Raw genomic sequence first — 56,810 nt, forward strand, 5'->3', positions numbered from 1 at the left:
CCCCCGGCACCGGGGAACTGGTGGCGATGGACTCCAAGGCCAGGCTCTTCCCGCCGGGATTGAAGCGCTTCCTGCAGGTCCGGGACGACACCTGCCGCACCCCCTACTGTGACGCGCCCATCCGGCACCACGACCACATCATGTCCTGGCAGAACGGCGGCCCCACCACAGCCGTCAACGGCCAAGGCCTCTGCGAAGCCTGCAACCACACCAAAGAAACCCCCGGCTGGACCGCCAAGCCCGTTCCCGGCCTGCGCCACACCATGGAAACCACCACCACAACCGGACACACCTACCACTCGATGTCGCCGCCCCTGCCAGGAACACCACTACTGCCGGGAACTGCACATGCCGGGATAGATCAATATCGATACGCCGCGCGCCCATCCCCGGCCGAACAAGCCCAGCCTCCCAATGCCGTCCAGATTTTGGGAAGGGTGATAGCGCCACGCACTCATGGGCACCCCCCGCTTTCCCAGCAGGCAGCTTCCGTAAAGGGCGGAGCAGCCAGGAAGGGCGGCACATCCAGGAGGGGCGGAGCAGCCAGACAGCGTGCTCTGTCCAGGAAGCGTGCCACGGCACGAAGGACCGGCGTACCGTAGCGGTGCTGGAGATCAACACTGAAGCCGGCAACGACACAGCTCCGCCCCGGAAGGAACCCGCGGTTCCCGCCGGGGCGGAGCTGCCACCCGCCGTCGGACGCCTGGAAGGAGGTTTCCTTCCCGACTGTCCGGAGCCGTGTTGGCGGGGTGAAGACGAACTGCCAGAGGACTAGCTGGCGATGGCCGACTTCATCTCGTCGGTTGCCTTCTTGCCGGCTTCCTCGGGCGAGAGCCGCTCGAAGAGGACCTCCGATGTGTAGCGCTTGATGATTTCCTGGATGGCACCTGCGCCCTTCGGCGGCGGTGCCGGAGCCTCGCCGAGTTCGTCCTTGATCTGGTCGATGAAGGACACCACCTTGACGTCGGCCGGGGTCAGCTTGGACTGGATGGCCGCCCGGACCTCAGAGTTCGGGTAGACGCCGCGGTCGGCCAGCAGGGCTTCACCGGCTTTGACGTTGTTGGTGAGGAAGTTGATGAACTTGGCGGTTTCCTGGGGGTGCTTGGTCCGCGAGGAGGCCGACCAGAACTGGGAAGCCTTGTACCAAAGCCCGGCGTCGGCAGCGGAACCGGTCTTGGTGGGGAACCGCAGGATCTTCAGGTCTCCGCCGGATGCCTTTTCCAGCGCCGGGGCCTGGTTGGACCACCAGAAGGCCATGGCGTTCTTGCCGGTGGCCAGTCCGCTTTGGTCCAGCGGAGCCGCCTCGGCCTCGACCACCTCGGAAGCGGACGGCACCGCCTTGTCCTGGCTGAGCTTCTTCAGGAAGGCCCACCACTCGGCGATGTCGGCCGGCTCGAAGCCGAGCTTGCCGTCCGAGGTGTAGAGCGATTTGCCGTTCTGCCGCAGCCATACGCCCAGGGAAGCTTCGTCCGTTCCATAGGCGGCCGCCCCGTAGGTGCCCTTGGGCGACTTGGCCGTGATCTCGGCGGCGATGCGTCCGAAGTCTTCCCACGTCCATTTCGTGTCGTCCGGGAGGGGGACGCCGGCAGCCTTGAAGACGGCAGGATTGGCCAGGATCGTGGCCGCGTTGATGCCGGCGGCGATGCCCGTCAGCCCCTTCTCGCCCTTGCCCGCATTGAGGGCTTTCTCGTCGAGCTTGGAGGTGTCAATGTCGTATTTGGACAGGTCCAGGAGGGCACCGCGGCTGGAGTACTCCGTGATGTATTTCTCGTCCATCTGGATGATGTCCGGGGCGTCATTGGCCGCCACCTGCGTGGCCAGCTTGTCCCAGTAGCCGCTCCAGTCGCCGAATTCCGGCTTGATCTTGATCTTGGGGTTCTCGGCCTCGAACTGCTTGATGGCCTCCTGGGTCAGCTGGGCGCGCTTATCGCCGCCCCACCAGGAGAAGCGCAATTCAACGGTGCCGTCCGCGCTCTGCGGGGCCGCTCCCCCGCCGCAGGCGCTGAGGGCCATGACGGCGGCGACGGCAGCGGCAACTGCGCCGGCTTTACGGGTGCGGCGCGTGGTTCTCGATGGGGAATTTCCTGCTGGCTGCTTTGTTGCAGACGCAGGTCGGGGAAAAAGCGGCACTGAGTACTCCGATCTTCGTTGATCTTGGGGATTGTGGGTGGAGTTTGGTGTAGGCGACGCCATCGTGGAAAGCGCTTTCTGGCATTAAGACTACAAGTTCAATACTTGTAATACAAGACGTGCGCGGTGCTGAAATTATCCCGTCGGAACACACCAGCGGCCCGCCTCCAGGGCGGGCCGCTGGCACGAACGTGTGGGCTACTTGATGCCGGTGGTGGCGATGCCCTTGATGAGGAACCTCTGTCCGAAGAGGAAGACGAGGAAGACGGGCAGCAGGGACACGATGGACATGGCGAACAGTGAACCCCAGCTGGTGGCTGACTGGGAGTCCACGAAGGCCCGCAGCGCAACCGGAACCGTGAACATGTCGGGGTCCGTCAGGTAGATCAGGGCGCCGAAGAAGTCGTTCCAGGTCCAGATGAAGGTGAAGATCGTGGTGGTGGCCAGCGCCGGCACCATCAGGGGCAGGATGACGCGCAGGAAGATCCGCGGGTGCCCGGCGCCGTCAATCCGTGCGGCTTCATCCAGCTCCCGGGGAATGCCGCGGATGAACTGGACCATGAGGAACACGAAGAACGCGTCCGTGGCCAGCAGTTTGGGGACCAGCAGCGGCCAGAAGGTGTTCACCCAGCCGATCTGCGAGAACAGGATGTACTGCGGCACGATCACCACGTGGAAGGGCAGCATGATGGTCAGCAGCATGATGCCGAAGAAGAGCTTCTTGCCCGTGAACTGCAGCCGGGCGAAGGCGTAGGCGGCCATCGAGCACGAGACCAGGTTGCCCAGGATTGAGCCGATGACCACGATGGCCGAGTTCAGCATGTAGTGGCCGAACGGATGCGTCAGCGCGGACCAGCCGGACGTGTAGTTGCTCATCTCCAGGCTGTTGAGCCACAGGCCGGGCTCGCGGAAGATCAGCTCGTTGGGCCGCAGCGAGGAGACCACCATCCACAGCAGCGGATAGATCATCAGGCCGCCGGCCAGGATGAGGATGCCGTGCTTCATCAGCGCCTTGCCCCGCTGGGCCCGGCTGAAGGCCAGCGTTCCACGGGACTCGCGGACCCGGGGCTTGCGGTTCGTAGGCTTGCCGGCCCCCGCGGACTTCCTGTCCGGGGCGGGCAGCGTCTCCAGCTTAGTCGTCATAGAAAACCCAATACTTAGAAGCGATGAAGTTGATGGCGGTGAACACGCCGATGATGAGCAGCAGCACCCACGCCATGGCGGAGGCGTAGCCCATGTCGAACTGGCCGAAGCCCTTTTGGTAGAGGTACAGCGTGAAGAACATGGTGGAGTCGGAGGGGCCCCCGTTGCCGCCGGAGACGATGAACGCCTGCGTGAACGACTGGAACGAACCAATAATCTGCAGCACCAGGTTGAAGAAGATGATCGGGCTCAGCATGGGCAGCGTGATCCGCCAGAACTGCTGGAGCGTGGTGGCGCCGTCCACTCTGGCGGCCTCGTAGTACATGGTGGGGATCTGGCGCAGACCCGCCAGGAAGATGATCATCGGAGCGCCGAACGTCCAGACGTGCAGCAGGATGATCGACCCGAGCGCTGTGCTGGGGTCCGAAATCCAGCCGGGTCCCTGGATGCCGAACATGGCCAGCACCTGGTTCACCAGGCCGGTGGTGCCGAAGATCTGCTTCCACAGGATGGCGACGGCCACCGAGCCGCCCAGCAGGGAGGGCAGGTAGAACACGGAACGGTAGAACGGCAGCCCGCGCAGCCCCTTGTCCAGGACGAGCGCGATCAGCAGTGCCACGGCCAGCTGCAGCGGAACGCCGATGAAGACGTACGTGAAGGTGACCCGCAGCGAGTTGTGGAGCCGGGCGTCGCTGAGCATCCGGGTGAAGTTGTGCAGGCCGGTCCATTCGGGCGGCTGCAGCAGGTTGTAATCGGTGAAGGAAAGGTAGAGGGACATCAGCATCGGACCGATGGTGATGGCCACCAGGCCAACCAGCCACGGCAGCAGGAAGATGTAGGCAGCCTTGTTGTCGCGGCTGTTGGCCTTCTTTTCTTCGGCGGTGGCTTTGCCCTTCCGCCGGCTCAAAGAGGAAAGTTCGCTGATGGCACTCACGCGGGCTGCTCCATCCGTTGTGTCAGGCCCGCGGCCGGCGTTGCTGCCGGCGGGGGCGTCCCGGGAATTGGGTGTGCGGCCATGTGGTCTCCTTTGGTCATCGTGGCCTCCAAGTTGTGGCCACCGCCTGGGCGATGGGTCCAGCTGCTTCCCGGATGATGGCTCCTCCGCAACCGGTAAGCTGCGGAGTGGTCCAGTACCGCCGGGAAGGCTGTCGAAAAAGCGGCTCCGTACCAAAGTAAACGGTTTCTTGACTCCTGTATAGCCCTTTGTTAGTTTTTGAGAAAACGCTTTCTGTTACGCGCCGGACTTGCGCGGAACAACTCACGATGAGGGGCACGACAATGAAGTTTGGTCTCAGCAGATCCGCAAGGGGCCTGGCCGCCGCGGCCGCAGCACTGGCACTGGCCCTGACCGGCTGCGGCAACAGCCAGCCGGCCGCCAAAGTGGGCACGGCGGAGGACCCTGTAACCATCCGCTTCGCCTGGTGGGGCAACGACTCCCGGGCGAAAACCACCATGGAAGTCATCAAGGCTTTCGAAGCAGCCAACCCCACCATCAAGGTCCAGGGCGAAAACACCGAATACAGCTCCTACTGGGACAAGATGGCCACCCAGATCGCCGGCGGCACGACGCCGGACGTGTTTGCGATGAGCGGCGCCTATCCCGGCGAATACGCCAGCCGGGGCGTGCTGCTGGACCTGGACAGGGTCAAGGAGCAGATCGATACCTCCAAATTCGCGGAAGGCACCGTGGACCTGGGCAAGATCGAGGGCAAGCAGTACACCCTCACGGCGGGCGTCAACTCGATGTCCATGGTCGTCGATCCCAAGGTCTTCGAGGCCGCGGGCGTGCCCCTGCCCAACGATGAAACCTGGACGTGGGACGACTACGCCACCATTGCCGCCGAGCTCACCAGGAAATCACCGGCCGGGACGTTCGGCACCACGCCGATGTCCAACGACTCCTTCCTCGCCGTATGGGCCCGGCAGAACGGCGAGGAGCTCTACACCGGCGACGGCAGGAAGATGGGCATCAGTGAGGACACCCTCACCCGGTGGTTTGAACTCAACAAGAAACTGATGGACACCGGCGGCGCCCCGTCCGCGTCGCAGACCGTGGAGGACGGCTCCGCGCAGCCGGAGATGACGCTGATGGGCCAGGGCAAGCAGGGCATGAAGATCTCCTGGAGCAACCAGATGACGTCCTATTCCGGCTCGCCGCTGGTGATGATGAAGCTTCCGGGCGAAAGCAAGCAGCCGGGCGCCTGGCTCCGCTCCTCCATGGAATACGCCATTTCCGCCAAGTCGTCCCAGCCCAAGGAAGCGGCACTCTTCATCAACTACCTGGTCAACAACCTTGACGCCGCCAAGCTCATCAAGAGCGACCGCGGCATGCCGGCCAACACGGACATGAAGGCCGCCATCACCCCGCTGCTGAAGGAGACGCAGCAAAAGGAGGCTGCCTACCTGGACCGGATCGCGGAACTGGATGTCGAAGCCCCGAAGCCTTTCCCGGCAGGGTCATCGGCCACCATGGAAGTTTTGAACCGTTACAACACGGATGTACTCTTCGGAAAGATCTCACCGCGGGACGCCGCCAAGGGCCTGATTTCCGAGGTCAACCAAAATCTCGCATAACCCGTCCGGGAACAACGCAGCTGGACGAAAGGAGGCAGCCACATGGGTGGAACAGCACGGCCCAGCGCCATCGCCGGCTACGAAGACTGGCCCGCCTACATGCGCAGCCATCCGCGCCACACGGCTGCAGACCCCCGCGCCCAGGAACTGGCGGACGTCCTGGGCGTCCCCGGGTCCTGCGGGCCGGTGGATGTGAGCGTCCATTGGGAGGAAACGTACGACGGCGCCACCACCTCCCAGCTCAGCTGGCAGTTGGGTTTCGGGCCGCGCACCACGGGCTGGCTGGTCCGTCCGGCCGGAAGTTCCGGTCCACTGCCGGGCGTCCTGGCCCTCCACTGCCACGGCGGAAACAAGTTCGGCGGCGCCGACCGGCTGGTGGAACTGCCGGATACCCACCCGTCGGCTGGCGCCGCCCGGGCCGGCCACTATGACGGACGGGCCCTGGCCAGCGGCGTTGCGCGCCGCGGCTTTGCCGTCCTGGCCCACGACTCCTTTGCGTGGGGCAGCCGCAAATTCGATCTCTCCACTCCCCCCTGGCGCACCGCCTCCGCGCTGGAGGCGCGGCGCGCGCAATGGCGGCAGGACGGCGTCGTACCTTCCGAAGCCGATGACTACAACGCCGCGGCGGGCTTCCACGAGGACACCGTTGCCAAGACCGCCGGGCTGCTTGGCACCAGCTTGGCCGGCATGGTGGCCTGCGACGACCTCGCAGCACTGGAGATCCTCGCAACCATGCCTGGCGTGGACAGCTCACGGCTGGGCTGCATCGGTTTCTCGGGTGGCGGCGGCCGTTCACTGGCCCTGGCCGCGCTGAGTCCCCGGATCCGCGCCGCGGTGGTCACCTGCATGATGACCACCTTCGAGTCCCTGCTGCCGGCCTACCTCGATGCCCACTCGTGGCTCCTGCAGACGCCAGGGCTCTGGAAACTTGGTGACTGGCCGGAGCTCACCACCCGCACGGACACCGCCAGGTTCCTGGTGCAGTACGCCCTCGCGGACGAACTCTTCCCCGAAGACGGCATGCGGCAGGCCCACGCGATGCTGGAATCCCTGCACGCCGGCACGGCCCGCTACACCGGCAGCTTCTGGCCCGGTGGCCACATCTTCACATCCCCCATGCAGGACGAAGCCCTGGACTTCCTGGCCGCAACACTGGACCCCCCGGCGCCCGACTCCAACCGACACCTCCTAGGAACCCCGTGACCACTCAGCATTTCGCCGCTTCCGACCCCGGCCGTATGGCGGGCAGCGGCACACCTCCCGCCGCCGTTCCCCGGATTGCCCTGGTCGGCGTCCACGGCTTCGGCGAACGGCACCTGGCCAACCTGGCACGGCTGCAGGAAGCCGGCAGACTGGAACTGGTTGCGGTCGCCGATCCCAACCCGCCCGCGCCCGGCACTCTCGCCGAATCCGTGGCGGTGTTCCCGGACCTTGCCGCCCTGCTGGCCGCCCAACCGGGCGCCGACGTCGTCATCCTCGCCACTCCCATCCAGACGCACGCCCCGCTGGCCGCCGCTGCACTGTCCGCGGGCATGGATGTCTATGTGGAGAAGCCCCCGGTGGCCTCCCTGGCCCAGTTCGAGGACGTCCTGGCGGCGGCCAGGAACAATGGCCGCCTGGTCCAGGCGGGCTTCCAAAGCCTGGGGTCCGCAGCCCTGCCGGCCATAGCCGGCCTGGTGGCGTCCGGAGGAATCGGGGACATCCTGGGCATCAGCGCCACCGGCCAGTGGGTACGCAGCAAGGCCTACTTCAAACGCTCACGCTGGGCCGGCAGGCGCAGCCTGGACGGCGTGGACGTAGTGGACGGGGTGGCCACCAATGCGCTGGCCCACGCCGTGGCAACCGCGCTGCACGTTGCCGGAGCCCGCACGCTCGCCGATGTCGCGTCCGTGGAGACGGACCTGTACCGGGCGCACGACACCGAAAGCGACGACACCTCCGTCCTCCGGATCCGCACCGCCCAGGGGGCCACGCTGCTGTGCGCCATGACACTGTGCGCCCCCGGGCAGCTGGACCCGTCCGTGACAGTGCACGGCACCCTCGGGGAGATCACCCTCTACTACACGCGGGACGAGGTGGTCGTCAGCACCCCCGACGGCGAGCGCCGCGAAACGTTCGGCCGCACCGATCTGCTGGAGAACCTCCTGGACGCCAGGTCCACGGGGGCGCCGCTGCTCTGCGCCCTGGAGGACACCGGCGCGTTCACCGCTGTCCTGGAAGCCATCCGCACGTCGCCCGCGCCGGCCCCGATCGACGCTGCGCACATCAGTTGGGAAGGGGAGGGCGACGACGCCCACCCAGTAGTGCACGGCATCAGTGACGTGATGGGCCGCGCCGCCAAGGCGCAGGCAACCTTCGCCGAACTCGGTGTCCCCTGGGCCCGGCAGCTTCCCCCCTCCCGCACCCTCACCCTGGACGGCCGCCCGGTGGCCGGGTACCAGGACGGCAGCCGCATCCGCGCCGTCTCCTCGCCGCGGCCCTACCTCCACCCGGTCCGGACGCTGAACGGCACCGTGGTGACCGACCACCTGCCGCTGGACCACGTCTGGCACCTCGGGGCCGGGGTCGCCCTGCAGGACGTGGACGGCGTCAACTTCTGGGGCGGCAGGACGTACACCCGCGACGCCGGGCAGTACATTTGGCGTCCGGACCACGGCAGCATCGAAGTCACCGCCACCGCTGTTGAGGACACCGACGCCGGGCCCGCCACCACCGGAAAGCTGCAGGAGACCCTGAGCTGGAACGGTCCCGACGGCGCCCCGCTCCTTCGGGAGGAACGCACCTGGGCGTGGTCCGGCGTCGCGCCCTCCATCTGGCGCCTGTCGCTTGACTTCGCACTCTCCCCGGCCGGCGACAGCCCGGTCAGCCTGGGCAGCCCCGGGTCCAACGGCCGATTCGAAGGCGGCTACGGCGGCTTCTTCTGGCGGCTGCCCGCCTGCGCGGACGCCACCGTGTGGACAGCGTCCGGCAGCGGCGAGGCGGAGACGCACGGCAGCGCCACGCGCTGGCTCGCGTGGTCGGGAAAGTTCGACGGCGGCCCGGCCACCCTGGTGTTCGTGGCGCCGGAAGGGTCCACGGACCCGTGGTTCGTCCGCGTGGACGGGTATCCGGGCGTGGGCCAGTCACTGGCGTGGGACACTCCCGTCATCGCCGCACCGGGCCGCCCGGTACGGCGGCAGATCACCGTTTTCGTGGCCGACGGCAGCCTGGCCACCACCGACATCGAAGCTTTGATCAACCAGCAGGGGGACCCGTCATGACGCAGACAGCAGCCACAGCACTTCCACAGCTCCGGGCACGGCAGGCTCCGGCGTCCCCGGCCGACCGTGCCGTCAAGCGCCGGCGCGTCCTGGACATCCTCGACGCGGCAGGCCGGGACTCCGTGCTCCTGGCCACCCACACGGCTCTGACCTGGTACCTGGACGGCAGCCGGGTCCACATCAGCCTGGCCGGGGACCCGATCGCCGCGTTGCTGGTGGACCGCAACGGCGACCACCTGGTGACGTTCAACAACGAGGCCGGCCGGATCGCTGCCGAGGAGCTCCCTGCCGGGGTCACCCTGCACACCGTGCCCTGGTACGGGAACCTGCACCAGGAGGCCGCCGCCCTCGGGACCGGTGCGCAGGCTCCGTTGCCGGAAGCCGAAGTGGCTGCCGAGCTGCGCGCCGCACGCCAGCAGCTGCTCCCGGCCGAAAGCGCCAGATACGCCCGGCTGTGTTCGGAGCTGGCGGAGATCATGACGGACGTGCTGTCCGCCACGGCCCCGGAGACCACGGAGTTTGAGGTGGCCTCGGCCGTGGCGGCCCGGGTGGTAGCTGCGGGCGCGGAGCCACTGGTACTCCTGTGCAACGGCAGCTCCCGCAGCGGATTCCGGCACCCCCTGGCCACCCACTCCCCGCTGGGCCGGCGTGCCATGGCCGTGGTCTGCGCCCGCCGGGACGGACTGGTGGCCAACATCACCCGGTGGGTGAGGTTCGACGGCGGGACTGCCGAAGAGCTCGACGCCGAGGCACGCATCGCGGCCGTGGAAGCGGACATCCTTGACGCCACGGTCCCCGGCGCCCGGCTGGACGGGATCTTCGCCGGGATCAAGGTCTCCTACCAGCGGCACGGGTTCGGCGCGGACCAGTGGGAACAGCACCACCAGGGCGGACCGGCCGGTTACGCGGGACGTGACCCCCGGGTCACGGCCTCCGTCACGGACACGGTGGTCCAGGGCCAGACGTTCACGTGGAACCCGTCGGGGCCCGGCGTGAAGATCGAGGACACGGTGCAGCTCACGGAGTCCGGCCTGCAGGTCCTGACAGTGGATCCGCGCTGGCCCACCACCACCGTGAACGGCCTGCAGCGGCCGGTCACGCTGCAGCTGTAGGACCAAGGCGCAAAGAAAACCCCGGGACCGCGCAGTCCCGGGGTTTTCTTGGCTGTTTCCAGCTTTTTTGGTTTACGGAAGCTGCAGTTCCCCGTCCACCCGGCGCGGGATGCCCAGCGGGTTGCTGTCGTGCAGGCCCGGATGCAGCACCGTTTCCGGAGCGTCCTGGTAGGCGACGGGGCGCTGGAAGCGGCGGACCGCCGTCGCGCCCACCGAGGTGAACAGCGACGTGGTGGCCGGGTACGGACCGCCGTGCTGCTGGGCCCAGTTAACGGCGACGCCGGTGGGCCAGCCCTGGAACAGGACCCGGCCGGCGAGGCCGGAGAGCTGCTGCACCAGGTCCCCGATGTCCTCGCCCGGCTGGGCGTGCAGGGTGGCCGTGAGGCTGCCGGGTACCTTGGCCAGGACCGCGGACAGTTCGGCCTGGTCCCTGTATTCGATGAGCATGGTGGTGGGGCCGAAGCACTCTTCCAGCAGCTGTTCCGGGCGCTCGAGCACCTTGGCCGCGGTGGTGGCGAACACCACGGGCGCGGCCCCGTTGGCCGCCGCGTCCTGGTCGATGCTGCCGCTGACGATGTTCACGCCGTCCACGGCCGCGAAGCTGCGCAGCCCGTCCGGGTACGCCTCCGCGATCCGGCCGGTCAGCATGCCGTGGGCCGGCTTGTCCTTGCTGGCTTCTGCCACCTCCGCTGCAAAGCCCGTTCCTGCGGGGATGAACACCAGGCCGGGCTTGGTGCAGAACTGGCCGGCACCCAAAGTAAAGGACCCTGCGAGCCCGGCGGCGAGTTCAGCGGAGCGTGCATCCAGTGCTGCCGCGGTGATGACCACCGGGTTGAGGCTGCCCAGCTCGCCGTAGAACGGGATGGGATCGGGCCGGGAGGTGGCGAGGTCGAACAGGGCGCGGCCGCCGGGGATGGAACCGGTGAAGCCCACGGCCTTGATGGCGGGATCCTGGACGAGCGCCTTTCCCACCTCGCGCCCGCTGACGAGCGCGAACAGCCCGTCCGGGGCGCCGGCGCTGTGCAGGGCGTCCGCGACGATCTCCGCGGTCCGTTCCGAGAGCCGCAGGTGGCCGGAATGGGCTTTGACCACCACGGAGCAGCCGACGGCGAGCGCCGAGGCGGTGTCGCCGCCGGCCACGGAGAACGCGAAGGGGAAGTTCGACGCCGAGAACACGGCCACCGGGCCGATGGGCCGCAGGATGCGGCGCAGGTCGGGCCTGGGCGGGGTGGCACCGGGGTCCGCGTGGTCGATGATGGCCTCGAGGTAGGAGCCCTCGGTGACCACGCGGGCGAACAGGCGCAGCTGCCCGGTGGTCCGGGCCACCTCACCGGTCAGGCGGGGAGCGCCGAGGCTGGTCTCGGCATCGGCGATTTCCACCAGCTCCGCGGCATGTGCATCCAGTGCGTCGGCCACGGCGGTGAGCCAGGCGGCACGCTCGGCATCGGACGCGGCGGCGGAAACCCGGGCCGCTTCCGTGGCTGCGGCAGTGAGGTCGGACAGGGATAGCGTTGCAGTTGTCACGTCAGGAACCTGTTCGTTGTTGGAATGTGTGGTCAGGGCGCGTCCCGGAAGCGGAAACCGAGGCCCGGCTGGTCCGTTAGGGTCACCCGGCTGTTGCCGAACCGCACCGGTGCCGGTCCGTCCAGGATCCCCAGCTGCTCGAAGGACGCCTCCTCGACGTCCTCCACCAGCGTGGGCTCGGCCAGGGTCAGTGCCAGTTGCCCGGACAGTTCGGGGAGCAGGTGGGGCATCACCTTGATGCTGTGGGTCCGCGCCAGCTCCACGATCCGCCGGAACGGGGTAATCCCGCCTACCCGGATGATGTTCGGCTGGATGATGTCCACCGCCTCCGCCTCAATAAAGTCGCGGAACCGGTAGATGGTATGTAGGTTTTCGCCAAGGGCGATGGGTACCGGCGAGTGCTTGCGCAGCCGGCGGTAAGCCCACAGGTCGTCCGCCCGGAGAGGTTCCTCCAGCCATTCCAGCCCGTATTCGGAGAGTACGTCCAGGGCGCGGAAGGTGGTGGGCAGGTCCCAGCGTTGGTTGGCGTCGATCATAAGCCTGCGGTGCGGACCCAGGACGGAGCGGACGGCGGCCACCCGCTCCGCGTCCTCGCGGAGGTCGGGCTTGCCCACCTTGATTTTCACGGCCTGGTGGCCGGCGGCGACCCACCGTTCGGTCTGCCCTACGAGCTCCTCCAGCGTGTAATGCAGGTTCACGCCGGACCCGTAGACTTCGGCGGATTCCTGCCGCTGGCCGAGGAGTCCGGTCACCGAGGTGCCGGCGTGGCGGGCCTGCAGGTCCCACAAGGCGAGGTCGATTCCTGCCATCGCGATGGTGGTGAGCCCGCCGCCGCCTGCCTCGTGGAGCCGCTTCCACAGCGCGTCCCAGACTGCGTCGGGCGCGGCCGGAAGGCCGGTGACGAACGGGGCGATGTCGTAGTCGAGGAGTGCCTTCACGGCCTGCGGGCCGATGGTGGGCGTCCAGGAGAAGCCGTGCCCCGCGCCGCCGTCGTCCGTGTGGATCTGCGTGGCGATCACGTGGTTCTCCGGTGCCTCCGCGCCCCAGTTCCGCCGCAGCGGAACGGTGATGAGGCGGGTGGACAGCCCCGTGATGCGGGGTGTTGTACGGACCGCTGCGGCGGCCGGTGCGCCCATCAGCGGCCGGCCAGCTCGTAGCCCTTGGCGAGGATGGCCTTGAGCTGCACCAGCTGTTCCTCGGTGGGGTCCACCAGCGGCGCACGAACGGAACCTACGGGAAGGCCGCCCAGCCGCAGGCCGGCCTTGATCAGCGAAACGCCGAAGCCGGGGGTCTGGTCGCGCAGCCGGACCAGGGGTGCGTAGAAGCCTTCGAGGAGGGCGTTGCGGCGGTCCTCGTCCCCGGAGACGTAGGCGTCGTAGTAGGCCTTGGCGATCTCTGGCGCCATGGCGAACGCGGCCGAGGAGTACAGCGGGATGCCCAGGCCGCGGTAGGCGCCCTGCGTCAGTTCCGCGGTGAGCAGGCCGTTGAAGAAGGCGAAGTCCTCCCGCCCGGCGGCCTTGACGGCGGTCACGATTTCCTGGGCCAGGCCCACGTCGCCCAGCCCGTCCTTGAAGCCGATGACCTTGGGGTTGGCAGCGAGCCGGGCCATGGAGGCAGCGGTGAATTTGGCGTTCCCGCGGTGGTAGACAATCACGGGGAGGCTGCTGGCGTTGGCCACCGCCTCGATATAGGCCACGAGCCCGTCGGTGGGCCCGGTGACCAGGTAGGGCGGCAGCACCAGGAGGGCGTCGGCACCGGCTTCCTCGGCCGCACGGGCTGCGGCGAGGGCATGGCCGAGGGGGCCACCCGCGCCGGCCACCACCGGGACCTTCCCGGCCACTACCTCGACGGCGGCCGCCACCACGGTGCGGACCTCGTCGATGCTGAGGGCATGGAATTCACCGGTGCCGCAGGCCGGGAACACGCCGCCCGGGCCGAACGGGAGCCGGGAGCCGATGTGCTCCTTGAGCAGGTCCACGTCCACGGCGCCTTGGGTAGTGAACGGGGTGACGGGGAAGAACAGTACGCCGTCGAATTTCATGGTGTCTCCTTGGGTCCGCTGCCGGCTGCCACCAGCGCGGAGGTCTCGTCGTTGAGCATGGATTTAAGTTCGGTGCGCCAGCTGCGCTTCGGCTGCCAGCCGAGCAGTTCCTGGGCCTTGGCGATGGAGAACGCCGGGCTGGTACCGCCGAGACCGCCGCTGATGGCGTCGCTGCCGGGCAGGAATCCGGGCATCAGTTCCGCCAGCGGCGCCGTGGCCAGGGCATCGGCGGCGCCAACGAAGAAGGTCTCGCCGTTGGGGATTGACTCCATCTTCTGCAGCAGCAGGTCCAGGAAATCCGCCACGTCCCGGGCGTCCACGTAGTTGAACAGCGCCGGGGCGGACAGGGCCGGATCGGCGAGGCGCTCCGCCAGGGTGTGGCCCTGCTGGGTGGGGGCACCGTCCCATTCCTCAGGAGAGATGACGAAGCAGGGCCGGAACGCGGCGTAGCGGATCTTCTCCCCCTGGGCTGCGGCGAACATCTGCATGGTCTGCTCGGCGATGAGCTTGGACAGTGCGTAGGCATTCCAGGGCTTGGGCGGCGTCCGTTCGTCCAGCGGGAACGACGGCGGCAGCCAGCCTGCGGGCGACCCGTAACCCAGGACGGTGGGGCTGCTCGCGGTGATGATTTTCGGCACTTCCAGTTCCGTCGCTGCACTGATGACGGCGAAGGCGAGCCGGGTGTTGGTGGCGAAAATGACGTCCTCGGGTGCGCTGAACGGGACGGCGATCGCGGCAAGGTGGATGACGGCGTCGGGCCTTGTTTCCCCGATCAGTCGCAGCGCCTCCCCTGGAGCCAGGAGGTCCGCGGTTTCCTCGACCACCCCGGCCGGCACCTGCCCGGCCGGAATGGCGTCGCGGTCCACGGAGACCACCTCGTGGCCGGCCTGGGCCAGCCCCGCCACCACGCTCCTGCCCAGCCGGCCGGAGCCGCCGGTGACAAATATCCTGCTCATGGTTTTTCCTTTACTTGCCGCGGCGAAGGTCGACGCCGAGGTCCAGGTCAGCGATGCGGACGGGCAGGGTGGATTCGAGCGACTCGTTGCCGGCGATGCCCACGGACACGGACCGCAGCCCGTCCAGGTAACCGGACGGCCGGCCCAGCGGATCCTCGCCCGGGCCGTTGAAGAGGTCCGAAAGCAGGAGCGCGTCGCCGCCGCCGTGGCCGCCTTCACCGTTGACGATGGGCACCTCGTAGGCAGCCTCCCAGTGGCGCTGGACCACCAGGCGCTCACCGTTGCGGCGCACGGCGTCCTCTTCTTCCACGGGCGTGGCGCTCGGGTCCACCACGGTCTTCTTGTCGGTGCTGTGCAGGACGGCGGCGCGCTCCACCACTTCAAGCTCGGCGCGGCCTTCGGTGCCGTTGACGGCCACCCGGTAGCCCTCCCAGGGGCTGTGGGCGTTCAGGGAATAGCTCAGGCGCGGGCCGCCCTGGTACTCCACCACCAGGGCAAGGTTGTCCTCGATCGTGATGCCGCCGGTGAAGACGTCCTGGTCGCGGCGGTAACCGTCGTAATGCTCGTTGTCCAGGAACAGGGCCTTGAGCCGCTCGTCCTCCCTCAGGTCCAGCGCGAACGGGTCCCTTTCCGCGGCGGGCGCATCGGCGTCGGGCGTTCCGCGTTCGGGCCGGGGACCCAGGCCACGCTCCGCGGCGTTCTTGTCGCCGTAGAACTTCAGGCCGCCGGAGGCGAAGACGCGTTCGGGGACGTCGTCGATCCACCAGTTGACCAGGTCGAAGTGGTGGGATGCCTTGTGGATCAGCAGGCCGCCGGAGTTCTTCTTCTCACGGTGCCAGCGGCGGAAGTAGTCCGCGCCGTGAACCGTGTCCAGGACCCAGCTGAAGTCGATGGAGGTGACCTTGCCGATCACTCCGCTCTGGATGATTTCCTTGAGCGCGCTGTTGCGGGGCGAATAGCGGTAGTTGAAGGTGACCACCACGTTGCGGCCGGTCTCGTGCACCGCCTGGGTGATGCGGCGGCAGCCCTCGGCGTTGATGGTGAGGGGCTTTTCGACGACGACGTCCGCGCCGGCCCGGAGCCCCTCGACGATGTAGTCGGCATGGGTGTAGTCCGGCGTGGTGACGATGACCCGGTCAATGCTGTGGGCATGGATGAAGGCGGTGAGGTCGGCCGGGTCGAATGAAGCGACCGGCCCGGGGGCGCCGAGGTCCTGGATGAGCTTCTGGTAAAACTCCACCCGCCCCGGGTTCACATCGGAAAAGGCCACCAGCTCGGCCGTGTCCGCGTGCTCGCCGTAGATGGCGCGGATGTACATCTCGGACCGGCCGCCGGTGCCGATCAGGGCGATGCGCGCCCTGCCGGCGGCCGTTCCGGGCGTGGGGGCAGCTGCGGCCGAAGTGGTCTCGGCTGTGTTGACCATGGGGTCCCTTTCGAAGGCTTGCCCGGCCGTTGGGACGGCCGTTGTCATTGAGGCGGCGGCACTCTGCTGCACCGTTGTGAGAAAGCGTTTTCTTGGATCGCTATATGATTTGTACCAACCCCGGCACCCATCCGTCAACCGTTTCCAGCACTGGAGGAAACCGTTTTCTGGGACTGACGGTCCGCGGCCCTCCGCGCTGGCCGGAAAAGGGGCGGGAAAACACGGGAAAACAGTAGAAATCGGTTTCCCATCCCGGTATATGCTGTGATCCAGAGTTCAACGAAGGGTTCCCCATGGTCAGGAAATCGGCAAGCGGCCGGATCGGCATCGCTGATGTCGCAATTAAGGCCGGCGTTTCGCATGCCACGGTTTCCCGGGTGATGAACGGCAACTTCACGGTGGACCCGGATATCGCCGCCCGTGTCCGCGCGGCCGCTGCCGAGCTGAAGTACCAGCCGAACCCGGTGGGCCGCAGCCTCGCCCTGGGCAAGACCGACACCATCGGGATCGTGGTGCCGGACCTGGCCAACCCCACGTTCCAGGCGATCCTCCGCGGCCTGAGCCGGGCGGCCGCCCAGGACGGCTACCGTGTGCTGATCGCCGACTCCTTCGAGGTCTCCAGCGAGGAGACCATCCTGGCCGGCGAGGCCAGGCGGCGCTGCGACGGTCTGGTGCTTTGCGCGCCGCGCATGAGTGACGCGGAACTGGAGGAAATCGCACCATCGCTGCACCCGCTGGTGCTGATCAACCGCACCACCTCCACCCCGGGCGTCCCCAGCCTGGTGGTGGACTACGGGCAGGGCGTGCAGGACATCGCCGGGCACCTGGTGGAACTGGGCCACACCCGCCTGGCCTTCCTGGCGGGTCCGCCGCGCAGCGCCTCCAACGGGATGCGACTCAAGGGGCTGGAGGCCTTTCGGGCCGAACACCCCCAGGTGGACGTCACCATGCTGGAAGGTGGCTCGGATTTCGACACCGGCCATGAAGCCGTGGATGCCGTGCTGGCGAGCGGCGCCACCGGAATCCTGGCCTTCAACGACCTGGTGGCCATGGGCCTCATGAGCGGCCTGCACGAGCGGGGCCTGGACGTTCCCGGCGATATCTCAGTGACCGGCTTCGACGACATCCCTTTTGCCAAGTATACGACGCCGGCACTCACCACGGCGGCCGTGCCGATTACCGAACTGGGCGAGCAGGCCTGGCACCAGCTGCGTGCGCTGATCCGCAAGGAAGGCAACGAGGCCCCGGGCAGGTACCAGCCGCGGCTGGAAGTCCGCGCCAGCACCGGCCCGGCCAAGGCACCGCGAAGCACGGTCCACGGCTGAGCGCCGCTACGCGGCCGGGGGCTTCAGCAGCACGTCAATGAACCCGCGCAGTCCGTCCGCCACGTCCACGTCCTTGTCGTACAGCCACTGAAGCTGCAGGCCGTCGGACACCGCCACCACCAGCCGGGCCAGGTCCCTCGGCGGGAGGTCGGCGCGCGCTTCCCCGGCCGACTGGCGGTGTTCAATGTCCGCCGCCAGGACGTCAACGACCTCGGCGTACCGTTCCTTGAAGTAAGCATGCGAGTCATGCTCCGGGTCATTGGCGGTGGCTGAGGCCACGGCGTACAGGGTGGTCAGCCCCGGCTCACGACGGTTGCGTTCGGCGGAGCGCACCATCAGCGCAAGGCCGGCCTCCTCCGCCCCCATGGCCGAGAGGCTGCGGCGGTCCCTCTCGGCCAGGACCGCGGTCAGCAGTTCCTGCTTGCCCCGGAAATAGTGAAAGAGGGTGGCCTCCCTGACCCCGACCAGCTCCGCCACCCGCTTGAGGGCAGTGCCTTCGAAACCCTCGGTGGCAAAAACATCCGTCGCCGTCTGGATGATCTGTTCGCGGCGTTCCGCTCCCTTTGCGTACTGGCCACGGGGCTTTGATGAAGGCATCCGACCAGTCTATTTCACGCCGGATCCATAAAACCTAGTCAGACTTGATTTTTACCGCTACTATCTTCTGCAGGACCCAACGGAGGGTCGCTTTTCGTCAGGAGGCACCGTGGCCGTCAAGACCATCACCGAGGATTCCGCCGGGCTGCCGGCCGGCGGAACCTCACCCAGCACCGTTCAAACCGCTCCCGCAGGAGCAGCCGCCCGCACCCCGCGGGCCTATGTCATCGGCATGCCGATCGCGAGCGCCGGCCTCTGGATGGCCGTCCTGGCACCGGCGCTGGTCGTCCTGGCCATCAAGGTTTCGGAGATCACCACGCCGGAAACCCGCGCCGGGGCACTGAGCCTGGTTGCCGGCGTCGGCGCCCTGATCGCCCTGCTCGCCAACCCGTTCTTCGGCCGGTTGAGTGACCGCACAACGTCCCGCTTCGGCATGCGCAAGCCCTGGATCGTGGGCGGTTCCCTGGCAGGAATGGCGTCCCTGGTACTGCTGGGCACCGCGGACAACGTGGCAGGAGTACTGGCCGCCTGGGTCATCGCCCAGCTCGGTTTCAACGCGGCACTGGCCGCGCTGGTGGCCACCCTGCCGGACCAGACGGCACCCGCCGAACGCGGCCGCCTCTCCGGCCTGATCGGGATGACGCTGCCCGTTGGCCTCGTCGCCGCCGCATACTTCGCCCAGCTGTTCGACAACGCCTTCCAGATGGCGGTGGTTCCGGGGGCGGTAGGCACCGTCGTAACGCTCGCCTTCGCCTTCACCTTCAAGGACCGCGTCCTTGCCGAAAAGCCGGCGCCGCTCAGCCTGAAGGAAATTGCCGGTTCCTTCTACTTCAACCCGCGCCGCTACCCGGGGCTGGGCTGGGCGTGGTTCACCAAGTTCCTGGTCTACGTCGGCTACTGCGCGGGCCTGCTGTACCTGCCCTACTTCTTCGCAGACCACCTGCACGTCGCCGAAACGCAGGTCCCTGCGCTGGTCTTCCAGGCGACCCTGGTCAGTTCGGCGGGCACCGTGGTCACGAGCCTAGCCGGCGGCTGGATCAGCGACCGGATCGGCAAGCGCAAGGCGATGGTGATCGCGTCCGCCATCATCATGATGGCCGGCCTCGTGGTGATCGCCACCAGCAGCAGCACCGACCAGGTCCTGGTGGGCCAGGCGCTGGCGGGCCTTGGCCTGGGCTGCTTCGGAGCTGTCGACGTCGCCCTCATCACCGACCTGCTGCCCGGAAGCCAGAGCGAGAACGCCAAGACGTTCGGCGTCTTCAACATCGCCCAGGCGCTGCCCCAGTCCCTCGTTCCCGCCCTCGCGTTCCCCGTCATCACCCTCGGCGGCTACCCCGCACTCTTCATCGGCGGCGCCGTCGTCGGCATCATCGGCGCGGTCCTCGTCACCCGCATCAAAGGAGTCAAGTAGATGAACCCCGCACTTTCCCCCGCCGTCACGGCGCCCGCCGCCGGCTCGCCGGATGCCGAGGCGCGCATCCGTGAGCTTGCCGACAGCCTCAGCCTCGAACAGCAGATCCAGCTGCTGACGGGTGCTGATGTCTGGGCCACGCACGCCCTGCCTTCCATCGGCCTGTCCCGCGTGGTCATGTCCGACGGCCCCTCCGGCGTCCGCGGCGAAGACTTTGACGAGCGGCACGACTCGGTGTCGCTGCCGTCGTCGTCCGCCCTGTCCGCCACCTGGAGCGTGGAAACCGCGCACCGCTACGGCCAGGTCCTGGGCCAGGAGGCGCGCCGCAAGGGCGTGCACGCCGTCCTGGGCCCCACCATCAACCTGCACCGCTCCCCGCTGGGCGGCAGGCACTTCGAGTGCATGAGCGAGGACCCGCGGCTGACCGCCACGATGGCCGCCGGATATGTGGCCGGCGTGCAGTCCATGGGCGTTGGGGCAACCCCCAAGCACTACCTGGCCAACGAGGCCGAAACGGAGCGTTTCACCTCCAACTCGGTGGTGGATGAGCGCCCGCTGCGCGAGCTGTACCTGGCCGCCTTCGAAGACGCCATCACGGAAGCCCGTGCCTGGCTGGTCATGAGCTCCTACAACTCCATCAACGGCACCACCGCCAGCGAGAACAGCCTCCTGGAGACGCCGCTGTCCACCGAGTGGGGCTTCGACGGCGTCGTCGTCTCCGACTGGACCGGCGTCCGCTCGGTCGAGGCGGCCAACGCCCACCAGGACCTGGAGATGCCGGGGCCGGTCGGCCACTGGGGGCCCAAGCTGCTCGCGGCGGTCAATGACGGCCGCGTCAGCAGGTCCGCCATCGTCGAGAAAGTGGTCCGCATCCTGCGGCTCGCCGCCCGCGTGGGCTCGCTCGACGGCGTCTCCCCCGCCGTGGCGGACCTTCCGGCACAGCTCAACGCCGCCGCCGTCGCCCGCGAAGTGGCAGTCCGCGGCGCAGTCCTGGTCCGCAACAAGGAGAACCTGCTCCCCCTGAACCCGGCAGCGCTGGGAAGCGTGGCCGTCAGCGGACACAACGCCGACGAAGCACGCACCCAGGGCGGCGGCAGCGCCACCGTCATGCCCAAATACACCGTCTCGCCCCTGCAGGGCCTGCGCGAAGCGCTCCCCGGCGGCGTCCGCGTCTCCTACTCCCGCGGCGCCAAGGTGGCAGAGGGACTGCAGGCGTTCCCCCGCACCTCGCTGCACAACCCGGTGTCGGATGTGCCCGGCATGCGCGTCACCTTCCTGGCCGGCGACGGGACGGAAATCTCGGGCGAGGACCGGCTGGCCTCGCACCTGATCTGGTTCGGCGTCGGCATTCCCGAGGGCGCCGCAGCCATCCGGATGGAGGCTGACTGGACGGCCCCGACGGCGGGCATCCACCACCTCGGCGTCGGCACCGTGGGCCGGATCCGCCTGTCGCTGAACGGCGAGGAAGTGTTCAACGGCGAGATCGAGGACGATACCGATGTCCTCGGCGCGGCCCTGTTCGATCCGCCCAAGACCGTCCACCCCGTAACCACGGCCGCCGGCGATGCTGTCCGGATCGAGGCGGTGTACCACCTGCCCCGGGAGCAGGCCATTCCCTTCACCGCCATCCTCCTGGGCGAGGAAACCGTGGTCGAGGACCCGCAGGCCGAAATCGACGCGGCGGTGGAAGCGGCACGGGGCGCCGATGTGGCGGTCGTGGTGGTGGGAACCAGCGCAGCCATCGAGTCCGAGGGCTTCGACCGCAAGGACCTGGACCTCCCCGGCCACCAGAACCGGCTCGTCGAGGCCGTGGCCGCCGTGAACCCGCGCACCGTGGTGGTCGTCAACTCCGGTTCACCGGTCCTGATGCCGTGGCTGGACCGGGTGGGCGCGGTCCTGCTGGGCTGGTTCGGCGGCCAGGAGTTCGGCCGCGCGCTGGCCGACATCCTGCTGGGCACCGAGGAACCGGGCGGCCGGCTTCCGACCACCTGGCCCGCGGCGCTGGCGGACGTGCCCGTGCTGGACACCACCCCCGTTGACGGCAAGGTGGTCTATTCCGAGGGCATCCACGTCGGCTACCGCGCCTGGCTCAAGCAGCAGGCCGCAGGCGGCGCCGCACCGGCCCTGCCCTTCGGCTACGGACTGGGCTACACCACGTTCGAACTGGGTGCCCCGCACGCGCGGCAGTCGGTTCCGGCCGGTTCCGACGTCGTGGTCCACATCCCGGTCCGCAACACCGGGAACCGCTCAGGCCGCGAAGTGGTGCAGGTGTACCTGGACCGCCCGGAATCGGCCATCGAGCGTCCCGTCCGGTGGCTTGCCGGGTACGCCGGCACGCACCTTGCGCCCGGCGGCACCGAGAGCGTGGAGGTCCGGATCCCGGCCCGCTCGTTCGCGCATTACGACGGCGGCTGGCAGTTTGAGCGCGGAACGTTCCGGATCCTGGTGGGCCGGCACGCCGAAGACGACTTCCAGGTGCTGGAGATCGAGGTCCGCTAGCTTCCGTGGCCGGGCTGGGCCGGGTTATCCCCGCCCAGCCCGGCTTCGTTGTAGTACCCCTCGATATGTGCGGCCACGAGCGACGCCGCCCGGCCGCCGTCGCCCTCCCTGACCGCGGCGAGGATGTCCCGGTGCTCCGACCGCAGCCGCGACGCCGTGGCCTCCCAGTCCGGAAGATTGGCGGTCAGGTCGGCGGCATAGCCCTGGATGGCTTCGCGGAGCGAGCCCATCATGGCGCTGACCACGGCATTGCCTGCCGCGTTCGCGAGGGCAAAGTGGAAGCGGACGTCCAGGGCCAGGAAGTCGTTGACGGCAAGGCCCCCGGGAGCGTCCATGGCCCGCAGCAGGTCCGCCGCCTCGTCCAGTTCGGGGGCGTCCGGCCGGGCTTTGGCGGCAGCCCAGGATTCGAGCAGGATCCGCGTTTCCACGATGTCCGCCACCGGCAGGTGCTGGGTGGCCACATGGAGCCGCAGCGCCGAGCCCAGCGCCGCCGCCGGGTCCGAAATCACCACCGTTCCGGCCTCGGGCCCCGAACCCACTCCAGCGCGCACCACCCCCATCGCCTCCAGGATCCGGATGGCCTCCCGCACCGACGTGCGCGATACCTTGAGCCGTTCAGCCAGGCTGCGTTCGGCAGGAAGCCGGCCGCCCAGGGCCAGCCGTCCAGCGGAGAGCTCATTCTCGATCCAGGACAGGACAAGCTGGTGGGTGCGCATGGGTACATGGTAGTTGATGTGGTTGGACCACATGCCCTAGAGTGTGGTTGGACCACAGGAGGACGCATGACCCACACCATCCAACCCGGCAACCCCGAGGCGACCCCCGCGCCGGACACCACGGACATCCCCGCCGCTTCCGCACCTGCCGCGGCTCCGGCGTCGTCCGCCCAGCGTGGCGCCGTGCCTCCGGCACTCAGGCGCCGCGTCCCCAAGTACTCGGACCTGGCGCCGCTGATGCAGTTCAAGAAGCCGGAGTTCAGCAAGGAAGCGCGGCTGAAGCGGGCGAGCACCATCTGGGAGCTCCGGGACATCGCCAAGCGCCGCACCCCCAAGGCCCCCTTCGACTACACCGACGGCGCCGCGGAAGACGAGATCACCCTCCGCCGTGCGCGGCAGGCCTTCCTGGACATCGAGTTCCGGCCCGGCATCCTGCGCAACGTCTCCAGCATCGACCTGGGCACGGAGATCCTGGGCAGGCCCTCCCGGCTGCCCGTGGGCATCGCGCCCACCGGCTTCACCCGCATGATGCAGTCCGAGGGCGAATACGCCGGCTCGCAGGCCGCCGAAGCCGCCGGAATCCCCTACACGCTCTCCACGATGGGCACCGCGTCCATTGAGGACGTGGCCGCCGCCGCCCCGAACGGACGCAACTGGTTCCAGCTGTACCTCTGGACCGACCGCGACCGCTCCCTGGAACTGATCGAGCGCGCCGCCAAGGCCGGCAACGACACCCTCATGGTCACCGTGGACACCGCCGTGGCCGGCGCGCGCCTGCGCGACGTCCGAAACGGCATGACCATCCCACCAGCGCTGACCCTCAAGACCGTCCTCGACGCCTCCTACCGGCCCGCCTGGTGGTTCAACTTCCTTACGCACGAACCACTGACCTTCGCGTCGCTCTCCCGCTATACCGGGACGGTGGCCGACCTGATCAACTCGATGTTCGACCCCACCCTCACGTTCGAGGACCTCGACTGGCTGCGCGAAACCTGGAAGGGAAAGCTGGTAGTCAAGGGCATCCAGACCGTGGAGGACGCCCGCCGCGTGGTGGACCACGGCGCCGACGGCGTAATCCTGTCCAACCACGGCGGACGGCAGCTGGACCGGGCACCCATTCCGTTCCACCTGCTGCCCGAGGTCAAGCAGGCCTTCGCCGCGGACAACACGGACGCCGCGATCATGCTGGACACTGGCATCATGAGCGGCGCGGACATCGTGGCCGCCCTGGCCCTCGGCGCCGATTTCACGCTGATCGGCCGGGCCTACCTGTACGGGCTCATGGCCGGAGGCCGCGCCGGCGTGGACCGCACCCTGCAAATCCTGGAAAAGGACATGGCCCGCACCATGGCCCTGCTGGGTGTCAGCAAGGTTTCCGAGCTGGCCCCGGACCACGTGCGGCTGCTGGGGAAGTAGGCCGCTGCTGCCTGCGGCCAGCCTTTACTTCTTGCGTCCGAATTTCGGCAACGTGGGAAGGTTGGCCAGCAGGTCGGCTGCCTTGGTGGCCGCCCGGCCCACCGTGCGGCCGATCTGCTGGGGAACGCTGTCGTCGCTCAGCGGGGCGGAGGTTCCGCCGGGAATGACGACGGCGGGACTCAGCTCGGCCCCTTCGCGCACCAGCACGTCGGCGCGGGCTTCCTCGGGTGCCGGCTGGGTGGGTTCCACGACCCGCGGGGCCGGTGACCCGGCCGCGGCGGCGACGCCTTCCCGCAGGTGCGCGGGGACGCCCTGGTCCACCCCGGTGGGTGACGTGGCTGCTTTGGCGCCGGTGCCGACGTCGAACGTCTCGAGCCAGCTGGCGATGCCCTCAAGCGGCCCGCGGTTCAGCGCGTAGTAGCGTTTCTGCCCCTGCGCCCGCATGCTCACCAGCTGCGCTTCGCGCAGGACCTTCAGGTGCTTGGAAATGGTGGGCTGGCTCGCCGCCAGTTCCTCCACCAGTTCGCCCACGGCCTTGTCTCCGGAACGGAGGGACACCAGGATGTCGCGCCGGGTCGATTCCGCAATGACGGCAAATACGTCGTCTGTCACCATGCCTCCCACCCTAGCGACATATACGCCGAAAGGCATCAACTATTTCGCCCAGGCCGGAGCCGTTGCCGCGATTCTCCCGCGGTGCTACAACAGTCTCACCATTGCCGCGGACTGACCGGACAATGGCCCCCGTGAGGTGAAGGGTGGGTGATGATGGATTTCCTCCGGCAGCAGCTGTTCAACATCATCGCGCTTGTGTTTCTTGGCCTTTTCGTGGCGGTATGGGGCACCGTCCTGCTGCGCGTGGGGTTCTGGGTGCCCGACGGCAGAACCGCTGCCCCGCCCCTTAACGGAGCCCTGGTGACGGCTGCCGGTGTGCTGGCGACATCACTGAGTTCGCTGACGGCCTCTGCCCTGGGTTTCACCATTGCCGAGGTCCGCCGCGGCGAACCGGGCAGTGGGGACAGTGCCCCCGCGGGAGCCCCCGCAGGAGGACGTGGGCGCGGCAGCGCCACCATGGTCAGTCCTTCCGACGTCATGGCCAGTCTGTCCGGGCGTGTTGTCGCAGCCATCGTGGTGTACCTCGCGGTGGGCCTGCTGGTCCTGCTGCTGTGGCTCGTCAAGGGAACCGCCTCCACCGACCTGATCGGCGCCTTCGCCCTATCGCTGCTGGGCTGGCTTATCGGCGCTGCAGGTGTGGTGTTCCAGACGGAGAAGCCGTCCGGCTGATCTCCCGGGCCCGAAGAATCGGGGCCTTTAGTCGAACCAGGGATCCAGGCCGTGCAGCGGGAACACTGCCTTGCGGGTGGCCATGACGGTCCGGTCCACGGCATCGTTGGGATCGAAGCCGACTTCCCACGAGCGCCACCACAGCTCCACGTCGTCGCCCATCAGCCCCGGGGCAGCGGTGCCAAATTTCTCCTCGACATAGCCCCGCCAGTCCTCCGGGACGGGCGTCCGCAGCGGCACGGGCCGGCCGGCGGCGATCGCCACCAGGTGGCTCCAGGCCCGCGGGACCACGTCCAGGACGTTGTATCCGCCCCCGCCGGTGGCGATCCAGCGCCCGCCGCAATAGCGCTCAGCGAGGTTTCCGACGGCGCTGGCGGCCTCGCGCTGCCCGTCCACGCTGAGGTTCAGGTGCGTGAGGGGGTCGGTGCGGTGCGAATCGCAGCCGTGCTGGCTCACGATCACCCCGGGCTGGAAGGCCCCCACCAGCTGCGGCACCACGGCATGGAACGCCCGCAGCCAGCCGGCGTCCGCCGTTCCGGCGGGCAGGGCCACGTTGACCGCCGTGCCCTCCGCGCCGGCGCCCCCGAGTTCATTGGCGAACCCGGTCCCGGGAAACAGCGTGAGTCCGCTTTCGTGCAGTGACACGGTCAGGACGCGGGGGTCGTCCCAAAAGATGTTCTGCGTCCCGTCCCCGTGGTGCGCGTCGACGTCGATATAGGCCACTTTGCCCACGCCGCCGTCAAGCAGTGCCTGCACGGCGAGGGCGGCGTCGTTGTAGATGCAGAACCCGCTGGCCCGCTCACGGGAGGCGTGGTGCATGCCGCCGCCGAAGTTGACGGCGTGCAGGGCGGTGCCGTCCAGGACGCTGCGTGCCGCGAGCAGCGAACCGCCGGCGAGCCGCGCGGCGGCCTCATGCATGCCGGCGAACGCGGGGTCGTCCTCCGTTCCCAGGCCCCGGCCTTCGTCGGGGCGGGACGGGTCGGCGCTGACCTGGCGGACCGCCGCCACGTACCCGGCCGAGTGCACCGACTGCAGCTCGTCATCGGAGGCCACACCCGGTTCCCGCACCGCGACGTGCTCCAGGTCGAAGAGCCCCAGGCTCCGCGCCAGGCGGGCGGTCAGGTCCATCCGCTCCGGCGCCATGGGGTGGCCCGGGCCGAAGTTGTACGCGGTCATGGCCGGACTCCACGCGACCATCGTTGGCGGCGCGGGCTTGCTGAGACCGGGCAGGTATGTCATCAATCACAGGCTACCCGAGCGCGGGCCGCCGCCCGCCCGGCCATTACGCCGGCATTAGTGGTTTACTACTGGGGGAAGAAGTTTCGACCGAGGAATAGCCACACATGACGCAGAGCCAGTCGAGGCCCCGTACCCAGGCCACCTGGCACCCCCCGGCGCAGGAGCGGGAGGGCCTCTGGATCTTCACCCGGCTGCGCGACTTCATCGACGACATCGCCAACACCACCCCGGCCAGGCTGGCCCTGACGGCATTCGCCGCGGTGTGCGTGGTGTTCACCTTCCTGCTCTCGCTACCGGTCTCTTCCGCCGACGGAACAGCCACGCCCATCCACCAGGCCCTGTTCACGGCCGTCTCGGCCGTCTGCGTCACCGGGCTGACGGTGGTGTCGACGGCGATCCACTGGTCCTTCTTCGGCCAGCTGGTCATCCTGGTGGGCATCTTCATCGGCGGCCTCGGCACGCTGACCCTCGCCTCGCTGCTGGCGCTGATGGTGAGCAAGCGGCTGGGTGTGCGGGGCAAGATCATCGCGGCGGAGTCCATGAACAACGCCGGCCGGCTGGGCGAAGTGGGTACGCTGCTGCGGATCGTCATCAGCACGTCGGTGGTCATCGAAGGCATCCTGGCGCTGGTCCTGGTCCCGCGGTTCCTCACGCTCGGCGAGCCGTTCTGGCAGTCCGTGTGGCACGGCATCTTCTACTCCATTTCGTCGTTCAACAACGCCGGCTTCACTCCGCATTCGGACGGGATCGTGCCCTACGAGACGGACCTGTGGATCCTCGTTCCCCTGATGGTGGGCGTGTTCATGGGCAGCCTCGGGTTCCCGGTGGTCATGGTCCTGCAGCAGAACGGCCTGAACTATAGGAAATGGAACCTGCACACCAAGCTCACCATCCAGGTCTCGCTCATCCTCCTGATGGCCGGTGCCCTCCTGTGGGCGCTGATGGAATGGGACAACACCCGGACCATCGGTTCGATGAGCATTGGCGACAAGGTCACCCATGCGTTCTTCGCCTCGGTCATGACCCGGTCGGGCGGCTTCAACCTGGTGGACCAGAACCAGATGGAATCCACCACCATGCTGCTCACCGACGCCCTGATGTTTGCCGGCGGCGGGTCCGCCTCGACGGCCGGCGGCATCAAGGTGACCACCATCGCCGTCATGTTCCTGGCCATCATCGCCGAGGCGCGCGGCGACGCGGACGTGAAGGTCTACGGCAGGACCATTCCGCAGGGCAGCATGCGGGTGGCCATCTCGGTGATCGTGGCCGGCGCCACCCTGGTATCGGTGTGCGCGTTCCTGCTGCTGCACATCAGCGGGGAGTCATTGGACCGGGTGCTGTTCGAGACCATCTCCGCGTTCGCCACTGTTGGCCTGAGCACCAACCTCAGCGCGGAGATCGCGCCCGAAGGCGTCTACGTGCTCACGGCATTGATGTTCGCGGGCCGCGTGGGTACCGTAACCCTCGCCGCGGCCCTTGCCCTGCGCCAGCGCAGCCAGCTGTACCACTACCCCGAAGAGAGGCCGATCATTGGCTAGTTCCACCGACGCCCCGCGGCGCCCCGCCCACAACGCCCCCGTACTGGTGATTGGCCTGGGCCGCTTCGGGTCATCCACCGCCGAACAACTGGTCAAGCAGGGCAGGGAAGTGCTCGCCATCGAGCGCGACCGGAGCCTGGTCCAGAAGTGGGCGCCCCTCCTGACCCACGTCGTGGAGGCGGACGCCACCAATATCGATGCCCTGCGCCAGTTGGGGGCCCAGGAGTTCAGCTCCGCCGTCGTGGGCGTGGGCACCTCCATCGAGTCCTCGGTGCTGATCACCGTCAACCTGGTGGACCTGGGGATCGAACACCTGTGGGTGAAGGCCATCACCCCGTCGCACGGCAAGATCCTCACCCGCATCGGCGCCAACCACGTGATCTACCCTGAGGCCGATGCCGGTGTCCGGGCCGCGCACCTGGTGTCCGGGCGCATGCTTGACTTCATCGAGTTCGACGACGACTTCGCCATCGTGAAGATGTACCCGCCGCGCGAAACCGTGGGGTTCACACTGGATGAATCCAAGGTCCGGTCCAAGTACGGCGTGACGATCGTCGGGGTGAAGTCCCCGGGTGAGGACTTCACCTACGCGCGGCCGGAGACCAAGGTGTCCTCGCGCGACATGCTGATCGTCTCCGGCCACGTGGACCTGCTGGAACGGTTCGCCGCCCGGCCGTGAGGTTTCGACAGGCTCAACCACCGGGGGTTGAGCCTATGGAATCCCCTGGACAGGCTAACCCAGCTGCTTCGTGATCTCCGCTGCCCGGTCGGCTGCGGCCCGGGCGCCGGCGGCGATGATGGATGGGATGCCCTGCTCATCGAACGTGGCAATGGCCCGCTCCGTGGTGCCGTTGGGGCTGGTCACGGCCTTGCGCAGCGCCGAGGGGTCGGCGCCCGGCTCCGCCAGCATGAAGCCGGCGCCCGCCACGGTTTCGCGGGCCAGCAGCAGGGACAGTTCGCGGTCCAGTCCCAGCTCCTCCCCCGCCGCCGCCATCGCCTCGGCCAGGTAGAAGGCGTACGCTGGGCCGGAGCCGCTGATCGCGGACAAGGCATCCACCTGCTCCTCCGGCACCTCAACGACCGTTCCCGCACCCTGCAGGATGTCCTTGACGTTCTGCAGCTGTTCCGCGGTGCAGTGGGTCCCGGGGGACACGGACACGACGCCGCGGCCGAGCTTGGCGGGCGTGTTGGGCATGGTCCGGATCACGGGTTGGCCGGCGGGGAGCACGGCTTCGAGCTGCGCGATGGACACCGCAGCGGCCACGCTGACCACCACGGTTTCCGGCGCAAGTGCGGGGCCGATTTCGCGTGCGAGGTCGGCAATGCCAACCGGCTTGACGCCAAGAATCACGACGGCGGCCCCCTTGGTGGCCTGCCTGTTGTTGTCCGGCTCTTCCTCGCCGGCGATCGCGGTGATCCCGTGGTAGCGCTCGGCCAGTTCGGCGGCGCGCCCGGCCCGGCGGACCGTTGCGACGATGTCCGCCGGGTTGGTGCCGGCTTCCACCAGGCCACCAAGAATGGCTTCGTTCATGGACCCACAGCCAAGGAATGCGATTCGGTTGCTCATGCCTCCATCATTGCAGTTCCCCACCATTCACAGGCAACTCCCATGTTCACTGCAGGGAGCGCACAACTTGGGCTCCTACTGTAGTTAGTACCTCATTGAGGGTGCGAGTGATGCGGCAGGCATGGGGATGCCTGCCAGGGCACCGGGGCCGGCAACAGGTTTTCCCCCATTTTCCTGTTGCCGGCCCCGGTGCTTCCGCGTTTAAGGAGCTTGCAGTGTTCCTAGATTGCGGCTTCGACCGTCTTGGCAGGAGCCACGTGGGGCGCAGGTTCGAGCGGACCGGCAAACACCAGCTGGTCCAGGCGGCGCAGGATCAGGCCCTCGCGCAGCGCCCACGGGCAGATACGCAGCTTCTTGAACTTGAACATCTCCAGCGCGGCCTCCGCCACCAGGGCACCGGCGAGCAGCTGGTGCGCGCGCGCTTCTGAGACGCCAGGCAGGTGAAGGCGGTCCTCCGAGCTCATGGCCGAGATCCGCTGGGTCCAGATCCCCAGGTCCGAGGCGTGCAGTTCGCGTTTGACGTAAGGACCCTCGGCGCTGGGCGCGGCACCTGCAATCCGAGCAAGGGACCGGAACGTCTTGGACGTCCCCGCCACGACGTTGGCCCGGCCCAGTCCGTCGAACTCCCGGACCGCGGGCTTGAGCGTGGCCCGGATGTAGCGCCGGAGTTCCTTGACGCTCTTGGCCGACGGCGGGTCCTCGGCCAGCCAGTCCCGGGTGAGCCGGCTGGCGCCCAGCGGCACCGAGGTGGCCACCTCGGGGAGTTCGTCCTGGCCGAAAGCCATTTCGAAGGAGCCGCCGCCGATGTCCAGGTTGAGGATGGGCCCGGCGCCCCAGCCGTGCCAGCGGCGTACGGCGAAGAACGTCATGGAGGCTTCTTCGCTGCCGGTCAGCTCCTGCAGCGTCACCGTGGTTTCGTGTTTCACCCTGGCCAGGACCTCGGGCCCGTTCGCGGCCTCGCGGATGGCCGACGTACAGAAGGCCAGCAGGTCCTCGGCTTTGTGCCGGGCGGCAAATTCCCAGGCTTCCAGGACGAACTCGGTGAGCTCGTGCTGGCCCTCGTCGCTGATGCTGCCGTCCGGTTCCAGGTACTGCACCAGGGACAGGGGCCGCTTATGCGAGGCGAACGGCACCGGTTGGGCGCCGGGGTGTGCGTCCACGAGGAGCAAATGGACAGTGTTGGACCCGATATCGAGGACGCCTAGCCGCATGGTGCCATTATTCCTCGTCGGCGCGCTTGAAGTCGCGCCTGATGTTGGCCACGCCCTCCGGGTTGATTTCGAAACCGTAGGCCGCACCCGGGTTGATCACCAGGCCCAGTTCATCGCCGATGTTGGCGATGATGGCCGCGCCTTGGGTCCCCAGCACATTCGGGGCCGCCTCCAGGTACGGCTGGTCCACGCGGCTGGGGTGCGAGAAGACAGCCAGGACGGGGTCGCCGTCGGCGTTGGCCAGCACCAGGGGCTCCACCTGGGACTCTTCGGTCTCCACGGTGTCCGGGCTGATGATGTAGACCTCGCTGTTCAGGAAGGACAGGATGACGTCCACGGGACTGGCGTCGGGCTGTCCGCCGGTGGCGAGCTTCTCCTCAAGATCGTTGAGCGGGGTGGTGCTGTCAATTCCAGGCTGATCAGTCATAGGACTACCCGATCACGATCCTGAAGCGCATGCAAACCCCGGCAGTTACTTCTTCGCTGCCGCCTTCTTCTTGGCGGGCGCCTTGCGGGTGGCCGTCCGTTTGACGGGGCCCTTGGCCCGCTTCTCGGCCAGCAGTTCAACCGCCTGCTCACGCGTCAGTTCCTCCAGGGAGGTGGCGCGGGGAACGGTGATGTTGGTGATGCCGTCGGTGATGTAGGGGCCGAAGCGGCCTTCCTTCACCACGATGTTCTTCTCGGACACGGGGTCCGGCCCGAACTCGGCCAGCGGCGGCACCGCGGCGCGGGCGCCGCGCTGCTTCGGCTGGGAGTAGATCTCCAGGGCCTGTTCCAGGGTGATGGTGAAGATTTCCTCTTCGGATCCGATGGAGCGGGAGTCCGTTCCCTTCTTCAGGTAGGGGCCGAACCTGCCGTTCTGCACGGTGATGAGGTTGCCTTCAGCGTCCTCGCCCAGGGCGCGGGGCAGGCTCATCAGCTGGAGGGCCTCGTCCAGGGTCACCGACTCGACGGTCATGGACTTGAACAGGGACCCCGTGCGCGGCTTGGCCTTGACCGGTTTCTTCGGCGGCTTGGGCTTGCCGTTCTTGTAGTACTCCACCGGCTGGGCGGCAAGCTGTTCCTCGGTCATCTCGGGAATGACCTCGGTGACGTAGGCGCCGTAGCGGCCGTTCTTGGCCACCACCGTGTGCCCGGTGTGCGGGTCGGTGCCCAGGACGCGTTCCTCGGGGGCCGCCGTCTCCATCAGTTCAAGGGCCTTGGCCGCGGTGAGTTCATCCGGTGCCAGGTCCTCGGGGACGTTGGCGCGGGCCGATTCCACGATTTCGCCGGTCTTCGGGTCCACCATGGCGGCGGAGCTCTCCAGGTACGGCCCGAACTTGCCCACGCGCAGGGTGATCTCGTCGGTGATGGGAATGGAGTTGATTTCCCGGGCGTCGATCTCGCCCAGGTTGTTCACGATGCTCAGCAGGCCCGGATCCGAGTCCTCGCCAAAGTAGAAGTGCCGGAGCCAGGATGCACCCACGGCCTGGCCGTTGGCGATCTTGTCCAGGTCGCCTTCCATGTCTGCGGTGAACTCGTAGTCGACGTAGTCGGAGAAGTGCTGCTCCAGCAGCCGGATCACGGAGAAGGCGATCCAGCTCGGCACCAGCGCCGAACCCTGTTTCCGGACGTAGCCGCGGTCCTGGATGGTGGAGATGGTGGAGGCGTACGTGGACGGCCGCCCGATGCCCCGCTTTTCCAGTTCCGCGGTCAGGGACGCTTCGGTGTAGCGCGGCGGCGGCGAGGTCTCGTGCCCCACGGCGACGATGTCGGCGGCGGTCAGGGAATCGTCCTTGGCCACGTTCGGCAGCCGGCGTGCTTCGTCCGAATCCTCGTCGCCGCGGGTCTCGTCCTTGCCTTCCTCGTAGGCGGCCAGGAAGCCCGGGAACGTGATCACGGTGCCGGAGGCGCTGAACTCGGCGTCGCGACCGTCAGAGGCCACCGCGCCCAGGCGGATGGTCGCCGTCGAGCCCTTCGCGTCGCCCATCTGGGAGGCGACGGTGCGCTTCCAGATGAGTTCGTAGAGCCGGAACTCGTCGCCGGAGAGCTGCTTGGCCACCTGCGCCGGGGTGCGGAACGAGTCACCGGCGGGGCGGATGGCTTCGTGCGCTTCCTGGGCGTTGGCGGCCTTGTTGGAGTAGACCCTCGGGGACTGCGGAACGTATTCGGGGCCGTAGAGCTCTGACGCCTGCCGGCGCGCGGCCGTGATGGCTTCGTCGCTCAGCGCCGAGGAGTCGGTACGCATATAGGTGATGTAGCCGTTTTCATACAGCCGCTGCGCGATCTGCATGGTGCTCTTGGACGAGAAGCGGAGCTTCCGGCCGGCCTCCTGCTGCAGCGTGGACGTGGTGAACGGCGCTGCCGGGCGGCGGGTGTACGGCTTGGTGTCCACCGACCGGACACGGAAGTCCGCATCCTGCAGCCCGGCCGCCAGGGAGGTTGCCAGTTCCTCGTTGAGGTGGGCGACGTTCTTCGAGACAAGCTCGCCGTTGTCGTTGAAGTCGCGGCCCGTGGCCACCTTGGCGCCGTCGACGGCGGCCAGCTTGGCCTTGAACGAGCCGGAATCGGCGCCGAACTGGCCGGTCAGGTCCCAGTAGGAGGCGGCCTTGAAGGCCATGCGCTCCCGTTCGCGGTCCACCACCATGCGCGTCACCACGGACTGCACGCGGCCGGCAGACAGGCCGCGGGCCACCTTGCGCCACAGCACCGGGGAAATCTCGTAACCGTAGAGGCGGTCCAGGATGCGGCGGGTTTCCTGGGCATCCACCAGGGCGGAGTCGACGTCGCGCAGGTTGCCCATGGCGCGCTGGATCGCTTCCTTGGTGATCTCGCCGAACGTCATCCGGTACACCGGGACCTTGGGTTTGAGCACTTCGAGCAGGTGCCACGCGATGGCTTCGCCCTCGCGGTCCCCATCTGTTGCGAGGTAAAGTTCGTCGGCGTCCTTGAGCGCGGCCTTGAGCTCGGTCACCTTTTTCTTCTTGTCCGGGGACACCACGTAGTAGGGCTTGAAGTCGTGGTCGATGTCGACGGCGAACTTGCCAACGGAGGTCTTCTTCAGCTCGGCGGGAAGCTCGGACGGCTGCGGCAGGTCGCGGATGTGACCGATGGAAGCCTCTACGATGAAGCCCTCGCCCAGGTACTTGGCGATGGTCTTGCTCTTGGCCGGAGACTCCACAATCACGAGTTTCTTGCCGGTTTTGGCCTTGCTTGGCACGGTGCTCCTACAGAAAAAGATTGCTCGGGCAGATGCGCCCATGTTCGCCTAGTTCACCATATTTTGCAGAATTCTGCGCATCCATGTGGAAAACAAGGGGGGTTCCGGCGACGCCTTCCCGGCTTCATTCCCCGGCCGGAATCAGGAAGCCGTCGCGCACCAGGTTGGCCACGTCGGCCAGGAGCGCACGGCGGAAGGAACCGTCGTCGAACCCCTCGCTGCCGCCGGCTCCGCCGCCCAGCAGCGCCTCGAGCGCACCGGCGATCTGCCCGGCGGACAGGTCGCCGTCGCACGCCGAAACGAAGCCGGCAAGCCCGGTGCTGAGCAGGTTGGTGCGGCGCAGCCCGGAGCCCTGGCGCAGCAGGATGACGCCCGGGTGCTCGGCGCCCGGCCGCTGGTGGCGTTCCTCGGTGACGTCGTCCGCCACCAGCAGGTGCGCGTCCTCAAGGCGGTGCGCGGCCAGCCAGTCATGGCGTTCGACGGCGGCGCCCAGGTGGGGCCCGATGGGCTGCTCGATGGGGTACGTGATTTCCTCGAAGCGGCTGAGCGGAGGCTGCGCGGCAGCCCCCGGGCCGGGGACCGGACCGGAGGGAAGGGGACGGCGCAGCCACACCATGCCGAACCCGATCCCTTCCACGTTCCGGGACGCGAAATCGGCGAGGTAAGCGGCGTAGGCGTCCCGGTAGTGCTCCCGGTCCCGGGATTCGGAGGCGTCCTGCAGCCACGTTTCGGCGTACTGTTCGGGGCTGACCTGCTCGCGCTGGATGAACCAGGCGTCCACGCCCGGCCGCACCCACGACGCCGGTCGTTCCTGCCAGTGCGCCCCGGCGGGAATTTCCCAATTGCCGAGCATCTGGGCGGTGCCGCCCGGAGCCAGGATGCCGGGGAGGCCGGCCACGAGGGCGGAGACGATCCCGTCGCCGGGCATCCCGCCGTCCCGGTAGGTGAACTGGGCGGCCGAGTCCTCGCCCGCGCTCCGCGGGGTGATCACGAACGGCGGGTTGGAGACCACCAGCCCGAACTCCTCCCCGGCAACGGGCTCCAGCAGCGAGCCCAGGCGGAGGCTGATCCGGTCCCCGGGCCGCTCCGGGTCGACGGAGAGGGCCTCGGCGTTGAGCAGGATGTTGAATCGGGCGTAGGCCAGGGCCCGTTCGGAAATGTCGGTGGCAGTCACGTGCTCGCAGTGGTGCAGCAGGTGGAACGCCTGGATCCCGCAGCCGGTGCCCAGGTCCAGGGCGCGGGCGGTGTGCGGGCGGATGGTGGTTTGCACCAGCGTGGTGGAGGCCTGCCCGATGCCCAGGACGTGGTCGTGCCGCAGGACCCCTTCCTGCTGGTGGGCGGCGAGGTCGCTGGCCACCCAGAGCTCGGCGCCGCCGCTGCCGTCCTCATTGGCGTCCCAGCCGTAGGGCCGCAGGTCGGCCTTGGCCGTGAGCAGCGGCGTGCCGGGGACGGGCTGCACCAGCCCCAGCGCCAGGAGGCCGTCCGCGTGGAGCCCCGGCAGGGCGCCGTCGAGCGTTTCCCGTTCCTGCGGTTCGGCCAGGAGCCACAGGCGGACGACGGCGGCGAGCGGCGCTGCGCCGTCGTCCGCCTGGACGGCCCGCTCGGCGGCGAGCATCGCGGGGATGACCTGGTCACGGTTCAGCGCGGCGGAGGCGGCCGGGCCCAGGAGCCGGGCGACGCCGTCGAGCGTGTAGTCCAGCCGGCGCAGGTCCGCGGCGAGCGCGCTGAGCAGTTCCGGGAGGTCGCTGCGGGGAGCGTCGGGGGTGTTGCCGGCGGTGAACTCATACGGGGATCTAGGCACCGGTCAAGTTTAGTCCGGCCTGCCCGCGGGGGTACGGTGGAGCCATGCCTTCCCGCCTTGCCTTCCTTCCGCGCGCCCGCCGGAACCACGCCGTGGTTGCCGGCCTGCTGGGCCTTTCCGCCGTCTTTGCGGTGACGGGGTGCTCGCCAACGGCTTCGGTGGAGAACGCGGATGTTCCAAAGTGGCGGGCCACCGCGCTGCCCGAGGCGCCCGGCGTGGTGCTCCAGGACTCGGGAAAGATCCTCAACCGCGACCGCACCGTCCAGCAGGCGGCCAGCGTCCCGGCGGGCAGGTATACGCTCACGCTGGTGTGCGACGGCAGCGGCAAGGCCTTCTTCAACGTGTCGCTGGACGGCAAGGCGGTGGCCGAAGCCGGCGCGGCCTGCAACGGCAGCCGGGAGACCACCAGGATCACCCTGCCCGCGGCGGGCCGGGTGGAAATCAGCGGTGCCAGCGTGGACGCCCCGCTCCTCTACGCGTACCAGCTGGCACCGGCACAATAACTGCTTCCCGGCTCTGGCCCGCCGCGAGCCGGGGCCCTAGAGTCGGACTATGCCCAGTGTGCGGAGGGTTTCCGCGCCCCGTCCCGTGGGGACGCCGGGGGCGCCCGCGGCAGTGAAGCCAGCGGCCGCCGTCGTGCTGGGGTTTGTGCTTGCGGCGGGTGCGTTGGCGGGCTGTGAATACACGTACGACGACGGGCGTGCCGGCAGCGTGCGGGGCACGGCCACGGCGTCCCCGGCTCCCGCCTTCACCCGGGATCCGCTGCAGCAGGACCCCGTCGACGAGGCCGGGCTGGGCGAGTGGGTGGCGCGGACGTTTCCCGACGTCCCGCAGGCGGTGGTCCAGGCCGAGGCCGGGCTGCTGGCCACCGGGGAGGTCCGGACCCTTGCTTCCCCGGTCCTGGAAACCGGAACGTACATGCTGGCCCTCGCGTGCCGCAGCCAGCGGCGGGTCACCTTCACGGTGCGCACCGAGACGCTCACCGTGGTGGACCTGGCCCTGCGCTGCGGCGTCAACCGTGAGAACGTGATTTACCTGTCCACGGCCAGCGCCCTCTCATTCAGGCTGGAGGCCCGCAGCGGCGCGAATTACGCGCTGCGCCTGCGCCGCCTCTGAATGGTTGTGGCCGCACTGGTCCTTGCGACTGCGCTGGTCCTTGCAACTGCGCTCGTTCAGGCGGCTCCGCTGGGTCAGGCGGCTGCGCAGCCCCCGGGGCACCGCAGCGTCTCGGGGCTGGCAGCGCAGCCGGCGCAGTAGAGCGTCAGGGTGCGGCAGCTGGGGTTGGAGCAGTTCTCGAACTTGCTGGTGGGCGCGGAGCAGCGGGTGCACTGGCCAATGGTCTTCGCCTCGTCGCTGAATTCCAGGTGCATGCGCTTGTCGAACACGTACAGCGACCCCTCCCAGAGTCCCTGGTCCTTGAAGGCTTCGCCGTAGCGGACAATCCCGCCGTCCAGCTGGTACACCTCCTTGAAGCCGCGGTTCACCATCAGGCTGGACAGGACTTCGCAGCGGATGCCGCCGGTGCAATAGGTGACCACAGGTTTGTCCTTGAGGTCGTCGTATTTACCGGACTCCAGTTCCTTGATGAAGTCGTGGGTGGTGGCAACGTCGGGCACCACGGCGTCTTTGAACCGGCCGATCTGGGCTTCAAAGGCGTTCCGGCCGTCAAAGAACACCACGTCCTCGCCATCGCGCTTCTTGGCGTCCACGAGTTCGTGCAGTTCCCCGGGTTTGAGGTGCTTCCCGCCGCCGACGACGCCGTGTTCGTCCACCGTGAGTTCGCCGGGGGCACCGAAGGAGACGATCTCGTCCCGCACTTTGACGCTGAGCCTGGGAAAGTCCGCTGCGCCGCCGTCGGACCATTTGACGTCGATGTCACGGAACCCGCGGTATTCGCGGGTGGTCTTGACGTACTGCTTAACCGCGCCGATTTCCCCGCCCACGGTGGCGTTGATGCCGTCCTTGGAAATGAGGATGCGGCCGGTCAGGCCCAGCTTCTCGCAGAGGGCGCGCTGCCAGAGCCGCACGGCGTCCGGATCCGCGATGGGGGTAAAGCCGTAAAAGAGCACAATTCGGTTTAAAGCCACGTATTTAAGGGTACCGGCTGCTATGGGATGGCCGGCAGGCGGGGACTTCGGCCCGGATCCGCGGCCGCTCCCGTTGGGACGCATCACGATTGCATAAGCTCTCGTCCGCCCCCTGTTGCTGGCGATCGCGCTGGCATAGTCTCATGCCATGAGCCCGGAAACCATTGTTGAAGACATCACTGGCCTGCTTGAAGTCTGGGTTGCCGGCTGGGCCGGCTGCCGCGGATACCGGACCTCCACCGAGGGCCGCTTCCCCACTGCGCTCCGGGCCGATACGAGCGGTGAATGGGAAGTTTTTGCGTCCGAGCCCACGGATGCGGAGTTCGCCTTCCTGGCTGCCAGGACGGCTGAGTCGCCCGCCCGGGTGCTGACAATCCTGACCAACAACCCGGCCCGGTATGCGGCGCTGGCCAGCCAGCACGGGCTGAACGTGACCTCCGATTCCCAGACGATGATGATCGTTGACATGGAAACCCAGGACGCCGAGGATCCCTGGCTTTCGGACGATGACCTGCGCCTGTACACCTCGGAGCAGGACGGCGTGCATTACGCCGAGGTCCGCTCGGGCGACACCGTCGCCGCCGGCGGCCGGGTTTTCGTGGTGGGCGACACCGCGGTGTTCGACAAGATCATCACCCAGCCCGCTTTCCAGCGCAGGGGCCTGGGCAGTTTCATCATGCGTGCGCTGGCCGCGCAGGCCTTCGGGCACGACGTGCAGACCGGGCTGCTGCTGGCCTCCGCCGACGGGCAGAAGCTGTATTCGCACCTGGGTTGGACCACGATAGCCCGGGTCCTCATGCTCTCGGCCTCGCATGAAGGGGCGGACCTCTCGCTGAGCTGAGTCCGGCCGGTCCCGCTGTTTGAAACTGATGTCGGGGCGGCGGGTGCCGGGTGAAAGAATAGGGGGGTGAACCCCCATGACTCGCTGATTCCCCTCCTGGGCCGCGGCCCGGAGCCGGAACAGCTTCGTCATGTCCGCACCATTCCCGCCCGGGACGCCGTCCACGAACCCTGGCCGGGCTGGGTGCACCCCGACCTGGTGGACGCGTACGGGTCCCTTGGAATCCGTGAGCCGTACAGGCACCAGGTGGAAGCTGCCGACGCCGCCCACTCCGGCGGGCACGTGGTGATCGCCACCGGAACCGCGTCGGGCAAGTCCCTGGCCTACCAGCTGCCCGCGCTGGATGCGATCCACCGCTCCGAACTGCGTGTCCTCGCGGATCCGGGAAAGATCCACGGCGACGGCGCGGTGACGCTGTACCTCTCCCCCACCAAGGCGCTGGCCGCCGACCAGCTCAACGCCATCCGGGCCCTGAAGCTGCCCACGGTGCGCGCGGAAACCTACGACGGCGACACCGACCCCGCAGCCCGGCGGTGGATCCGGGACCACGCCAATTTCATCCTGGCCAACCCCGACATGCTGCATTTCGGCATTCTCCCCAACCATGCCTGGTGGGCCGGGTTCTTCCGCCGGCTGCGCTATGTGATCGTGGACGAAGCGCACAGCTACCGGGGCGTGTTCGGGTCGCACGTCGCCAACCTGATGCGCCGGCTGCGCCGCATCAGCGCCTACTACGGTGCGGGGCCCTCCTTTCCCGAGCCTGTGTTCATCGCGGCGTCCGCCACGGCGTCGGAGCCTGACGTCTCCTTCTCCCGCCTCATCGGCGCCCCGGTGAAGGCGGTGTCCGGGGACTGCTCGCCGCACGGCGCCACCACAGTCGCCTTCTGGGAGCCGGCGCTGACGGACATCAAGGGCGAGAACGGGGCCAGGGAGCGGCGGACGGCGGTGGCCGAAACCTCGGACCTGCTGGCCAACCTGGTGTCCGCCCAGGTCCGCACCATCGCCTTCATCAAGTCCCGGCGGGGTGCCGAAACCATCTCCTCCATCACCAAGCGGCTGCTTGACGAGGTGGATCCCAGCCTCCCGGAGCGGGTGGCAGCCTACCGTTCCGGATACCTGCCGGAGGAACGCAGGGAGGTGGAGAGAGCCCTGCGTTCGGGCCAACTCCTGGGGGTTTCCAGTACCTCTGCCCTGGAACTGGGAATCGACATTTCCGGGCTCGACGCGGTCCTGGTGGCCGGCTGGCCGGGAACACGGGCATCGCTGTTCCAACAGATCGGCCGGGCCGGGCGGGCCGGGCAGGACGCGATCGCGGCGTTCGTGGCCAGCGACGACCCGCTGGACACCTTCCTGGTCAACCATCCCGAGGCCATTTTCGATGTGTCGGTTGAGGCGACGGTCTTTGACCCCACCAATCCCTATGTGCTGGGCCCCCACCTCTGCGCGGCTGCGGCGGAATTGCCGCTCGGTCCGGCTGAACTCGGCCTGTTCGGCGGCACCGCCGAAATGCTCCTGGACCGGCTGGTGGCGCAGGGCTACCTGCGGCGGCGGCCCGCCGGCTGGTTCTGGACGCATCCGCAAAGCGCGGCGGGAATGGTCAACCTCCGGGGCGACGGCGGGGGCCCGGTCAGCATCGTCGACGCCGAAACCGGTTCGCTCCTGGGCACGATGGATTCACCGCAGACGCATTACCAGGCCCACACGGGAGCCGTCTACGTCCACCAGGGCGACACCTACGTGGTGGAGGACCTGAACGAGGACGACCACTGCGTCATGGTGCGCCGGGCAAATCCCGACTACTACACCACCGCGCGGGACGTAACCCAGATCGAGGTGCTGGACACCCAGCGAAGCATGCAGTGGGGTGACGTGACAGTCCACTTCGGGGACGTAAAGGTCACCACGCAGGTTGTCTCCTTCCAGCGCAAGGCCCTGATTTCGAACGAGGTCCTGGGCGAGGAACCGCTGGAACTCGGTGCCCGTGACCTGTTCACCAAGGCCGTGTGGTTCGTCGTGGACAACCGCCCGCTGACCGCGGCCGGCCTGGTCGAAGCCCAGTTCCCCGGCGCCCTGCACGCCGCGGAGCACGCCGCGATCGGGCTCCTGCCCCTGGTGGCTTCCAGCGACCGGTGGGACATCGGCGGAGTGTCCACCGCGCTGCATGCCGACACTGGAGTGCCCACCATCTTTGTGTATGACGGGCACCCCGGCGGGGCCGGCTTCGCTGAACGGGGCTTCGAGAAGGCCAAGGTCTGGCTGGCAGCCACCCGGGACGCCATCAAAGCCTGTGAATGCGAATCCGGCTGCCCGTCCTGTGTCCAGTCGCCCAAGTGCGGCAACAAGAACAACCCGCTCGACAAGGCCGCGGCCGTGACCCTGCTGGACGTCCTGCTCAGGGATGCCACCGAGTCATCCGCCGTACCGGTCGAAGCCCGACAGTGATTGCTCCGACGTCCGTCCGCCGGCATCCGGTACAGTCCCCCGGCTAGGGCGGCGGTCCGGCGCGGGCCTGGCCGGTTGCCGGCCCCAACACCGGCCGGTCGCCCAGCTCCGTTCGGACTTCCAAGGTTTGGCCGGGGCCTTCCGCGCAGCTGAGCAACGCCGCGGCATGCCGGGCCGCCACCTCGGCGGCCAAGGCGCACGGCTCCCCCGTGGTGACTCCCCGCAGCGCATCCGCTCCTGCCAGGGCTGCGAGGTCCGCGGCCGTCGCAGCCCGGCTGGCCAGGACGGCGGCCTGCGCCAGCAGCAGAGTGACGGCCACCGCTGCCAGCACCACCAAGCCAAGCCCGGCGGCAAGGATGGTGCCCGAGCCCCGCTCCGGGAGGTCCGTGGAGGTTTTGGGATTCCCGGTGCCGCGGCCCTGCCCGGCACGACGATGGCGCCGCCGTCTTGGCGTCCCCATCAGGACCCAACTCCGGTCCGACCACCAGGTGCGCTGCCCGGTGCCTCGCTGCGAGTCTCCGCCCGGGCCGTCAAGGTCCAGGGAATGGCGGATCCGAAGGGACCGGGAACCCGGTCCGTGACTGTGACCCGCAGCCACTCGCCGTCGGCGGCCACTGACGTGGACGCCGACGCGCCGGCAAGTGTCCGCACTGTTCCTTCGACGGCCGCCGGGCTGTCCCCGCGGGCCAGTGCCCTCGCCCCGGCGCGGGCTCCCTCTTCGATCCGGAGTTGGGTCATGCCTGCTGCGGCTGCCGCGAGGAGCATGGCCAGCAGGGCCACTACAGCGGGCAGGGCCACCGCGAATTCGGCTGTGACAGCTCCGCGGCTGGCTACCGCCCCGGGGCTGTCCGGCCGTCCGGCCGACGGTCCACGTCCACCGGCACCCGAGCTTTCCCCAGCACGGGTGCTTTCCCCGGCGCTTTCCCCGGTAACGGCGCATTCCCAAGCAATGGCGCTTTCCCCGCCGCCGGCGCTTCCCCCCGCACCGGCAACCGGGAGGGTACCGGACCGGCGCGGCACGGCCGGCTCACGGTTCACGGCAACGCCAGGGCGGTGCGGATCAGGTTCAGCAGGAATCCGCGCACCTCGTCGCTGCGGAGGATGAAGACCAGCAGCCCGGCGAAGCCAACGGCGGCCAGGGTGGCGATGGCGTACTCCGCAGTTGCCATCCCGGCTTCGGATGCCCGGAGCCTGATGCCCATCTCTGTGCGCGGCGGACGGCGGCCGGGATACAGCTCAACGACGTTGTCCGGCGCCTGGGCCGGCCGCTGCCCGGCGCCGCCGGCCCGGTACGGGGTGCCTCCCGCGTCCGGGATGCCGCCCGGGGGCGTGGCGATGGCGGCCGTACCGTTCGTTGCCACGCTGCTGGTGGTGTGGTTGCGGTGGTGCATGGTGCATTCCTTTCGTGGTGAACCGGTGGAGTTACCGGCAGTCCTGACTCTTCCCGGACCCGTCGGAGGGGGTAAGGGACCGGAACCGCTAAGTGGAAAAGGCGGTCACTTCCGCCGTTGTGGAGGAAGGGTCCGGACCGGCTGCCGGCCGCGGCCGCCAACTCCCGGCCGCAGGAGCGTTAGGTGCCGGACGGGACCAGGGCAAGCAGCACGGGGACCACGCCAAGGCAGATGAAGGCCGGCAGGGAACACAGGCCCAGCGGAACCACCAGCTTTACGCCCAGCGAGGCGGCACGCTTCTCGGCGGCCCGGAACTTTTCCCGGCGCAGCCTCGCGGCCTGGGCGTACAGGATCGCGGAGGACGGGGCACCGGTCAGGGCCGCGAAACCCAGGGCGTCCCGCAACTCCAGGACCGCGGGGAGGCGGACGGCCGAACTGCGCCATGCCGTTTCCCAGTCAGCGCCGATGGCCAGGGCGGAGACCACCGGCCGCAAGGCATCCCTGTATTGCGGCGCTGCCGAACCTGCCACCAGGGCGAGGGACCGTCCGATGCCGGCCCCGGCGTCCAGCATGGCTGCGACCAGTTCGAGCATCATGGCTGTGTCGTCCAGCCCGGTGCGCGCGGCCGCCGCTGCCGGACTGCCGGCCGGCTCCCTGCCATGCGGACGGGGCGGCTGGAGGCGCCGCAGCCGTGTCCGCGGGCTGTCCCGGCCGGAACAGGCCAACCACGTACCGGCCGCGAGCAGCACAAACAGCACCAGTGTGGGAGCCCCGGCGCCGGTCATGGCGCTCCGGCCCCCGCTGCTGCCGCGACAAGCCGGGCGGACCACAGCCTCCCGGCCACTGTCAGTGCCGCCCCGGCAACCAGCGCGGCCAGCCCCAGCGGCGTGCCGAGCAGCGTCGCCAGCGGGTCCACGCCCAGTGCAGCCCCCAGTCCCAGGCCCATCAGCGGAAGCCAGGTCAGGAGGCGGACTGTGGCCTTGGGGCCGGCCAGGGCGGTTTGCCGGGCCGCGTCGGCGTCCTCTTCGGCTTCGAGCTGGGCCGCGAACCTGGCCAGCACGTCGGCGAGCGGGCATCCGCTGGCCTCGGCGATGTCGAAGCAGGCTGCCTGGCCGGCCCATGTCCGGGCCTCCCTGCCCCCATCCCTGCCGGGGAACGCCGCGGGCAGGGACCGCCGGATTGCCTCCGATACCGGCGCTCCCCTGGCCGCTGCGGCATGGGCGGAGGCGAGGACGGCGACGGATCCGGCCGTCAGCACCGCCGCCGCCCGGCCGACGGGCTGCATCCGCCGCTCATCCTGGCCTGCGACGGCGTACAAGGTCCACAACTCATCCCACAGCCGTCCCGGCGTCCGGCCACCCTTGAGCAGGGCGGCCAGCTGCTGCACCAGCAGGATCAGCCCCGGGCCGCGCTGGACAGTCCGCGGCCCGCGGGCGGCCCCGAGAAGGTGGAACCGCCCGCGCCCGGCCGCACCTGCAACCGCCGGGGCCGGAGCACCAGAGGGCGTTCCGGCCGCGGCGCGGAACCTGGCAGCCGCACCCAGCGGCGGCCTGAGCAGCAACAGCACCGCCGCTCCCAGGAGCACGGCCAGGATGACCGTCACGGGCCCTCCCCCGGCTCCATCCCCAGCAGCGCGGCCAGCACAGGCCATGCCGGGCCAGGTAAACCCCCTTCGAGCACTGCCGGGACCACGGCCAGACCATCGGGACCATCGCTGAAGACTCCCACACACAGCACCTCCCTGCCCCGCGGCGTCCTGCCGACGTGGACCACGACATCCAGGGCGCTCGCGGCCTGCAGCCGCACCGCGTCAGGGCCCATGCCGGCGAGCGCACCCAGCGCGGCCAGCCGTGCCGGTACTGCCGCAGCCGTATTGGCGTGGATGGTGCCCCCGCCGCCGCTGTGCCCGGTGTTCATCGCGGTCAGGAGTTCCCGCACCTCCGCACCCCGGCACTCGCCCACGACCAGCCGGTCCGGCCGCATCCGCAGGGCCTGTCGGACCAATTCCCCAAGGTCCACCTCGCCGCCGCCCTCAAGGTTCCCGTGGCGGGACTCCAGGGCAACGACGTGCGGGTGCACCGGGTTCAGCTCGGACGCATCCTCAATCAGGACCAGTCGTTCCCCAGCCGGACACAGGCCCAGCAGCGTGGACAGCAGTGTCGTTTTCCCGGAACCGGTGGCACCGCTGATGAGGAAGCTCAACCTGCGCGCCACGACTTTTTCCAGCACTGTTTGCACCAGCGGCCCAAACATTCCGCCCGTGCGCAGCTCCGCCAAGGTGAAGACCCGCTCGCGGCGGATCCGCACACTGAGCAGCGTCCCTGACGTGGAAACCGGCGGCAACACGGCGTGGACACGGTAGCCGCCGGCCAGTCTGACATCGACACACGGTGAGCCGTCATCCAGGCGGCGGCCGCCGGCCGCCACCAGCCTGCAGGCCAGTGCCCGCAAGGAGGCTTCGCCGTCGAACAGGACCGGGACGCGCTCGATGCCGCGGCCCCTGTCCACCCACACGGCGTCAGGGGCGTTGACGAAGATGTCCGTGACGGCGGGATCCCTGGTGAGCTCCTGCAGCGGCCCCAGCCCGTTCAACTCCGCACTGATCCGCTCCACGGCGGCGAGGGAACCGGCAGTCCCCAGCAGCTTCCCGGTGGCCTGGACAGCCGCGGCCACCCGCGACGGTGTCACGGCACCGGCCTCAGCCATCATCGACTCGCGGACGGATTCCAGCAGGACGGAATCGGCCGTGCGCCCGCCCGGGACCTCCCGCCGCCGCGCCTGCCGCCCAGCCTGGCCCGCGTCGAGCAGCAGAGCACTGCGCCGGGAACCAGCATCCGTTGCCGAAGGACCGGGCTGCCTCATGCCAGCTCCCCTGCGTGCAGGTCGTCGCCGAGCCAGTCCAGCACCGAAGCCGCGAAATGCCGCACGTTCCGCCGCTTCCCAAGGTCCAGCAGGCGGCCCGATTCCGAGGCCGCAGCCACCGCCCGCAGCTCTGGCACCCGCCCGTGGACCGGCAGGCCGATAGCCTCGGCAATCAGGGCGCTGTCCAACGCGGCCCCGTGGCGGCCGCGGACCAGCAGCGCGGCCTCCACCGGCGGCAGCTCCTGCAGTATGCGCACCGCCGCAACGGCTGCCTTCAGCTGTGCCGGAACCACCACCAGGATGCGGTCGCAGTCCCACGCGACCGTGCGGAGCGGTTCGGCGCCGCGGCCCACGTCCACCACCACCAGTTCATAGCCCCGGCGGGCAGCGTCGAGCACGCCCGCTGTGGTGGCGGGGGCAACAGGAAGAGGTTGTTCCCGGGCTGCCGGCCAGGACAGGAAGGCGAAGCCCCCGGCCACCGGCAGTGCCTCCGACAACTGCAGCGGGTCGATGCTCCCCCTGGCCTCCGACAGGTCCGGCCACCGCAGCCCGGGGTTGTCCTCGGCGGCGAGCGCCAGCTCCAGGCCGCCTCCCCACGGATCCCCGTCCACGAGCAGGACGCTGGCCCCGAGACCGGCCGCGGCCTGGGCTATCCAGATGGCGGCCGTGGTGGCGCCTGCTCCGCCGCAACCACCGGTAACGCCGAGCACGACCCCGCCGGGGCCCGGTGAGCGGGACCGGCTGAGGTGGTCGGCCAGCCAGGCGGCCGCGTCAGGGAGCACGGCAACCCGCTCCGCGCCCAGGGCGGCTGCGAGGTGCCACAGGCTGTCGCCCTCGCCGTCGAACCCCACTAAAACGGCGGGTCCGCGCCGCCTCGGCGGCAGCTCCCGCACATCGCTGCCCACCAGCACAGCCGACGCCGCGTCCCAGTGCCGTGCGCCTTCCCCGGCGTCGGCGGCCACGCGCAGGTGGGCGCCCGCGGCCGCAACGATCCGCTCCACTTCCGTGCGAAGAAGGGCAGATGAGGTTACCAGGAGCACCTCGCCGCCGTCCGGGAGCCAGGCCGCCGCGGAACCAGCGCCAGGTTCGGCCCAGGAGCCGCCACCGGCCGGCGGTCCGGCCCCGCGGGAACGTCCGGAGGGATCCGCGGCAACTAGCGGCCCTTGGTGCGGTGCGTTCAGCTGGTGCCTGCTCATGGTGCCACTCTGCCGGGACGGCGACCCAGGAGTAAGGGCGCAGGAACCGTATGTGGATAAGCAGCGGTTCCGGAGAAGTCCCAGGACCAGACAAGGCACAATGGGAGCATGTACCTGCTGCTCGCCGCCCACCCAGGCGGCGCCGCACTCCAGGAAGTCACCCCTGCCGGACACGCCCAAGCCGCCACCGCCGAACCGCGCATCGTCGAGCACGGCGACCTGTCCGCCGTCGTCCGTGACCTGGAAGCCGGGCGGCCGGACGGCCAACCGACGCGCTGGATCTGGCACCGCACCCAGGACTGGTACCCGGCCCTGCTGGCCGCGGGAGTCGAAGTGGAACGGTGCTACGACGTCAGTCTCTGCGCCAACATCCTGGCCTTTTCGCAGTTCACTGCCCACACCGAATACGCACGGAACGCTGGCCGGACCCCGGCCGAGGATCCGCTGCTTCCGCCGAAAGTCCTGCAGCCGCCGCCTCCCCCGCTGGACCAGGGCGCACTCTTTGACGACCCCGGCGCCGGGCCGCAATCGCGCTGGGGCCTGGCCGAGCTGCGGGCCGAGTACGAAGCCCAGCAGGGTGCCCTGGCAGCGGTTGACCCGCAGGAGAACCGAAGGGGCCGGCTGCAGCTCCTGCTCGCCGCGGAATCGGCCGCCGCCATGGTGGCCGCCGAAATGCAGCACGCCGGCGTACCCTGGCGCGGGGACCTGCACGGGCAGATGCTCGCCGAGTGCCTCGGCCCGCGCCCGCACCCGGGCCAGCGGCCTGCACGGCTGGAAGCGCTGGCGGGTGAACTGCGGGCCCTGCTCAACTCCCCCGCCCTTAACCCGGATTCCCCGCAGGACCTGATGCGTGCCCTGCACCGCAATGGCATCGAGGTGAAAAGCACCCGGAAATGGGAGCTGCGCGAATCCACCCACCCGGTCATCGGCCCGCTGCTCGAGTACAAAAAGCTCTCCCGCCTCCACACTGCCAACGGCTGGGCCTGGCTGGATGCTTGGGTGCACGGCGGCCGCTTCCGGCCCGAATACGTCGTGGGCGGGGTGGTCTCCGGGCGCTGGGCGTCCCGCGGCGGAGGCGCGCTGCAGATCCCCCGCCAGGTCCGCGGCGCCGTGCACGCCGACCCGGGCCACAAGCTGGTCGTCGCCGACGCTTCCCAGCTGGAACCGCGCGTCCTGGTGGCCCTCGCCCGGGATTCGTCCATGGCCGAGGCCGCCCGGGACCAGGACCTCTACGCCGGCATCGCCGCCAAGGGATTCGGCGGCGACCGGGCCAAGGCCAAGACCGCGCTGCTGGGGCGATGTACGGGGCGACGTCGGGTGAAGCCGGCCGCCTGATGCCCCAGCTGGCCCGGACCTATCCGCGCGCGGTGGACTTTGTGGAACGCGCGGCGCGGGCGGGTGAGTCCGGGGCGACGGTCACCACGAGGCTGGGCCGCAGCACCCCGCCGCCGTCACAGCTGTGGTACCGGAGCCAGCGCTCGGCCACGGCCGAGGAGCAGCGGCGGGCGGAGTCGATTGCCCGGTCGAGGGGCCGTTTCACCCGGAATTTCGTGGTGCAGGGTTCGGCTGCGGACTGGGCGGCGTGCTGGCTGGCGGAATTACGACGGCGGCTGCGCGCCTTGCGCACGTACGGCGCCGCCCGTCCGGAGCTGGTCTTCTTCCTCCACGACGAGGTCATGGTCCATGCCCCGGAAGGGTCGGTGGATGCCTGCATCAGTGCCATTGAGGAGGCCGCCAGCGCGGCGAAGGAGCTGTTGTTCGGCAGGATCCCGGTGGAGTTTCCGGTGAGCGTGGCGGTGGTCGACTCCTACGACCATGCCAAATAGCCGGCGCGCCACCCGCCGCCTGGACGGGAAGTAACCTACCCGGGAGTAGTTCGACCGGCAGCGTGACGGAGGTTACAGTTCTAGTCGCGGCTGAAGCAGACCGGTCACGAGCTGATGCAACGACGCATACCAGGAGGCAGATTCGTCCATGGCGGGCAGATTCGAAATACACCGTGTTAGCGACCAGGCATACCGGCTGCGGCTGACGGACGGCGACGGCAACGTTGTCGCAGTGTCGCCGACCTTCAGGTCCCTCAGCCTGCTCCGCGACGGAATCAACGCCATGCGTGAGAACGCAGCCACGGGCATCGTGGTGGATTTGCGGCAGCAGCAGGCCTGAAGAACCCAGGGCCGGCCACCCCGGACGCTAGGCTCCGATCGGGTGCAGCCGGCCCTGGTCCCAGGGCACCGACCAGCCGAGCTGGTCGAACAGGCCGCTGAGGACGATGCCGGTGAAGCCCCACACCAGGACGCCGTTCACCGTGAAGGCGGGGCTTTCGAAGCTTCGGCCCGCGCGGTGGACGGTGGCCATGACCCGGTTGTCCGGATCCAGCAGGTCCCGGACGGGGACCCGGAAGACCTGCGCCGATTCGCCGTAATCCACCACTCGGACCGGGGAGGGTGAGTGCCACCAGCCCAGGACCGGTGTCACCAGGAAGTTGCTGTGGGCCAGTCCCAGCTCCTGCAGGGTGCCCAGAACCTCCACCCCGGCCGCATTCAGGCCGGTCTCTTCCTCGGCTTCCCGCAGGGCCGCCTGCACTGCCGTCTCACCGCGGTCGATCCGGCCGCCGGGAAAGGCTACCTGTCCCGGATGCGACCCCAGCGTGTGGGCGCGCTCCAGGAGCAGGACGTCCAATGCTGCTGGCGCCAGGGGCTTTCCGGACTCGGCCGGGACGTCGTCGAGCACCCCGAAGAGCATCAGGACGGCCGCCCTGCGGGCCCGTGCGGCGTCCACGGTCAGGGCCGCCCAGCGCGGGTCCGGCGGGCCCGAGGTTCCCGCCTCAGCCCGGCGGACCAGGTTGGCGAGGTCTTCCCGTGCGCTCATGGTGTCCTCTTTTGCGACGCCATCCTGATCTCGGCGGCACGGTGCGTTTCCGCCAGGAGCTGTTCCAGCAGGGCCTCGCTGCCGGGCGCAAGTTCGTACTTCAGGAGCTTTGCGGCCTTGGTGGCATCGGTCTCGCCCAGCCCGTAGCTCGGGCACCAGTTGGCGACGGGGCAGGCACCGCAGGCGGGCTTGCGGGAGTGGCAGACCCGCCGGCCGTGGAACACCACGCGGTGCGAGAGCATGGTCCAGTCCCTGGGCTCGAACAGTTCGGCGACGTCGTGCTCGATCTGCACCGGGTCTTCGGACTGCGTCCAGCCGAACCGGCGGGCCAGCCGGCCGAAGTGCGTGTCCACGGTGATGCCCGGGACGCCGAACGCGTTCCCCAGGACCACGTTGGCGGTCTTGCGCCCCACGCCGGGCAGTGTCACAAGGTCGTCGAGCCGGCCGGGCACCACGCCGTCGAAGTCGTCCACCAGGCGGGTTGCCAGGGCGATGAGGTTCCGGGATTTGGCCCGGAAGAAGCCCGTGGGCTTGATGATCTCCTCCAGGGCGGTCGGCTCCGCCTCCGCCATGGCCCGGGCGTCCGGATAGCGCGCAAAGAGCACGGGCGTGATCTGGTTGACCGTGACATCCGTGGTCTGGGCCGACAGGACCGTGGCCACCAGCAGTTCGAAGGGGTTGGTGAAATCCAGCTCCGCGTGCGCGTAGGGGTACTTCTCAGCCAGGGCCCTGTTGATGCGGCGGGCGCGCCGCTTCAGCGCCAGCACCGACTCGGAGGAGACCACCGGCATCCCGGCGGCCTGGCCGTGTTGGCCGGCCTGCCCGGCGGGAGCTTTCCCGCCGGGCCTGGCTGCCCGCAGCGCGGCCATGGCTGTTAGCCGCGCTCGATGTTGCTGAGGTCCCGCAGGATGCCCAGCCGCCCATCGGTGTGCTGGACCAGGAACTCGTGGCCCCGGTCCTCAAGGGCAAGCACCCAGCCGCCGGGTTCGATCACGAACGCGGGCGCGCCGGTGCGGGGATCGTAGGCTGTGCGGTGCTGTGCGACGGCGAACCAGAAGGCTTCGTGGATGGGGTGGTCGTCCGTTTCGTCGTGCCGGCTGGCGGGGTCGACCGTTGCGCCAATGGGTTCTTCGGAACGGACCTGCTGGTGCACGGCGGTGGCGGCCGGCGGTTCCCAGGTGGCGCGCGGGGCAAGGGATCCTTCCGATGCCGCCGCCTCCGGTGCCGGAGCGCCGGATGGAGTTGCGGGAGTGGACGCAGCAGGCGCCTGGGCGGGTCGTACGACGTCGGCAGCCTGGGTGGGCGGGCCCGCGTCCACATCGGGGGTACGGTCCGCCGCTTCCGGAGCTGTGGAGACCGGCGCGGCCGGCGTGGCTCCGGCCGGTGCCGCTGCGCCCGTGGCGCCGGCAAGGGTGGCGCCTGCCGCCGGGGTCGTCGGAACGGCGGCGGTGGCCGGCGGCTGGCTGGAACGGACGGGTTCACGGGTGCCGGCGCCGGGCTGGACTGCGGACGAACCCGCGCCGGCGCCGCCGAAGATGCCCTTACCGCCGCTCCGGGGCTGGTGGGAAGCGGCCTCCGGCTTGGGCGCCCTGGGCGCCCGCGGCGCATGGACCGGAACGGCGGCGTCCCGGGCCACCAGGTGCGCCGGCACCTCGGTCCGGCCCTGGAAGTCGCCGGACAGATATGGCAGGAACCGGCCCAGCACCGTTGCGGCGAAGAGGATGACCGCGCCGATCAATGCGACGAGCAGCACGTGGACGTAGGCGACCGCGACGGTCAGGAAGAAGAAAGCGACCGCGAAGGACGCCACCACCGATGCGAACTGGTCGATGGACAGCGACCCGATGCGGATCTTGGTGCTGGGTGCCAGCCTGCGGGCGGCGAACAGGGCGCTCACGATCAGCGGCAGGACGATGCCCAGGCCAAGGAAGAACAGGTTGCTCAGGTTCCACAGGTTGTAGCGTGCCCCGAAGATGGGCAGCAGGGAAGCGACGAACAGGATGAGGGTGGCGGCGAAGACCGTCAGGTCCCGTAGCGTGAACGGGCCCAGCACTGCCTGGTTGGCATCCTTGGAAAAGCGGGAGGGTCCCCCTTTGCCCGCAGGTGCGGCCGGCCGGCTTGACCCGGTGGCAGCGCCGGCGCCGCGATGGCCGGACTCCGTGTCGGGGCCGGTTCGCTGGCCGAAGCTTTGCTGGTTCATTCTGCTCTCCTTAGCGTGGCGGCACGGGGCCCGGTCCGGGCCCGAAAACTGTGCCGTCTTGACATGCGTCCCCGCCCCGCCAGGCAGCGTTGCCGCCTGGCGGGGCGGTACGAAGTGAAGTCACAATTCCATCTCAGCCTAGTCAACAGCCAGGCTGATCACTAGCTGGCACGGGCCCGCGGGCGCGGCCCGCAGCCGTAAAAAACACCACTCACCGCTTAAAAAATGCCGCTCACGGGCCCATCTGTGACGGGGGGCACAGTGCGCGGGCGGCACGCATTAGGCTTGGTTCCGGAACAGCTCTTTGCGGCATGCCCGTCCCGGCTGGAGCCCGACGCCGTGCGAGCGGCGGGCCCTGCGCGGAACAGCATTCCGCGCGGCAAAGATCGATGAATGATGAGGTTCACATGTCCCAGGACACCCCCAGCTCCACCGCCACCGTTCCGGCCGCTTCCACGCAGCAGGAGGGCCAGCAAGGCGGGCACCAGGGCGACGCCTTTGCAAACCTCCTGCACGAGACCCGCGCCTTCCCGCCGAGCCCGGAATTCGCAGCAGACGCCGTTGTCACGGCTGCGGAATACGGGGAGGCCGACGCCGACCGGCCGGCTTTCTGGGCGAAGAAGGCCCGCGAACTGCTCACCTGGAGCAAGGACTTCACCCAGGCCCTTGACTGGTCCAACCCGCCATTCGCGAAGTGGTTCGTGGGCGGTGAGCTCAACGCCGCGTACAACGCCCTGGACCGGCATGTCGAGGCAGGCCTCGGGGACCGGGTGGCCATCTACTTCGAGGGCGAACCGGGCGACACCCGCACCTACACTTACGCGCAGCTGACCGAAGAGGTCAAGAAGGCGGCCAACGCCTTCGAGTCCCTGGGCGTATCCAAGGGCGACCGGGTGGCGGTGTACCTGCCGATGATCCCGGAGGCCGTCATCACGCTGCTGGCGTGTGCCCGGATCGGCGCGGTCCATTCCGTGGTGTTCGGCGGGTTCTCCGCCGATGCATTGCGGTCCCGCATTGACGACGCCGAGGCCAAGCTCGTGGTCACCGCCGACGGCACTTACCGGCGCGGCAAGCCCAGCCCGCTGAAGGCGGCTGTGGACGATGCCCTGTCCCACGACGGGCACACCGTGCAGAACGTGGTGGTGGTCAAACGCAACGGCCAGGACGTGGACTGGACCGAGGGCCGGGACCACTGGTGGGACGACACAGTGGACGCGGCCTCCGCCGACCACAGCCCCGTGGGCCACGACTCCGAACACCCGCTGTACATCCTGTACACCTCCGGGACCACCGGGAAGCCCAAGGGCATCCTGCACACCACCGGCGGGTACCTCACCCAGGCCGCCTACACCCACAAGGCAGTGTTCGACCTGCACCCGGAAACGGACGTGTACTGGTGCACGGCCGACGTCGGCTGGGTCACCGGCCACTCCTACGTCGCCTACGCCCCGCTCATCAACGGCGCCACCCAGGTCATGTACGAAGGCACCCCCGACTCCCCGCACCAGGGCCGCTGGTGGGAGATCGTGGAAAAGTACAAGGTCTCCATCCTCTACACCGCCCCCACCGCGATCCGCACCTTCATGAAATGGGGTGCGGACATCCCGGCCAAATACGACCTCTCCTCCCTCCGGGTCCTGGGCTCGGTGGGTGAGCCGATCAACCCCGAGGCCTGGATGTGGTACCGCAAGGTCATCGGCGGCGACAAGGCCCCCATCGTGGACACCTGGTGGCAGACCGAAACCGGCGCCCAGATGATCGCCCCACTGCCCGGGGTCACCGCCACCAAACCCGGCTCCGCCCAGGTCCCGCTGCCCGGCATCGCCGTGGACGTCGTGGACGAAAACGGCGCCTCCGTCCCCAACGGGCACGGCGGGTTCCTGGTGATCCGCGAACCCTGGCCCTCCATGCTCCGCGGCATCTGGGGCGACCCCGAGCGGTTCAAGGACACCTACTGGTCCCGGTTCGAGAACATGTACTTCGCCGGCGACGGCGCCAAGAAGGACGAGGACGGCGACATCTGGCTCCTCGGCCGGGTGGATGACGTCATGAACGTCTCCGGGCACCGGCTCTCCACCACGGAGATCGAATCCGCCCTGGTGTCCCACCCCGCAGTGGCGGAAGCCGCCGTAGTGGGTGCCTCGGATGAGACCACCGGCCAGGCCGTGGTCGCGTTCGTCATCCTCCGGGGCGACGCCGCGAACAACGGTGATGCCACGGTGCAGGAACTGCGCAACCACGTGGGCAAGGAAATCGGCCCCATCGCGAAACCGAAGAACATCCTCGTGGTGCCGGAGCTGCCCAAGACCCGCTCCGGGAAGATCATGCGCCGCCTCCTCAAGGACGTCGCCGAAGGCCGCGACCCCGGCGACGCCACCACCCTCTCCGACCCCACGATCATGCAGCAGATCGCCCAGTCGCTCAGAAAGTAACACTGGCTTAGCATCGCCCGCGGTCCACTGGATGGCCCCGCTTCCCCCGTCATCGCGGGGAAGCGGGGCCATTCGGCGTTTGTGACGATTCAAAGATCACGATGTGCAACATGTTATTTCCCGTTCTTCCATGTTCGCTTTTGCGAGGTTATAGTCATTCCATGTGAGGTGCCTCACACGGCTATTTTTCAAGGGAGAGAACATGGCTTCAAAGTTCGATGCGTCGGCCACCGCGTTTCCAAGCAGGCGGACCATCCTCAAGACGGTCGGCGTAGGGGCAGCCGGTCTGGCCGGCATCCCGTTCCTGGCAGCCTGCACGGGCGGCAGCGGCCCTTCGGCCACCGGTTCGGAGTCCTCCGGCCTGACGTTCGGTTCCGGGGCCTCGGACGACGTCCCCAAGCGGGCCTACCAGGCCGTCACGGACGCATTCACGGCCAAGACCGGCAAAACCGTCACCACCAACGTTGTGCCCCACAACGACTTCCAGAACAAGATCAATTCCTACCTGCAGGGCTCGCCGGACGACGCGTTCACCTGGTTTGCCGGCTACCGGATGCAGTACTACGCGGGCAAGGGGCTGCTCGCTCCCATCGACGATGTCTGGCAGAACATCGGCGGCAACTACTCCGATGCGCTGAAGAAGGCCTCCACCGGCCCCGACGGCAAGATGTATTTCGTTCCCAACTACAACTACCCCTGGGGCTTCTTCTACCGGAAGAGCCTGTGGGCCGAGAAGGGCTACCAGGTCCCGGAAACCTTCGATGCACTGAAGACGCTGGCAGCGAAGATGAAGGCGGACGGCATCATCCCCATCGGCTTCGCCGACAAGGACGGGTGGCCGGCCATGGGCACGTTCGACTACCTCAACATGCGGCTCAACGGCTACCAGTTCCACGTGGATTTGTGCGCCCACAAGGAATCCTGGGACCAGCAGAAAGTCAGTGCCGTCTTTGACACCTGGAAGGCCCTCCTTCCGTTCCAGGACCCCGCAGCCCTCGGCCAGACGTGGCAGGACGCCGCCAAGGCGCTTGAGGCGAAGAAGACCGGCATGTACCTCCTCGGTTCCTTCGTCACGCAGCAGTTCACCGACCCCGCGGTACTGGCCGACATCGACTTCTTCGCCTTCCCGGAGATCGCGATGGAAGGCCGGGATGCCGTGGAGGCTCCGATTGACGGCCTGCTGCTGTCCAAGAAGGGCGGCGACAACAAGGCAGCCCGGGACTTCCTGGCCTTCCTCGGCACGCCCGAGGCCCAGGACGCCTACTCGAAGGTGGACAGCTCGAACATCGCCACGGCCAACGGCGCGGACACCTCGAAGTTCACTCCGCTGAACAAGAAGTGCGCGGACACCATCAAAGGTGCAAAGTACATCAGCCAGTTCTTTGACCGCGACGCACTGCCGGCCATGGCCAACAACGTGATGATCCCCGCCCTGCAGAGCTTCATCAAGGACGGGTCCGTGGACGTCAAGAACCTCGAGGCGCAGGCCAAGAGCCTCTACGCCGCGCAGTAATCGAACACAGCGCAGTAGTCCACCAAAGGAAGGACGACGGCGGCACTGCACTGCCGCCGTCGTCCCGCCCACCTGCATGCACCACAGCAGCAAAACAGGCCCCAGCAAGGGAAAGATTTCCATGAGCAGCACCGCACAAGAACTGATCCCGCCGGAAGCGCGGGAACCCGCCAGAACCCGTCCTGTCAAAGGCGGCCGGGTCCGGCGCCTATCCGGACGGGACAAGGTAGTCCTCATCCTGATGGTCGGCATCCCTACCCTGATCGAACTGGCCCTCGTCTGGCTGCCCACGCTGATGTCGATTGGACTCAGCTTCACCCGGTGGAACGGCCTCGACCTGACGGACATCCGCTCCGCAGGGACCGAAAACTACCAGTTCATCGCCCAGGACTATCCGCCGTTCTGGCCGGCGCTCCAGCACAACATGCTCTGGCTCTTGTTCCTTGCCCTGATCGCTACGCCACTAGGGCTGCTGCTGGCGGTTCTCCTGGACCAGAACATCCGCGGCAGCAAGATCTACCAAAGCATCTTCTTCGCCCCCGTCATGCTGTCGCTGGCCCTCATCGGCATCATCTGGCAGCTCTTCTACCAACGCGACAACGGGCTGCTGAACTTCCTCCTGGGCACCGCCGGCACGCCGCAGGCCGTGGACTGGTTCGGTGACTCGTCCGTCAACATCTGGGCGGCCCTGATCGCAGCCACCTGGCGGCACGCCGGCTACGTCATGCTGCTGTACCTGGCCGGGCTGAAGGGCGTTGACCCAAGCCTGAAGGAGGCCGCAGCCATCGACGGGGCCAACGCCGTGCAAACGTTCTTCCGGGTCGTCTTCCCGGCCATGCGCCCCATCAACATCGTCATCGTGGTGATCACCATCATCGAGTCCCTCCGCGCCTTCGACGTGGTCTACGTCATCAACCGCGGCACCAACGGCCTGGAAATGCTCAGCGCCCTGGTAATCCAGAACCTGGTGGGCGAAGGCCAGGTGATCGGCGTCGGATCCGCCCTCGCG

The 56,810-nt window shown here is 68.6% G+C and carries 48 protein-coding genes and 1 pseudogene (1 of these 49 running past the window's edge); 21 read left to right on the plus strand and 28 right to left on the minus strand.

Translation table 11 applies throughout. The annotated features are described in order from the left end of the window. Window positions 1-602 (plus strand): HNH endonuclease (locus ACYSM9_RS14650; protein WP_461857680.1); only part of this gene is annotated, 602 nt, incomplete at its 5' end. A gap of 169 nt (window positions 603-771) precedes the next feature. On the opposite strand, the gene ACYSM9_RS14655 is transcribed toward ACYSM9_RS14650, so the two are convergent. The 3 genes from ACYSM9_RS14655 to ACYSM9_RS14665 all read right to left on the minus strand — a co-directional run bounded on the left by ACYSM9_RS14655 (window position 772) and on the right by ACYSM9_RS14665 (window position 4,207). Next, the gene (locus ACYSM9_RS14655; RefSeq protein WP_461857681.1) at window positions 772-2,130 is read right to left on the minus strand and encodes an ABC transporter substrate-binding protein; all 1,359 of its coding nucleotides are present in this window, start codon (window positions 2,128-2,130) and stop codon (window positions 772-774) included. Between the two features lie 198 nt (window positions 2,131-2,328). After that, window positions 2,329-3,273, minus strand: coding sequence for a carbohydrate ABC transporter permease (locus ACYSM9_RS14660; protein WP_461857682.1), 945 nt, complete (start codon window positions 3,271-3,273; stop codon window positions 2,329-2,331). Beyond that, complete coding sequence (locus tag ACYSM9_RS14665; protein WP_461857683.1) at window positions 3,263-4,207, minus strand: carbohydrate ABC transporter permease; 945 nt, start codon at window positions 4,205-4,207, stop codon at window positions 3,263-3,265. Before ACYSM9_RS14665 ends, ACYSM9_RS14660 begins: the two co-directional genes overlap by 11 nt. 344 nt (window positions 4,208-4,551) lie before the next feature. On the opposite strand from ACYSM9_RS14665, the gene ACYSM9_RS14670 reads away from it, so the two are divergent. From ACYSM9_RS14670 to ACYSM9_RS14685, 4 genes are read left to right on the plus strand one after another with little or no spacing between them, the layout of a single operon-like run. Then, window positions 4,552-5,847 carry an ABC transporter substrate-binding protein gene (locus tag ACYSM9_RS14670; protein WP_461857684.1) on the plus strand — a complete coding sequence of 432 codons (1,296 nt, stop codon included), beginning with the start codon at window positions 4,552-4,554 and terminating at the stop codon, window positions 5,845-5,847. A 42-nt stretch (window positions 5,848-5,889) separates the two neighbouring features. Then, entirely contained in the window at window positions 5,890-7,050 is a 1,161-nt protein-coding gene (locus tag ACYSM9_RS14675; RefSeq protein WP_461857685.1) for an acetylxylan esterase, read from the plus strand. A 35-nt stretch (window positions 7,051-7,085) separates the two neighbouring features. Further along, window positions 7,086-9,107 (plus strand): DUF6807 family protein, encoded by a 2,022-nt coding sequence (locus tag ACYSM9_RS14680; protein ID WP_461857731.1) that lies wholly within the window; start codon window positions 7,086-7,088, stop codon window positions 9,105-9,107. Then, window positions 9,104-10,219: a M24 family metallopeptidase gene (locus ACYSM9_RS14685; protein ID WP_461857686.1), complete on the plus strand. Its 1,116-nt coding sequence runs from the start codon at window positions 9,104-9,106 to the stop codon at window positions 10,217-10,219. The genes ACYSM9_RS14680 and ACYSM9_RS14685 overlap by 4 nt, the downstream gene beginning before the upstream one ends. 72 nt (window positions 10,220-10,291) lie before the next feature. Here the strand turns inward: ACYSM9_RS14685 and ACYSM9_RS14690 are convergent, their stop codons facing one another. The 5 genes from ACYSM9_RS14690 to ACYSM9_RS14710 are packed head-to-tail and all read right to left on the minus strand — an operon-like array spanning window position 10,292 to window position 16,163. After that, the gene (locus ACYSM9_RS14690; protein ID WP_461857687.1) at window positions 10,292-11,743 is read right to left on the minus strand and encodes an aldehyde dehydrogenase (NADP(+)); all 1,452 of its coding nucleotides are present in this window, start codon (window positions 11,741-11,743) and stop codon (window positions 10,292-10,294) included. Between the two features lie 32 nt (window positions 11,744-11,775). After that, complete coding sequence (locus ACYSM9_RS14695) at window positions 11,776-12,879, minus strand: mandelate racemase/muconate lactonizing enzyme family protein (protein WP_461857688.1); 1,104 nt, start codon at window positions 12,877-12,879, stop codon at window positions 11,776-11,778. Beyond that, a complete protein-coding gene (locus tag ACYSM9_RS14700) occupies window positions 12,879-13,784 on the minus strand; it encodes a 5-dehydro-4-deoxyglucarate dehydratase (RefSeq protein ID WP_461857689.1) in 906 nt (301 codons plus the stop codon). The genes ACYSM9_RS14695 and ACYSM9_RS14700 overlap by 1 nt, the downstream gene beginning before the upstream one ends. Beyond that, complete coding sequence (locus ACYSM9_RS14705; RefSeq protein WP_461857690.1) at window positions 13,781-14,740, minus strand: NAD-dependent epimerase/dehydratase family protein; 960 nt, start codon at window positions 14,738-14,740, stop codon at window positions 13,781-13,783. The genes ACYSM9_RS14700 and ACYSM9_RS14705 overlap by 4 nt, the downstream gene beginning before the upstream one ends. A gap of 10 nt (window positions 14,741-14,750) precedes the next feature. Continuing rightward, a complete protein-coding gene (locus tag ACYSM9_RS14710) occupies window positions 14,751-16,163 on the minus strand; it encodes a Gfo/Idh/MocA family protein (RefSeq protein WP_461857691.1) in 1,413 nt (470 codons plus the stop codon). Window positions 16,164-16,456: 293 nt separating this feature from the next. On the opposite strand from ACYSM9_RS14710, the gene ACYSM9_RS14715 reads away from it, so the two are divergent. After that, a complete protein-coding gene (locus tag ACYSM9_RS14715) occupies window positions 16,457-17,488 on the plus strand; it encodes a LacI family DNA-binding transcriptional regulator (protein WP_461857692.1) in 1,032 nt (343 codons plus the stop codon). A 6-nt stretch (window positions 17,489-17,494) separates the two neighbouring features. Here the strand turns inward: ACYSM9_RS14715 and ACYSM9_RS14720 are convergent, their stop codons facing one another. Next, on the minus strand, window positions 17,495-18,085 hold the full coding sequence (locus tag ACYSM9_RS14720; protein ID WP_461857693.1) for a TetR/AcrR family transcriptional regulator: 591 nt from the start codon (window positions 18,083-18,085) through the stop codon (window positions 17,495-17,497). A 109-nt stretch (window positions 18,086-18,194) separates the two neighbouring features. Between ACYSM9_RS14720 and ACYSM9_RS14725 the strand changes: the two genes are divergently transcribed. Both ACYSM9_RS14725 and ACYSM9_RS14730 read left to right on the plus strand, forming a co-directional pair. Beyond that, the gene (locus tag ACYSM9_RS14725; protein WP_461857694.1) at window positions 18,195-19,496 is read left to right on the plus strand and encodes an MFS transporter; all 1,302 of its coding nucleotides are present in this window, start codon (window positions 18,195-18,197) and stop codon (window positions 19,494-19,496) included. Next, a complete protein-coding gene (locus ACYSM9_RS14730) occupies window positions 19,497-21,995 on the plus strand; it encodes a beta-glucosidase family protein (protein ID WP_461857695.1) in 2,499 nt (832 codons plus the stop codon). Here the strand turns inward: ACYSM9_RS14730 and ACYSM9_RS14735 are convergent. Next, window positions 21,992-22,711: a FadR/GntR family transcriptional regulator gene (locus tag ACYSM9_RS14735; protein WP_461857696.1), complete on the minus strand. Its 720-nt coding sequence runs from the start codon at window positions 22,709-22,711 to the stop codon at window positions 21,992-21,994. The two genes, ACYSM9_RS14730 and ACYSM9_RS14735, sit on opposite strands and share 4 nt — an antisense overlap. A 66-nt stretch (window positions 22,712-22,777) precedes the next feature. Between ACYSM9_RS14735 and ACYSM9_RS14740 the strand changes: the two genes are divergently transcribed. Continuing rightward, complete coding sequence (locus ACYSM9_RS14740) at window positions 22,778-24,127, plus strand: alpha-hydroxy acid oxidase (protein WP_461857697.1); 1,350 nt, start codon at window positions 22,778-22,780, stop codon at window positions 24,125-24,127. A gap of 24 nt (window positions 24,128-24,151) precedes the next feature. Here the strand turns inward: ACYSM9_RS14740 and ACYSM9_RS14745 are convergent, their stop codons facing one another. Then, window positions 24,152-24,742: an ArsR/SmtB family transcription factor gene (locus tag ACYSM9_RS14745; RefSeq protein WP_461857698.1), complete on the minus strand. Its 591-nt coding sequence runs from the start codon at window positions 24,740-24,742 to the stop codon at window positions 24,152-24,154. 150 nt (window positions 24,743-24,892) lie between these two features. Here ACYSM9_RS14745 and ACYSM9_RS14750 point away from each other — a divergent pair, with 150 nt between their 5' ends. Continuing rightward, window positions 24,893-25,411, plus strand: coding sequence for a hypothetical protein (locus ACYSM9_RS14750; RefSeq protein WP_461857699.1), 519 nt, complete (start codon window positions 24,893-24,895; stop codon window positions 25,409-25,411). A 27-nt stretch (window positions 25,412-25,438) separates the two neighbouring features. On the opposite strand, the gene ACYSM9_RS14755 is transcribed toward ACYSM9_RS14750, so the two are convergent. Next, window positions 25,439-26,650, minus strand: coding sequence for an acetoin utilization protein AcuC (locus ACYSM9_RS14755; protein WP_461857700.1), 1,212 nt, complete (start codon window positions 26,648-26,650; stop codon window positions 25,439-25,441). A gap of 104 nt (window positions 26,651-26,754) precedes the next feature. Between ACYSM9_RS14755 and ACYSM9_RS14760 the strand changes: the two genes are divergently transcribed. Then, entirely contained in the window at window positions 26,755-28,188 is a 1,434-nt protein-coding gene (locus ACYSM9_RS14760; protein ID WP_461857701.1) for a TrkH family potassium uptake protein, read from the plus strand. After that, on the plus strand, window positions 28,181-28,867 hold the full coding sequence (locus ACYSM9_RS14765; protein WP_043452434.1) for a potassium channel family protein: 687 nt from the start codon (window positions 28,181-28,183) through the stop codon (window positions 28,865-28,867). The genes ACYSM9_RS14760 and ACYSM9_RS14765 overlap by 8 nt, the downstream gene beginning before the upstream one ends. Window positions 28,868-28,921: 54 nt before the next feature. Here the strand turns inward: ACYSM9_RS14765 and proC are convergent, their stop codons facing one another. From proC to ACYSM9_RS14790, 5 genes are all read right to left on the minus strand, one after another. Further along, entirely contained in the window at window positions 28,922-29,755 is an 834-nt protein-coding gene (gene proC / locus ACYSM9_RS14770) for a pyrroline-5-carboxylate reductase (RefSeq protein ID WP_461857702.1), read from the minus strand. A 221-nt stretch (window positions 29,756-29,976) separates the two neighbouring features. Next, window positions 29,977-30,966 carry a Ppx/GppA phosphatase family protein gene (locus ACYSM9_RS14775; protein WP_461857703.1) on the minus strand — a complete coding sequence of 330 codons (990 nt, stop codon included), beginning with the start codon at window positions 30,964-30,966 and terminating at the stop codon, window positions 29,977-29,979. Window positions 30,967-30,973: 7 nt separating this feature from the next. Beyond that, window positions 30,974-31,393 carry an SseB family protein gene (locus ACYSM9_RS14780; protein ID WP_461857704.1) on the minus strand — a complete coding sequence of 140 codons (420 nt, stop codon included), beginning with the start codon at window positions 31,391-31,393 and terminating at the stop codon, window positions 30,974-30,976. A gap of 45 nt (window positions 31,394-31,438) precedes the next feature. Continuing rightward, complete coding sequence (topA, locus tag ACYSM9_RS14785) at window positions 31,439-34,165, minus strand: type I DNA topoisomerase (protein WP_461857706.1); 2,727 nt, start codon at window positions 34,163-34,165, stop codon at window positions 31,439-31,441. Window positions 34,166-34,289: 124 nt separating this feature from the next. Next, window positions 34,290-35,966, minus strand: coding sequence for a DUF7059 domain-containing protein (locus tag ACYSM9_RS14790; protein ID WP_461857707.1), 1,677 nt, complete (start codon window positions 35,964-35,966; stop codon window positions 34,290-34,292). Window positions 35,967-36,010: 44 nt separating this feature from the next. On the opposite strand from ACYSM9_RS14790, the gene ACYSM9_RS14795 reads away from it, so the two are divergent. Both ACYSM9_RS14795 and ACYSM9_RS14800 read left to right on the plus strand, forming a co-directional pair. Then, window positions 36,011-36,469 (plus strand): DUF6023 family protein, encoded by a 459-nt coding sequence (locus tag ACYSM9_RS14795; protein ID WP_461857708.1) that lies wholly within the window; start codon window positions 36,011-36,013, stop codon window positions 36,467-36,469. A 49-nt stretch (window positions 36,470-36,518) separates the two neighbouring features. After that, a complete protein-coding gene (locus ACYSM9_RS14800) occupies window positions 36,519-37,082 on the plus strand; it encodes a hypothetical protein (RefSeq protein ID WP_461857709.1) in 564 nt (187 codons plus the stop codon). A gap of 74 nt (window positions 37,083-37,156) precedes the next feature. On the opposite strand, the gene trhO is transcribed toward ACYSM9_RS14800, so the two are convergent. Then, window positions 37,157-38,053: an oxygen-dependent tRNA uridine(34) hydroxylase TrhO gene (trhO, locus tag ACYSM9_RS14805; protein WP_461857710.1), complete on the minus strand. Its 897-nt coding sequence runs from the start codon at window positions 38,051-38,053 to the stop codon at window positions 37,157-37,159. A 148-nt stretch (window positions 38,054-38,201) separates the two neighbouring features. Here trhO and ACYSM9_RS14810 point away from each other — a divergent pair, with 148 nt between their 5' ends. Both ACYSM9_RS14810 and ACYSM9_RS14815 read left to right on the plus strand, forming a co-directional pair. Further along, on the plus strand, window positions 38,202-38,894 hold the full coding sequence (locus tag ACYSM9_RS14810; RefSeq protein ID WP_461857711.1) for a GNAT family N-acetyltransferase: 693 nt from the start codon (window positions 38,202-38,204) through the stop codon (window positions 38,892-38,894). Between the two features lie 66 nt (window positions 38,895-38,960). Further along, window positions 38,961-41,336, plus strand: a complete 2,376-nt coding sequence (locus ACYSM9_RS14815; protein ID WP_461857712.1) for a DEAD/DEAH box helicase — start codon at window positions 38,961-38,963, stop codon at window positions 41,334-41,336. A gap of 43 nt (window positions 41,337-41,379) precedes the next feature. On the opposite strand, the gene ACYSM9_RS14820 is transcribed toward ACYSM9_RS14815, so the two are convergent. From ACYSM9_RS14820 to ssd, 7 genes are all read right to left on the minus strand, one after another. Next, on the minus strand, window positions 41,380-41,796 hold the full coding sequence (locus tag ACYSM9_RS14820) for an Rv3654c family TadE-like protein (protein WP_461857713.1): 417 nt from the start codon (window positions 41,794-41,796) through the stop codon (window positions 41,380-41,382). Next, on the minus strand, window positions 41,796-42,134 hold the full coding sequence (locus ACYSM9_RS14825) for a TadE family type IV pilus minor pilin (protein WP_461857714.1): 339 nt from the start codon (window positions 42,132-42,134) through the stop codon (window positions 41,796-41,798). Before ACYSM9_RS14825 ends, ACYSM9_RS14820 begins: the two co-directional genes overlap by 1 nt. A 236-nt stretch (window positions 42,135-42,370) precedes the next feature. After that, window positions 42,371-42,727 (minus strand): DUF4244 domain-containing protein, encoded by a 357-nt coding sequence (locus ACYSM9_RS14830; protein WP_461857715.1) that lies wholly within the window; start codon window positions 42,725-42,727, stop codon window positions 42,371-42,373. A gap of 179 nt (window positions 42,728-42,906) precedes the next feature. Continuing rightward, on the minus strand, window positions 42,907-43,512 hold the full coding sequence (locus tag ACYSM9_RS14835) for a type II secretion system F family protein (protein ID WP_461857716.1): 606 nt from the start codon (window positions 43,510-43,512) through the stop codon (window positions 42,907-42,909). Then, a complete protein-coding gene (locus ACYSM9_RS14840; RefSeq protein WP_461857717.1) occupies window positions 43,509-44,330 on the minus strand; it encodes a type II secretion system F family protein in 822 nt (273 codons plus the stop codon). Before ACYSM9_RS14840 ends, ACYSM9_RS14835 begins: the two co-directional genes overlap by 4 nt. After that, the gene (locus tag ACYSM9_RS14845) at window positions 44,327-45,589 is read right to left on the minus strand and encodes a TadA family conjugal transfer-associated ATPase (protein ID WP_461857718.1); all 1,263 of its coding nucleotides are present in this window, start codon (window positions 45,587-45,589) and stop codon (window positions 44,327-44,329) included. Before ACYSM9_RS14845 ends, ACYSM9_RS14840 begins: the two co-directional genes overlap by 4 nt. Beyond that, on the minus strand, window positions 45,586-46,785 hold the full coding sequence (ssd, locus tag ACYSM9_RS14850) for a septum site-determining protein Ssd (protein ID WP_461857719.1): 1,200 nt from the start codon (window positions 46,783-46,785) through the stop codon (window positions 45,586-45,588). Before ssd ends, ACYSM9_RS14845 begins: the two co-directional genes overlap by 4 nt. A gap of 108 nt (window positions 46,786-46,893) precedes the next feature. Between ssd and ACYSM9_RS14855 the strand changes: the two are divergent. Further along, window positions 46,894-48,611 (plus strand): annotated as a pseudogene (locus ACYSM9_RS14855) (bifunctional 3'-5' exonuclease/DNA polymerase). Between the two features lie 148 nt (window positions 48,612-48,759). After that, window positions 48,760-48,951 carry a YegP family protein gene (locus tag ACYSM9_RS14860; RefSeq protein WP_461857720.1) on the plus strand — a complete coding sequence of 64 codons (192 nt, stop codon included), beginning with the start codon at window positions 48,760-48,762 and terminating at the stop codon, window positions 48,949-48,951. A 27-nt stretch (window positions 48,952-48,978) separates the two neighbouring features. Here ACYSM9_RS14860 and ACYSM9_RS14865 read toward each other — a convergent pair whose 3' ends face one another. The 3 genes from ACYSM9_RS14865 to ACYSM9_RS14875 form a co-directional block, all read right to left on the minus strand. Beyond that, window positions 48,979-49,656 carry an NUDIX hydrolase gene (locus tag ACYSM9_RS14865; protein ID WP_461857721.1) on the minus strand — a complete coding sequence of 226 codons (678 nt, stop codon included), beginning with the start codon at window positions 49,654-49,656 and terminating at the stop codon, window positions 48,979-48,981. Continuing rightward, window positions 49,653-50,447, minus strand: a complete 795-nt coding sequence (gene nth, locus ACYSM9_RS14870; RefSeq protein WP_461857732.1) for an endonuclease III — start codon at window positions 50,445-50,447, stop codon at window positions 49,653-49,655. Before nth ends, ACYSM9_RS14865 begins: the two co-directional genes overlap by 4 nt. 83 nt (window positions 50,448-50,530) lie before the next feature. Further along, window positions 50,531-51,856 (minus strand): energy-coupling factor transporter transmembrane component T family protein, encoded by a 1,326-nt coding sequence (locus tag ACYSM9_RS14875; protein ID WP_461857722.1) that lies wholly within the window; start codon window positions 51,854-51,856, stop codon window positions 50,531-50,533. A gap of 407 nt (window positions 51,857-52,263) precedes the next feature. On the opposite strand from ACYSM9_RS14875, the gene acs reads away from it, so the two are divergent. The 3 genes from acs to ACYSM9_RS14890 all read left to right on the plus strand — a co-directional run. Continuing rightward, entirely contained in the window at window positions 52,264-54,288 is a 2,025-nt protein-coding gene (acs, locus tag ACYSM9_RS14880; RefSeq protein WP_461857733.1) for an acetate--CoA ligase, read from the plus strand. 202 nt (window positions 54,289-54,490) lie between these two features. Continuing rightward, window positions 54,491-55,801: an ABC transporter substrate-binding protein gene (locus ACYSM9_RS14885; protein ID WP_461857723.1), complete on the plus strand. Its 1,311-nt coding sequence runs from the start codon at window positions 54,491-54,493 to the stop codon at window positions 55,799-55,801. A gap of 121 nt (window positions 55,802-55,922) precedes the next feature. Further along, window positions 55,923-56,810: the 5' portion of a carbohydrate ABC transporter permease gene (locus ACYSM9_RS14890; protein ID WP_461857724.1), read on the plus strand. 78 nt of this gene lie beyond the right edge of the window; the window shows 888 of its 966 coding nt (coding positions 1-888); its start codon is at window positions 55,923-55,925; the stop codon falls past the right edge of the window.

The sequence above is a fragment of the Arthrobacter sp. C152 genome (genome assembly GCF_054890965.1).

Bases quoted from the DNA above. Each gene is read 5' to 3' on its own strand.
- ACYSM9_RS14660 (WP_461857682.1), bottom strand. From the start codon at position 3,273: ATGACGACTAAGCTGGAGACGCTGCCCGCCCCGGACAGGAAGTCCGCG.
- ACYSM9_RS14670 (WP_461857684.1), top strand. From the start codon at position 4,552: ATGAAGTTTGGTCTCAGCAGATCCGCAAGGGGCCTGGCCGCCGCGGCC.
- ACYSM9_RS14675 (WP_461857685.1), top strand. From the start codon at position 5,890: ATGGGTGGAACAGCACGGCCCAGCGCCATCGCCGGCTACGAAGACTGG.
- ACYSM9_RS14680 (WP_461857731.1), top strand. From the start codon at position 7,086: ATGGCGGGCAGCGGCACACCTCCCGCCGCCGTTCCCCGGATTGCCCTG.
- ACYSM9_RS14685 (WP_461857686.1), top strand. From the start codon at position 9,104: ATGACGCAGACAGCAGCCACAGCACTTCCACAGCTCCGGGCACGGCAG.
- ACYSM9_RS14695 (WP_461857688.1), bottom strand. From the start codon at position 12,879: ATGGGCGCACCGGCCGCCGCAGCGGTCCGTACAACACCCCGCATCACG.
- ACYSM9_RS14700 (WP_461857689.1), bottom strand. From the start codon at position 13,784: ATGAAATTCGACGGCGTACTGTTCTTCCCCGTCACCCCGTTCACTACC.
- ACYSM9_RS14705 (WP_461857690.1), bottom strand. From the start codon at position 14,740: ATGAGCAGGATATTTGTCACCGGCGGCTCCGGCCGGCTGGGCAGGAGC.
- ACYSM9_RS14710 (WP_461857691.1), bottom strand. From the start codon at position 16,163: ATGGTCAACACAGCCGAGACCACTTCGGCCGCAGCTGCCCCCACGCCC.
- ACYSM9_RS14715 (WP_461857692.1), top strand. From the start codon at position 16,457: ATGGTCAGGAAATCGGCAAGCGGCCGGATCGGCATCGCTGATGTCGCA.
- ACYSM9_RS14720 (WP_461857693.1), bottom strand. From the start codon at position 18,085: ATGCCTTCATCAAAGCCCCGTGGCCAGTACGCAAAGGGAGCGGAACGC.
- ACYSM9_RS14730 (WP_461857695.1), top strand. From the start codon at position 19,497: ATGAACCCCGCACTTTCCCCCGCCGTCACGGCGCCCGCCGCCGGCTCG.
- ACYSM9_RS14735 (WP_461857696.1), bottom strand. From the start codon at position 22,711: ATGCGCACCCACCAGCTTGTCCTGTCCTGGATCGAGAATGAGCTCTCC.
- ACYSM9_RS14740 (WP_461857697.1), top strand. From the start codon at position 22,778: ATGACCCACACCATCCAACCCGGCAACCCCGAGGCGACCCCCGCGCCG.
- ACYSM9_RS14745 (WP_461857698.1), bottom strand. From the start codon at position 24,742: ATGGTGACAGACGACGTATTTGCCGTCATTGCGGAATCGACCCGGCGC.
- ACYSM9_RS14750 (WP_461857699.1), top strand. From the start codon at position 24,893: ATGATGGATTTCCTCCGGCAGCAGCTGTTCAACATCATCGCGCTTGTG.
- ACYSM9_RS14755 (WP_461857700.1), bottom strand. From the start codon at position 26,650: ATGACATACCTGCCCGGTCTCAGCAAGCCCGCGCCGCCAACGATGGTC.
- ACYSM9_RS14760 (WP_461857701.1), top strand. From the start codon at position 26,755: ATGACGCAGAGCCAGTCGAGGCCCCGTACCCAGGCCACCTGGCACCCC.
- proC (WP_461857702.1), bottom strand. From the start codon at position 29,755: ATGAGCAACCGAATCGCATTCCTTGGCTGTGGGTCCATGAACGAAGCC.
- ACYSM9_RS14775 (WP_461857703.1), bottom strand. From the start codon at position 30,966: ATGCGGCTAGGCGTCCTCGATATCGGGTCCAACACTGTCCATTTGCTC.
- ACYSM9_RS14780 (WP_461857704.1), bottom strand. From the start codon at position 31,393: ATGACTGATCAGCCTGGAATTGACAGCACCACCCCGCTCAACGATCTT.
- ACYSM9_RS14795 (WP_461857708.1), top strand. From the start codon at position 36,011: ATGCCTTCCCGCCTTGCCTTCCTTCCGCGCGCCCGCCGGAACCACGCC.
- ACYSM9_RS14800 (WP_461857709.1), top strand. From the start codon at position 36,519: ATGCCCAGTGTGCGGAGGGTTTCCGCGCCCCGTCCCGTGGGGACGCCG.
- ACYSM9_RS14810 (WP_461857711.1), top strand. From the start codon at position 38,202: ATGAGCCCGGAAACCATTGTTGAAGACATCACTGGCCTGCTTGAAGTC.
- ACYSM9_RS14820 (WP_461857713.1), bottom strand. From the start codon at position 41,796: ATGGGGACGCCAAGACGGCGGCGCCATCGTCGTGCCGGGCAGGGCCGC.
- ACYSM9_RS14830 (WP_461857715.1), bottom strand. From the start codon at position 42,727: ATGCACCACCGCAACCACACCACCAGCAGCGTGGCAACGAACGGTACG.
- ACYSM9_RS14835 (WP_461857716.1), bottom strand. From the start codon at position 43,512: ATGACCGGCGCCGGGGCTCCCACACTGGTGCTGTTTGTGCTGCTCGCG.
- ACYSM9_RS14845 (WP_461857718.1), bottom strand. From the start codon at position 45,589: ATGAGGCAGCCCGGTCCTTCGGCAACGGATGCTGGTTCCCGGCGCAGT.
- ssd (WP_461857719.1), bottom strand. From the start codon at position 46,785: ATGAGCAGGCACCAGCTGAACGCACCGCACCAAGGGCCGCTAGTTGCC.
- ACYSM9_RS14860 (WP_461857720.1), top strand. From the start codon at position 48,760: ATGGCGGGCAGATTCGAAATACACCGTGTTAGCGACCAGGCATACCGG.
- ACYSM9_RS14865 (WP_461857721.1), bottom strand. From the start codon at position 49,656: ATGAGCGCACGGGAAGACCTCGCCAACCTGGTCCGCCGGGCTGAGGCG.
- nth (WP_461857732.1), bottom strand. From the start codon at position 50,447: ATGCCGGTGGTCTCCTCCGAGTCGGTGCTGGCGCTGAAGCGGCGCGCC.
- ACYSM9_RS14875 (WP_461857722.1), bottom strand. From the start codon at position 51,856: ATGAACCAGCAAAGCTTCGGCCAGCGAACCGGCCCCGACACGGAGTCC.
- acs (WP_461857733.1), top strand. From the start codon at position 52,264: ATGTCCCAGGACACCCCCAGCTCCACCGCCACCGTTCCGGCCGCTTCC.
- ACYSM9_RS14885 (WP_461857723.1), top strand. From the start codon at position 54,491: ATGGCTTCAAAGTTCGATGCGTCGGCCACCGCGTTTCCAAGCAGGCGG.